Origin of the sequence: Pseudomonas tremae (assembly GCF_001401155.1) — a bacterium.
Classification (GTDB): Bacteria; Pseudomonadota; Gammaproteobacteria; order Pseudomonadales; family Pseudomonadaceae; genus Aquipseudomonas; species Aquipseudomonas tremae.
On sequence record NZ_LJRO01000305.1, the window covers coordinates 114,919 to 161,569 of the forward strand.

The 46,651-nt window shown below is 58.3% G+C and carries 43 protein-coding genes and 1 pseudogene (1 of these 44 cut by a window edge); 31 read left to right on the top strand and 13 right to left on the bottom strand.

What is annotated here, in order from left to right:
- The 14 genes from ALO43_RS17430 to ispD all read left to right on the top strand — a co-directional run.
- On the top strand, nucleotides 1-13 hold the final stretch of the coding sequence (locus ALO43_RS17430; protein WP_003314303.1) for an OmpH/Skp family outer membrane protein. It extends 491 nt beyond the left edge of the window; the window shows 13 of its 504 coding nt (coding positions 492-504); its start codon lies off the left edge, out of view; the stop codon is at nucleotides 11-13.
- A 2-nt stretch (nucleotides 14-15) separates the two neighbouring features.
- A complete protein-coding gene (lpxD, locus tag ALO43_RS17435; protein WP_024671820.1) occupies nucleotides 16-1,071 on the top strand; it encodes a UDP-3-O-(3-hydroxymyristoyl)glucosamine N-acyltransferase in 1,056 nt (351 codons plus the stop codon).
- A 109-nt stretch (nucleotides 1,072-1,180) separates the two neighbouring features.
- Entirely contained in the window at nucleotides 1,181-1,621 is a 441-nt protein-coding gene (gene fabZ / locus ALO43_RS17440; protein ID WP_002554719.1) for a 3-hydroxyacyl-ACP dehydratase FabZ, read from the top strand.
- Complete coding sequence (lpxA, locus tag ALO43_RS17445) at nucleotides 1,618-2,394, top strand: acyl-ACP--UDP-N-acetylglucosamine O-acyltransferase (protein WP_005891833.1); 777 nt, start codon at nucleotides 1,618-1,620, stop codon at nucleotides 2,392-2,394. Before fabZ ends, lpxA begins: the two co-directional genes overlap by 4 nt.
- A 2-nt stretch (nucleotides 2,395-2,396) precedes the next feature.
- Nucleotides 2,397-3,539 carry a lipid-A-disaccharide synthase gene (gene lpxB, locus ALO43_RS17450; RefSeq protein ID WP_054997859.1) on the top strand — a complete coding sequence of 381 codons (1,143 nt, stop codon included), beginning with the start codon at nucleotides 2,397-2,399 and terminating at the stop codon, nucleotides 3,537-3,539.
- A gap of 11 nt (nucleotides 3,540-3,550) precedes the next feature.
- Complete coding sequence (gene rnhB, locus ALO43_RS17455; protein ID WP_024691315.1) at nucleotides 3,551-4,204, top strand: ribonuclease HII; 654 nt, start codon at nucleotides 3,551-3,553, stop codon at nucleotides 4,202-4,204.
- A gap of 66 nt (nucleotides 4,205-4,270) precedes the next feature.
- Nucleotides 4,271-7,792: a DNA polymerase III subunit alpha gene (gene dnaE, locus ALO43_RS17460; protein WP_054997860.1), complete on the top strand. Its 3,522-nt coding sequence runs from the start codon at nucleotides 4,271-4,273 to the stop codon at nucleotides 7,790-7,792.
- A gap of 128 nt (nucleotides 7,793-7,920) precedes the next feature.
- Nucleotides 7,921-8,868 carry an acetyl-CoA carboxylase carboxyl transferase subunit alpha gene (locus ALO43_RS17465; protein WP_024671823.1) on the top strand — a complete coding sequence of 316 codons (948 nt, stop codon included), beginning with the start codon at nucleotides 7,921-7,923 and terminating at the stop codon, nucleotides 8,866-8,868.
- Nucleotides 8,869-9,019: 151 nt separating this feature from the next.
- Nucleotides 9,020-10,357, top strand: coding sequence for a tRNA lysidine(34) synthetase TilS (tilS, locus tag ALO43_RS17470; protein WP_054997861.1), 1,338 nt, complete (start codon nucleotides 9,020-9,022; stop codon nucleotides 10,355-10,357).
- A 263-nt stretch (nucleotides 10,358-10,620) separates the two neighbouring features.
- The gene (locus tag ALO43_RS17475; protein ID WP_005891854.1) at nucleotides 10,621-12,252 is read left to right on the top strand and encodes a CTP synthase; all 1,632 of its coding nucleotides are present in this window, start codon (nucleotides 10,621-10,623) and stop codon (nucleotides 12,250-12,252) included.
- Nucleotides 12,253-12,266: 14 nt separating this feature from the next.
- On the top strand, nucleotides 12,267-13,112 hold the full coding sequence (gene kdsA, locus ALO43_RS17480) for a 3-deoxy-8-phosphooctulonate synthase (protein ID WP_003314314.1): 846 nt from the start codon (nucleotides 12,267-12,269) through the stop codon (nucleotides 13,110-13,112).
- 139 nt (nucleotides 13,113-13,251) lie between these two features.
- A complete protein-coding gene (gene eno, locus ALO43_RS17485; protein WP_005891857.1) occupies nucleotides 13,252-14,538 on the top strand; it encodes a phosphopyruvate hydratase in 1,287 nt (428 codons plus the stop codon).
- A gap of 189 nt (nucleotides 14,539-14,727) precedes the next feature.
- The gene (gene ftsB / locus ALO43_RS17490) at nucleotides 14,728-15,006 is read left to right on the top strand and encodes a cell division protein FtsB (RefSeq protein WP_005891859.1); all 279 of its coding nucleotides are present in this window, start codon (nucleotides 14,728-14,730) and stop codon (nucleotides 15,004-15,006) included.
- A 13-nt stretch (nucleotides 15,007-15,019) separates the two neighbouring features.
- A complete protein-coding gene (gene ispD, locus ALO43_RS17495) occupies nucleotides 15,020-15,718 on the top strand; it encodes a 2-C-methyl-D-erythritol 4-phosphate cytidylyltransferase (RefSeq protein WP_054997862.1) in 699 nt (232 codons plus the stop codon).
- Between the two features lie 18 nt (nucleotides 15,719-15,736).
- Here ispD and ALO43_RS17500 read toward each other — a convergent pair whose 3' ends face one another.
- The gene (locus ALO43_RS17500; protein WP_053480461.1) at nucleotides 15,737-16,633 is read right to left on the bottom strand and encodes a LysR substrate-binding domain-containing protein; all 897 of its coding nucleotides are present in this window, start codon (nucleotides 16,631-16,633) and stop codon (nucleotides 15,737-15,739) included.
- 104 nt (nucleotides 16,634-16,737) lie between these two features.
- Between ALO43_RS17500 and ALO43_RS17505 the strand changes: the two genes are divergently transcribed.
- The 8 genes from ALO43_RS17505 (at nucleotide 16,738) to rpoS (ending at nucleotide 23,946) form a co-directional block, all read left to right on the top strand.
- Complete coding sequence (locus tag ALO43_RS17505) at nucleotides 16,738-17,850, top strand: S-(hydroxymethyl)glutathione dehydrogenase/class III alcohol dehydrogenase (RefSeq protein ID WP_024671826.1); 1,113 nt, start codon at nucleotides 16,738-16,740, stop codon at nucleotides 17,848-17,850.
- Nucleotides 17,851-17,919: 69 nt separating this feature from the next.
- Nucleotides 17,920-18,765: an S-formylglutathione hydrolase gene (fghA, locus tag ALO43_RS17510; protein ID WP_005891873.1), complete on the top strand. Its 846-nt coding sequence runs from the start codon at nucleotides 17,920-17,922 to the stop codon at nucleotides 18,763-18,765.
- 53 nt (nucleotides 18,766-18,818) lie between these two features.
- Nucleotides 18,819-19,292 carry a 2-C-methyl-D-erythritol 2,4-cyclodiphosphate synthase gene (gene ispF / locus ALO43_RS17515; RefSeq protein ID WP_005891875.1) on the top strand — a complete coding sequence of 158 codons (474 nt, stop codon included), beginning with the start codon at nucleotides 18,819-18,821 and terminating at the stop codon, nucleotides 19,290-19,292.
- Nucleotides 19,289-20,347, top strand: a complete 1,059-nt coding sequence (gene truD, locus ALO43_RS17520; protein ID WP_005891878.1) for a tRNA pseudouridine(13) synthase TruD — start codon at nucleotides 19,289-19,291, stop codon at nucleotides 20,345-20,347. The genes ispF and truD overlap by 4 nt, the downstream gene beginning before the upstream one ends.
- On the top strand, nucleotides 20,335-21,084 hold the full coding sequence (gene surE, locus ALO43_RS17525; RefSeq protein WP_024671828.1) for a 5'/3'-nucleotidase SurE: 750 nt from the start codon (nucleotides 20,335-20,337) through the stop codon (nucleotides 21,082-21,084). Before truD ends, surE begins: the two co-directional genes overlap by 13 nt.
- 41 nt (nucleotides 21,085-21,125) lie before the next feature.
- Nucleotides 21,126-21,761, top strand: a complete 636-nt coding sequence (locus ALO43_RS17530) for a protein-L-isoaspartate(D-aspartate) O-methyltransferase (RefSeq protein WP_005891883.1) — start codon at nucleotides 21,126-21,128, stop codon at nucleotides 21,759-21,761.
- A 207-nt stretch (nucleotides 21,762-21,968) separates the two neighbouring features.
- On the top strand, nucleotides 21,969-22,835 hold the full coding sequence (locus ALO43_RS17535; protein WP_005891885.1) for a peptidoglycan DD-metalloendopeptidase family protein: 867 nt from the start codon (nucleotides 21,969-21,971) through the stop codon (nucleotides 22,833-22,835).
- Between the two features lie 103 nt (nucleotides 22,836-22,938).
- Entirely contained in the window at nucleotides 22,939-23,946 is a 1,008-nt protein-coding gene (gene rpoS, locus ALO43_RS17540) for an RNA polymerase sigma factor RpoS (RefSeq protein ID WP_005891887.1), read from the top strand.
- Nucleotides 23,947-24,494: 548 nt separating this feature from the next.
- On the opposite strand, the gene fdxA is transcribed toward rpoS, so the two are convergent.
- Both fdxA and mutS read right to left on the bottom strand, forming a co-directional pair.
- Entirely contained in the window at nucleotides 24,495-24,818 is a 324-nt protein-coding gene (gene fdxA, locus ALO43_RS17545) for a ferredoxin FdxA (RefSeq protein ID WP_005891889.1), read from the bottom strand.
- Nucleotides 24,819-25,064: 246 nt separating this feature from the next.
- Nucleotides 25,065-27,616, bottom strand: a pseudogene (gene mutS / locus ALO43_RS17550) (DNA mismatch repair protein MutS).
- Between the two features lie 60 nt (nucleotides 27,617-27,676).
- Here mutS and ALO43_RS17555 point away from each other — a divergent pair.
- The 4 genes from ALO43_RS17555 (at nucleotide 27,677) to recX (ending at nucleotide 30,225) form a co-directional block, all read left to right on the top strand.
- Nucleotides 27,677-28,015, top strand: a complete 339-nt coding sequence (locus tag ALO43_RS17555) for a hypothetical protein (protein WP_053932054.1) — start codon at nucleotides 27,677-27,679, stop codon at nucleotides 28,013-28,015.
- Nucleotides 28,016-28,093: 78 nt separating this feature from the next.
- Nucleotides 28,094-28,594, top strand: a complete 501-nt coding sequence (locus tag ALO43_RS17560) for a CinA family protein (RefSeq protein ID WP_053932055.1) — start codon at nucleotides 28,094-28,096, stop codon at nucleotides 28,592-28,594.
- Nucleotides 28,595-28,687: 93 nt separating this feature from the next.
- A complete protein-coding gene (gene recA / locus ALO43_RS17565) occupies nucleotides 28,688-29,752 on the top strand; it encodes a recombinase RecA (RefSeq protein WP_005891902.1) in 1,065 nt (354 codons plus the stop codon).
- Nucleotides 29,753-29,757: 5 nt separating this feature from the next.
- Nucleotides 29,758-30,225: a recombination regulator RecX gene (gene recX, locus ALO43_RS17570; RefSeq protein WP_024671766.1), complete on the top strand. Its 468-nt coding sequence runs from the start codon at nucleotides 29,758-29,760 to the stop codon at nucleotides 30,223-30,225.
- A 30-nt stretch (nucleotides 30,226-30,255) separates the two neighbouring features.
- Here the strand turns inward: recX and ALO43_RS17575 are convergent, their stop codons facing one another.
- Together ALO43_RS17575 and ALO43_RS17580 are read right to left on the bottom strand one after the other, a co-directional pair.
- A complete protein-coding gene (locus ALO43_RS17575; protein WP_054997863.1) occupies nucleotides 30,256-31,350 on the bottom strand; it encodes an LOG family protein in 1,095 nt (364 codons plus the stop codon).
- A 200-nt stretch (nucleotides 31,351-31,550) separates the two neighbouring features.
- Entirely contained in the window at nucleotides 31,551-31,967 is a 417-nt protein-coding gene (locus ALO43_RS17580) for a quorum-sensing-regulated virulence factor family protein (protein ID WP_024691310.1), read from the bottom strand.
- A gap of 230 nt (nucleotides 31,968-32,197) precedes the next feature.
- Here ALO43_RS17580 and ALO43_RS17585 point away from each other — a divergent pair, with 230 nt between their 5' ends.
- From ALO43_RS17585 to ALO43_RS17595, 3 genes are all read left to right on the top strand, one after another.
- On the top strand, nucleotides 32,198-32,908 hold the full coding sequence (locus ALO43_RS17585) for a tRNA-uridine aminocarboxypropyltransferase (RefSeq protein ID WP_054997864.1): 711 nt from the start codon (nucleotides 32,198-32,200) through the stop codon (nucleotides 32,906-32,908).
- A 216-nt stretch (nucleotides 32,909-33,124) separates the two neighbouring features.
- Nucleotides 33,125-33,772 carry a response regulator transcription factor ErdR gene (gene erdR, locus ALO43_RS17590; RefSeq protein ID WP_024671764.1) on the top strand — a complete coding sequence of 216 codons (648 nt, stop codon included), beginning with the start codon at nucleotides 33,125-33,127 and terminating at the stop codon, nucleotides 33,770-33,772.
- Between the two features lie 84 nt (nucleotides 33,773-33,856).
- Nucleotides 33,857-34,222: a diacylglycerol kinase gene (locus ALO43_RS17595; RefSeq protein WP_005891927.1), complete on the top strand. Its 366-nt coding sequence runs from the start codon at nucleotides 33,857-33,859 to the stop codon at nucleotides 34,220-34,222.
- A gap of 6 nt (nucleotides 34,223-34,228) precedes the next feature.
- Here the strand turns inward: ALO43_RS17595 and ALO43_RS17600 are convergent, their stop codons facing one another.
- A complete protein-coding gene (locus ALO43_RS17600) occupies nucleotides 34,229-35,155 on the bottom strand; it encodes a LysR family transcriptional regulator (RefSeq protein WP_024691309.1) in 927 nt (308 codons plus the stop codon).
- 123 nt (nucleotides 35,156-35,278) lie between these two features.
- Between ALO43_RS17600 and fpr the strand changes: the two genes are divergently transcribed.
- Nucleotides 35,279-36,058, top strand: a complete 780-nt coding sequence (gene fpr / locus ALO43_RS17605) for a ferredoxin-NADP reductase (RefSeq protein WP_054997865.1) — start codon at nucleotides 35,279-35,281, stop codon at nucleotides 36,056-36,058.
- Between the two features lie 49 nt (nucleotides 36,059-36,107).
- Here fpr and tsaA read toward each other — a convergent pair whose 3' ends face one another.
- The 5 genes from tsaA to rimO all read right to left on the bottom strand — a co-directional run bounded on the left by tsaA (nucleotide 36,108) and on the right by rimO (nucleotide 40,055).
- Nucleotides 36,108-36,815, bottom strand: a complete 708-nt coding sequence (gene tsaA, locus ALO43_RS17610) for a tRNA (N6-threonylcarbamoyladenosine(37)-N6)-methyltransferase TrmO (protein WP_024670217.1) — start codon at nucleotides 36,813-36,815, stop codon at nucleotides 36,108-36,110.
- A 13-nt stretch (nucleotides 36,816-36,828) separates the two neighbouring features.
- Nucleotides 36,829-37,290, bottom strand: a complete 462-nt coding sequence (locus tag ALO43_RS17615; protein ID WP_054997866.1) for a YehS family protein — start codon at nucleotides 37,288-37,290, stop codon at nucleotides 36,829-36,831.
- A gap of 75 nt (nucleotides 37,291-37,365) precedes the next feature.
- The gene (locus tag ALO43_RS17620; RefSeq protein WP_005891938.1) at nucleotides 37,366-38,076 is read right to left on the bottom strand and encodes an rRNA pseudouridine synthase; all 711 of its coding nucleotides are present in this window, start codon (nucleotides 38,074-38,076) and stop codon (nucleotides 37,366-37,368) included.
- A 93-nt stretch (nucleotides 38,077-38,169) separates the two neighbouring features.
- Complete coding sequence (locus ALO43_RS17625) at nucleotides 38,170-38,610, bottom strand: GNAT family N-acetyltransferase (RefSeq protein ID WP_005891941.1); 441 nt, start codon at nucleotides 38,608-38,610, stop codon at nucleotides 38,170-38,172.
- Nucleotides 38,611-38,711: 101 nt separating this feature from the next.
- Entirely contained in the window at nucleotides 38,712-40,055 is a 1,344-nt protein-coding gene (gene rimO / locus ALO43_RS17630; protein WP_054997867.1) for a 30S ribosomal protein S12 methylthiotransferase RimO, read from the bottom strand.
- 260 nt (nucleotides 40,056-40,315) lie between these two features.
- On the opposite strand from rimO, the gene ALO43_RS17635 reads away from it, so the two are divergent.
- Nucleotides 40,316-42,211: a potassium transporter Kup gene (locus ALO43_RS17635; protein ID WP_024670218.1), complete on the top strand. Its 1,896-nt coding sequence runs from the start codon at nucleotides 40,316-40,318 to the stop codon at nucleotides 42,209-42,211.
- A gap of 95 nt (nucleotides 42,212-42,306) precedes the next feature.
- Here ALO43_RS17635 and ALO43_RS17640 read toward each other — a convergent pair whose 3' ends face one another.
- Both ALO43_RS17640 and mprF read right to left on the bottom strand, forming a co-directional pair.
- Nucleotides 42,307-43,641 carry a virulence factor family protein gene (locus tag ALO43_RS17640; protein ID WP_024670219.1) on the bottom strand — a complete coding sequence of 445 codons (1,335 nt, stop codon included), beginning with the start codon at nucleotides 43,639-43,641 and terminating at the stop codon, nucleotides 42,307-42,309.
- Entirely contained in the window at nucleotides 43,641-46,283 is a 2,643-nt protein-coding gene (gene mprF / locus ALO43_RS17645; protein WP_053932058.1) for a bifunctional lysylphosphatidylglycerol flippase/synthetase MprF, read from the bottom strand. Before mprF ends, ALO43_RS17640 begins: the two co-directional genes overlap by 1 nt.
- Nucleotides 46,284-46,651: the final 368 nt, after the last annotated feature.

The window sequence follows — 46,651 nt, forward strand, 5'->3', positions numbered from 1 at the left end:
CCAGCTGAAGTAACCATGAGCATAACCATCAAGCTCGGCCAGTTGGCCGAGTTCCTTGGTGCCACGTTACGTGGCGACAAGGATATCGAAATCACCGGGCTGGCCACTTTGCAAGAGGCCGGCCCTGGTCAAGTCAGTTTCCTGGCAAATCCCAAGTATCGTAAATTGCTGGTCGATACCCAAGCTTCTGCCGTGCTGCTCAAGCCCGCAGACGCCGACGGTTACACCGGTAATGCGCTGGTGGTTCCTGATACTTACCTGGCCTACGCGCGCATTTCGCATTTTTTCGATCCCAAGCCTAAAAGTAGCGCAGGCGTTCATCCGACGGCTGTGATTGCCGCAGATGCACTGATTGATCCTGCTGCCAGTATTGGCGCTTTTGCTGTGATCGAGAGCGGTGTGCGTATTGCAGCAGGTGTAAGCATCGGTGCTCACTGCTTCATCGGCGCTCGCTGCGAGATCGGTGAGGGCGGCTGGCTGGCCCCGCGGGTAACGCTTTATCACGATGTGCGCATTGGCAAGCGCGTCGTCATTCAGTCGGGTGCCGTGCTGGGTGGCGAAGGCTTTGGCTTTGCCAAGGACAAAGGTATCTACCACAAGGTTGCACAGATCGGTGGCGTCACCCTCGGTGATGACGTCGAGGTTGGCGTCAATACGGCAATCGATCGGGGTGCGCTGGCTGATACGCGAATTGGCAATGGCGTCAAACTGGATAACCAGATTCAGATTGCCCACAACGTACAGGTCGGCGACCACACGGCAATGGCTGCGTGTGTCGGTATCTCTGGAAGCACCAAAATCGGCAAGCATTGCATGCTGGCTGGTGGTGTCGGCCTGGTAGGGCATATAGATATTTGCGATGGCGTTTACATCACGGGTATGACCATGGTCACGCATTCCATCACCGAGCCGGGTTCCTACTCGTCGGGTACGGCAATGCAGCCAGCCGCCGAGTGGCGTAAGAGCGCAGCACGTTTGCGCAAGATCGATGACATGGCGCGACGTCTGCAAAAGCTTGAAAAGGCCTTGGAGACGGTGACCTGCGCCGATAATCGCTCATCTGATGGCTGATACCTTTTTAATATCAAGCGTGCACAGTCGATAAACTGCCTCCTTGATGTAGAGGGGTGCTGCGCAGTCGCGACGCACTCCTAATCTTTACTACAGGCTTCCCCTCGAAATGATGGACATCAAAGAAATTCGCGAATACCTGCCTCATCGTTACCCGTTCCTGCTGGTGGATCGTGTGACCGAGCTGGATATCGAGAACAAGAACATTCGCGCCTACAAGAATGTCAGTGTCAACGAGCCTTTTTTCAACGGTCATTTCCCCGAGCATCCAATCATGCCGGGCGTTTTGATCATCGAAGCGATGGCACAGGCTGCCGGCATCCTCGCGTTCAAGATGCTCGACTCCAAGCCTTCTGACGGCACGCTCTATTATTTCGTGGGTTCGGACAAGTTGCGTTTCCGCCAGCCGGTTCTGCCGGGCGACCAACTGGTGCTCGAGGCGAAGTTCCTGAGCAGCAAACGCCAGATCTGGAAGTTTGAATGCAAGGCCACGGTTGACGGCAAGGCGGTATGCTCTGCCGAAATCATCTGTGCGGAACGTAAACTATGAGTTTGATTGACTCTCGCGCAATCATCGATCCGACGGCCGTACTGGCCGACAACGTTGAGGTCGGCCCTTGGTCGATCATCGGAGCCGGTGTGGAAATTGGCGAGGGTACAGTCGTCGGTCCTCATGTTGTCCTCAAGGGGCCAACGAAGATCGGCAAGCACAACCGCATCTACCAGTTTTCATCGGTGGGTGAGGACACGCCCGATCTGAAGTACAAGGGCGAGGAAACACGCCTGGTCATCGGCGATCACAATGTGATTCGCGAAGGTGTGACCATTCACCGCGGTACCGTTCAGGACCGTGCTGAAACCACACTGGGTGACCACAATCTGATCATGGCCTATGCGCACATCGGTCATGACAGCGTAATCGGCAACCACGTTATCCTGGTCAACAACACGGCGCTGGCAGGCCATGTTCATGTCGACGACTGGGCGATTCTTTCCGGCTTCACGCTCGTGCACCAGTTTTGCCACATCGGCGCGCACAGCTTTTCCGGTATGGGCACTGCCATCGGCAAGGACGTTCCGGCGTTCGTGACGGTTTTCGGCAACCCGGCCGAAGCGCGCAGCATGAACTTCGAGGGTATGCGTCGTCGCGGTTTCTCCGAAGAAGCCATACATGCGTTGCGCAGGGCCTACAAGACGGTTTACCGCCAGGGGCTGACGATCGGTCAGGCACTGGACGAACTGGCCGCGCCCGCAGCTCAGTTTCCCGAAGTGGCTGTGTTTCTGCAGTCGATCCAGACGTCGACTCGCGGCATCATTCGCTAATCATGACCAGCCCATTATGTGTCGCACTGGTCGCTGGCGAAGCTTCCGGCGATATCCTCGGATCAGGCCTGATGCGCGCCCTCAAGCTGCGCCATCCCGATATCCGGTTCATCGGTGTGGGCAGTCCGCTGATGGAAGCCGAAGGCATGCGGTCTTATTTTCCGATGGAACGCCTGTCGGTCATGGGGCTTGTAGAAGTGCTGGGCCGGCTGCGCGAGCTGCTGGCCCGCCGCAAGCTGCTGATCCAGACGCTCATCGATGAAAAACCGGATGTCTTTATTGGCATCGACGCTCCCGATTTCACTCTCAATATCGAGCTTCAGCTACGCCGCGCGGGTATCAAGACGGTGCATTACGTCAGCCCTTCGGTCTGGGCCTGGCGTCAAAAACGTGTGCTGAAGATTCGTGAAGGCTGCGATCTGATGCTCACTTTGCTGCCCTTCGAAGCCCGCTTTTACGAAGAGAAGGGTGTGCCGGTCCGGTTTGTCGGTCATCCGTTGGCCGACACTATTCCTCTCGAGTCCGATCGCGCTGCTGCTCGCGTCCAGGCGGGTTTGCCCGCCGAAGGCCCGGTTGTCGCATTGATGCCTGGCAGTCGGGGCGGCGAAGTGGGTCGTCTGGGTGGGCTGTTCTTCGATGCTGCCGAGCGCCTGCTGGCCAGCAAGCCCGGTTTACGGTTCGTGCTGCCGTGTGCCAGTCCACAGCGACGTGCCCAGGTTGAAGAGCTGTTGCGGGACCGTGACTTGCCCGTCACATTGCTCGACGGGCAGTCGCATGTTGCCTTGGCTGCCTGCAACGCGGTACTTATCGCCTCCGGTACTGCGACGCTTGAGGCCCTGTTGTACAAGCGGCCGATGGTCGTCGCCTATCGATTGGCGCCCCTGACATTCTGGATCCTCAAGCGTCTGGTCAAAAGCCCTTACGTGTCGTTGCCGAATCTGCTGGCCCAGCGCTTGCTGGTGCCGGAGCTGCTTCAGGATGACGCAACGCCTGAGGCGTTGGCCGACACGCTGTTGCCGCTGATCGAAGACGGTCACGCGCAGACTGAAGGTTTTGATGCCATTCACCGGACCTTGCGCCGCGATGCCTCCAACCAGGCTGCCGATGCAGTATTGAGTCTGCTCGGCCAGTCACCTTCATTGTGAGTTCGCCAATCATGCAAACAGGTCTGGATTTCACCCTCGTCGAGGATCTGGTCGCGGGCGTTGACGAAGTCGGCCGCGGGCCGCTGTGTGGTGCAGTGGTCACGGCTGCAGTTATTCTCGACCCTGCCAGACCCATTCTGGGGCTCAATGACTCGAAGAAGCTGACCGAAGCCCGGCGTGAAAAACTATTTGTCGAGATTCAGGAAAAAGCCCTGTGCTGGTTTATCGCCCGGGCTGAAGTCGAAGAAATCGATCAGCTGAACATTTTGCACGCCACGATGCTGGCCATGAAGCGCGCCGTCGAAGGGTTGAGCGTCACTCCAAAACTGGCGCTGATCGACGGCAATCGCTGTCCGCAGTTGTCTGTGCCCTCGGCGCCGGTGGTGAAGGGTGACTCCAAAGTCCCCGCCATCGCAGCCGCTTCGATTCTTGCCAAGGTCAGCCGGGATCGGGAAATGGCGGCACTTGAACTTGTCTATCCGGGTTATGGCATCGGCGGGCACAAGGGTTATCCTACTGCGGTGCATCTTGAGGCATTGGCCCGGCTCGGGCCGACGCCCATCCACCGACGTTCGTTCGGTCCGGTGCGTGCGGCCCATGAAGCGCGCGCGGCCATACTGCTTGGTGGCCCGCTTACGGTGCCGGTCGGTCTGTTACAGGACTGACGTTTCCTCCGGAGACCGCTACAATCCTGCCCTTCGTTTTTTGTATTTTCGCGTTATAGGATCACCATGCCGGCTTCTTTTGTTCATCTACGCCTGCACACCGAGTATTCGCTGGTCGACGGTCTGGTCCGGGTCAAACCGTTGATCAAGGCGCTGACCGGCATGAACATGCCTGCCGTGGCAGTGACTGATCAGAACAACATGTGTTCGCTGGTCAAATTCTACAAGGCCGCCCAAGGCTCCGGGATCAAGCCGATCTGTGGTGTCGACCTGTGGCTGGCGGGCAGGGATGAGGACGCTGCGCTCAGTCGTATCAGCCTGCTGGCGATGAATGCTCAAGGCTACCGCAACCTGACCGAACTGATCTCACGCGGCTTCATCGAGGGCCAGCGCAACGGTCAGATCGTCATCCAGCGCCAGTGGGTCGCGCAGGCCAGCGAAGGCGTTATTGCGCTTTCCGCGGCCAAGGAAGGCGAAATCGGCATGGCATTGCTGGGCGGCAACCCAGGCGAGGCAGACGAGCTGCTGCGCGAATGGCTGGAAGTATTTCCTGACCGCTTCTATATAGAGGTGCAACGCACCAACCGCACAAACGACGAAGAACATTTGCACGCCGCAGTGGCGCTGGCCGAGCGCCACGGTGCGCCGCTGGTCGCGACCAACGATGTGCGCTTTATCAAACAGACCGATTTTGAGGCTCACGAGACTCGCGTGTGCATCGGCGAAGGCCGGGCGCTGGACGACCCGCGTCGCTCTCACAATTACAGCGATCAGCAGTATCTGAAAAGTCCGGAAGAAATGGCCGAGCTGTTCAGTGATTTGCCTGAGGCGCTGGAAAATACCGTCGAGATTGCCAAGCGCTGCAACATCGACGTCAAGCTGGGCACCCACTTCTTGCCCAACTTCCCGATTCCCGATGGCATGACCATCGACGAGTACTTCCGCAAAGTCTCGTTCGACGGTCTTGAAGAGCGTCTTGCTGTCCTGTTGCCCAAGGACACCACCGAAGATTACGAAGCCAGGCGCCAGGTGTATGTCGACCGGCTGAATTTCGAGCTGGACATCATCATCCAGATGGGCTTCCCCGGTTACTTCCTCATCGTTATGGACTTCATCCAGTGGGCCAAGAGCAACGGCGTACCGGTAGGTCCCGGTCGGGGTTCGGGTGCCGGCTCGCTGGTCGCCTATGTACAGAAGATCACCGATCTCGATCCGCTGGAATATGACCTGCTGTTCGAACGCTTCCTGAACCCGGAGCGGGTTTCCATGCCCGACTTCGACGTCGACTTCTGCATGGACGGTCGTGATCGGGTGATTGAATATGTGGCCGAGAAATACGGCCGCAATGCAGTCAGTCAGATCATCACCTTCGGTTCCATGGCGGCCAAGGCGGTGGTGCGTGACGTTGCGCGGGTACAGGGCAAGTCTTACGGGCTGGCTGATCGACTGTCGAAGATGATCCCGTTCGAAGTCGGCATGACCCTAGAAAAGGCTTACGAGCAGGAAGAAATCCTTCGCGATTTCCTCAAGGTAGACGAGGAAGCCGCTGAAATCTGGGAAATGGCCCTCAAGCTCGAAGGCATCGTGCGTAACGTGGGCAAGCACGCTGGTGGTGTGGTTATCGCCCCCACCAAGCTGACGGACTTCTCGCCGATCTATTGCGACGAAGCCGGCGACGGCCTGGTGACCCAGTTCGACAAGGACGATGTCGAGGCCGCAGGGCTGGTGAAGTTCGACTTCCTCGGTCTGCGAACCCTGACGATCATCGACTGGGCGCTGAAGACCATCAACCGCGACCGCGCCAAGGTCAACGAAGCGCCTTTGGACATCGCGTTCATTCCGCTCGATGACATGCCGACTTACCAGTTGCTGCAACGGGCTGAAACCACGGCGGTCTTCCAGCTCGAGTCGCGCGGCATGAAGGAGCTGATCAAAAAGCTCAAGCCCGACTGCCTGGAAGACTTGATCGCACTGGTGGCGTTATTCCGTCCCGGCCCTTTGCAGTCGGGCATGGTAGACGACTTCATCAACCGCAAACACGGCCGTGCAGAGCTGTCTTATCCGCACGTCGATTACCAGTACGAGGGCCTCAAGCCCGTGCTGGCACCTACTTACGGCATCATTCTGTATCAGGAACAGGTGATGCAGATCGCACAGGTCATGGCCGGTTACACCCTCGGCGGTGCGGACATGCTGCGGCGAGCGATGGGCAAGAAAAAGCCCGAGGAAATGGCCAAGCAGCGGGGCGGTTTCATTGATGGCTGCAAGACCAACAATATCGACGCGGATCTGGCCGGTAACATTTTCGACCTGGTTGAGAAATTCGCGGGCTACGGCTTCAATAAATCCCACTCGGCGGCCTATGGGCTGGTGTCGTATCAGACTGCCTGGCTGAAGACTCACTACCCAGCGCCGTTCATGGCGGCGGTTTTATCGGCGGATATGCACAACACCGACAAGGTCGTGACCTTGATCGAAGAAGTGCGCACCATGAAACTGCGCCTCGACGCACCGGACGTGAACACCTCCGAGTTCAAGTTCACGGTAAGCGACGACGGCCGCATTCTGTATGGCCTCGGCGCTATCAAGGGCGTGGGCGAGGGCCCGGTCGAGGCCATTACCGATGCGCGCCAGAACGGGCCGTTCAAGGATCTGTTCAATTTCTGCGCGCGCGTTGACCTCAAACGGGTCAACAAGAGAACGCTTGACGGCCTGATTCGCAGTGGTGCGCTGGATCGCCTCGGCCCGTACTTCGAATTGGAACCCAAGGCGTATCAAGCCAATATCGACCGTAACCGTTCGGTGTTGCTGGCAGCGCTGGAAGAGGCCATTCAGGCTGCCGAGCAGACCGCTCGCAGCCGCGACAGTGGCCACTCGGACCTGTTTGGCGGCCTGTTTGTCGAGGCGGATGCCGATGTATACGCCAACCATCGCAAGACCCGCGAGTCGAGCCTCAAGGATCGTCTGCGGGGTGAAAAGGAAACCCTGGGGCTGTACCTGACCGGGCATCCCATCGACGAATATGAAGGCGAGATTCGCCGCTTCGCCCGTCAGCGGATCATTGACCTGAAACCGGCCAGAGACACCCAGACGGTCGCGGGTCTGATCATTGCCTTGCGCGTGATGAAGAACAAGAAGGGCGACAAGATGGGGTTCATCACCCTGGATGACCGCTCGGCACGCATCGAAGCGTCGCTGTTTGCCGAAGCGTTTCATTCGGCACAGTCACTGTTGCAGACCGATGCTATTGTTGTGGTCGAAGGAGAAGTGAGCAACGATGATTTCTCTGGAGGGCTGCGACTGCGCGCCAAACGTGTGATGAGTATCGAGGATGCACGTACCAACCTGGCCGAAAGCCTTCGCGTGACGGTACACGCCGACGCGCTCAAGGGTGAACGGCTGCGCTGGTTCGGTGATCTTTGCAAGCGCCATCGAGGTGCCTGCCCGATCACTGTGGATTACACCGGGAAGGACGCCAAAGCACTGCTGCAATTGGGAGAAGCGTGGCGTATTGATCCTGCGGACAGCTTGATTCAAGCTCTGCGTGACCAGTTCGGGCGTGAGAACGTCTTTCTCCAGTATCGTTGAACGCCGCAGGCTCGACTTGCGCTCAACCCTGAATTTTAATTTCGACCTGACCGCGCCTGTTCCGAACAGGAAGGGCGCAGACGGATCAACCGGCCGGCCTCTTGGCCGTCGACCCAAGACGGATGCCTATGAACCCGAATTTCCTTGATTTCGAACAGCCTATCGCTGACTTGCAGGCCAAAATCGAAGAACTGCGCTTGGTGGGTAACGACAACTCGCTGAACATCGGCGACGAGATCTCCCGGCTGCAAGACAAGAGCAAAACGCTTACTGAAAGCATCTTCGGTAACCTCACCAGCTGGCAGATTGCGCGCATGGCGCGTCATCCGCGTCGTCCCTACACGCTGGACTACATCGAAAACATCTTTACCGAGTTCGATGAGCTGCATGGCGACCGTCACTTCTCCGATGACGCTGCGATCGTCGGCGGCATTGCCCGTCTGGACAATCAGCCGGTGATGGTCATCGGCCACCAGAAAGGTCGTGAAGTGCGCGAGAAAGTGCGCCGCAATTTCGGCATGCCGCGCCCTGAAGGCTACCGCAAGGCCTGCCGTCTGATGGAGATGGCAGAGCGCTTCAAAATGCCGATTCTGACCTTCATCGACACGCCGGGCGCCTACCCTGGTATCGACGCCGAAGAGCGCAATCAGAGCGAGGCTATTGCCTGGAACCTGCGCGTGATGGCCCGTCTTAAAACCCCGATCATTGCCACCGTCATCGGCGAGGGTGGTTCCGGCGGTGCGCTGGCCATTGGTGTCTGCGATCAGTTGAACATGCTCCAGTACTCGACCTACGCGGTCATTTCGCCTGAAGGCTGTGCTTCGATTCTGTGGAAGACCGCCGAGAAGGCGCCGGACGCTGCCGAAGCAATGGGCATCACCGCAGATCGCCTGAAGGGTCTGGGTATTGTCGACAAGGTCATTCCTGAGCCACTGGGTGGCGCGCACCGTGATCCGGTGGCAGCAGCAGGCCTGATCCGTGAAGAATTGAGCAGCCAGCTGGCAATGCTCAAGGCGTTCGATAATGACGCGCTGCTGGCTCGCCGTTATGACCGATTGATGAGCTACGGCCTGTAAGCTGCATCGCGTCGATTGTTCCCACGCCTTGCGGGCTTCTGCCCAAAGGGCGTGGGAGCGAACCGCGCGACGCTTCGTTTGTTCGCGAAAGGGCAGGTTTGAGCACTGAAACAGTCAGTGTGCGAATCAGCCAAACCGGTGAAAAACACCAATGACCACCCCCTTGTGCAGCGGTCATGACCTTTCTGCCAGGCTTCTTCAAGCCTTGGCTCCATGGCGCAATGCGCCTGTCTGGCACGTCGGCTTTTCCGGCGGCCTTGATTCCACCGTGCTGCTGCATCTTCTGGCTGAACTCGCCAGATCCGAAAACCTGCCTGCTTTACACGCGATCCATGTCCATCATGGCCTGCAAGCCGCAGCCGATGCCTGGCCGGAGCATTGTCGTCAGGTTTGTCAGGCGCTGGGTGTGCCGTTCGAACAGGTCAGCGTAAAGGTCGAGCCCGGTGCCAGCGTCGAGCAGGCTGCCCGGCAGGCGCGCTATAAGGCGTTTACCGAACAGCTCGGTGCTGGAGACGTGCTGCTGGCCGCTCAGCATCGCGATGACCAGGCCGAGACGTTGTTATTTCGTCTGATGCGCGGTGCCGGCGTTCGCGGTCTGGCCGCCATGCCTGATCAGCGTGCCCTGGGGCGTGGGCATCTGGTGAGGCCGCTATTGGTAGTGTCGCGAATCGAACTGGAAGCCTATGCGCATCAGCATGGCCTGAACTGGATTGAAGACCCCAGCAATAATGATCAGCAATTCTCGCGCAATTTTCTGCGCGGTCAGGTCCTGCCCTTGCTGACGTCCAGGTGGCCTCAGGCATCTGCCAGTCTGGCGCGCACTGCAGAGCATCTCGGCGAAGCTCAGCAACTGCTTGACGAGCTTGCACTGCTGGATCTGGCCAATGCACAGGCCACAACAGCCTTTGCCTGGCTGGATTTGCCTGTACTCGGTCTGAAACCGCTCGCCGGGTTGTCTGCAGCGCGACAGCGCAACGCACTGCGTCATTGGCTGGCTCCGCTGACCCGGCTGCCCGATACCGATCATTGGGCTGGCTGGGTTGCATTGCGCGATGCTGCCCAGGATGCGCGTCCGCTCTGGCGGCTGGCCGCTGGAGAGCTGCATCGGACGCAGGATTGCCTCTGGTGGCTGCCCGCAGCCTGGTCGCTGACCTGTGACAGCGTCATGAGCTGGCTCGATCCGGCTGACGCGCTGCACCTGCCTGGCAATGGTCGGGTGATGCTGGAAGGAGAGCCGCCCTCGGGAGCACTGGAAATACGCTGCAGGCGGGGCGGTGAGGTCATGCAACTCAGCGGGCGTGGCAGCCGCGATCTCAAGCGGTTGCTCAATGAGCAAGGTGTACCGACGTTCCTGCGCGGCAGATTGCCGCTGCTGTATCGCGACAATACCCTGCTGGCGGTCGCCAACCTGCCTGGACTGGACGGTTCGCCCAATGAACGCTGGCGTTTGCGCTGGATTGCACCGACCCGCGACCAAAGTTTGAGCTGAAAGGCCCTTTCAGGTAGACTACGCTCCCTTCTTGATACAGCTTCTGTTGGTTCTTTTGAAACAACGCAAGTTGCCGGTTACCAACCAGTATTTACTGGGTAATTCTTAAAATGTAGCGCACGACACGCTGGCTTTTGCCGGTCGGTTTCAACGCAGCAGTTTCGGGAGTACGCCATGAATTTTGTCGGTAATCGGGGGCTTAGGCCTTCCTTCGCTTTCCCCGGCGGCTCTGACCGCTTTAACGCAGACTTCTAGGGTTTTTCATGACGCGCTACATCTTCGTCACGGGCGGTGTTGTTTCTTCATTGGGGAAAGGCATCGCCTCGGCTTCACTGGCGGCCATCCTGGAGGCGCGGGGACTCAAGGTCACCATGCTGAAACTGGATCCCTACATCAACGTCGACCCAGGCACCATGAGCCCGTTTCAGCACGGTGAGGTGTTCGTCACCCACGATGGCGCTGAAACCGACCTCGACCTCGGTCACTATGAGCGGTTCATCCGCACCACGATGACCCAGAACAACAACTTCACCACTGGCCGTGTGTACGAACACGTCCTGCGCAAAGAGCGCCGTGGTGATTATCTGGGCGCGACCATTCAGGTCATCCCGCACATCACCGACGAGATCAAGCGCCGCATCATCAAGGGCGCCGGTGATGCCGACGTGGCACTGGTCGAAATCGGCGGTACGGTAGGTGACATCGAGTCGCAACCGTTCCTTGAAGCCATCCGTCAATTGCGTTTCGAAGTCGGCGCGCGCCGCGCGATGCTGATGCACCTGACACTGGTGCCTTACATTGCCACCGCTGGCGAGACCAAGACCAAGCCGACGCAACACTCGGTTAAGGAACTGCGCTCCATCGGTCTGCAGCCTGATGTACTGGTTTGCCGCTCCGATCACCCGATCGATATTTCCTCGCGTCGCAAGATCGCTCAGTTCACCAACGTCGAAGAGCGCGCGGTCATTGCCCTCGAAGACGCGGATACCATCTACAAGATCCCGGGCATTCTGCACTCGCAGGGCCTGGATGATTTCGTGGTCGAGCGCTTTGGTCTGCAATGCGGCGGTGCCGACCTGTCCGAATGGGACAAGGTGGTCGACGCCAAGCTCAACCCCGAACACGAAGTCACCATCGCGATGGTCGGCAAGTACATGGAACTGCTCGACGCCTACAAGTCGTTGATCGAAGCCATGAGCCACGCGGGCATCACCAACCGCACCAAGGTGAACTTGCGTTACATCGATTCCGAAGACATCGAGAACCAGGGCACAGGCCTTCTGGAAGGTGTGGACGCCATTCTGGTCCCGGGCGGCTTCGGTCTGCGCGGTGTCGAAGGCAAGATCACCGCCGTTCAGTTCGCTCGTGAAAACAAGGTTCCGTACCTGGGGATCTGCCTCGGCATGCAAGTGGCGGTCATCGAATTTGCCCGTAACGTGCTGGGCTGGAAAGACGCCAACTCCACCGAATTCGACCGAACCAGCGCGCATGCCGTGGTCGGTCTGATCACCGAGTGGGAAGACGCCACCGGCGCAGTCGAGACACGCACCGAAAGCTCCGACCTGGGCGGCACCATGCGTCTGGGCGCGCAAGAGTGCCAGCTTGAAACGGGTTCTCTGGTTCACGACTGCTACAGCAAGGACGTGATTGTCGAGCGCCATCGTCATCGCTACGAAGTGAACAACAATCTGCTGCCTCAGTTGATCGAGGCCGGCCTGAAGATTTCCGGTCGCTCCGGTGACGGTGCGCTGGTTGAAGTGGTAGAAGCACCGGATCACCCGTGGTTCGTCGCCTGCCAGTTCCACCCAGAGTTCACTTCCACGCCGCGTGACGGACACCCGCTGTTTAGTGGTTTCGTCAAGGCCGCGCTGGCACAACATCAGAAAAACTCCTGACAGGGACTGCAGACATGGCTCAGAAAATCATCCGCGTAGGTTCGATCGAGATCGCCAACGACAAGCCGATGGTGCTGTTCGGCGGCATGAACGTACTCGAGTCCCGGGATATGGCCATGCAGGTCTGTGAAGAGTACGTAAAGGTGACCGAAAAGCTCGGCATCCCTTACGTGTTCAAGGCCAGCTTCGACAAGGCCAACCGCTCCTCGGTGAATTCCTACCGCGGGCCTGGCCTTGAAGAGGGCATGCGAATTTTCGAAGAGATCAAGCGTACCTTCAACGTTCCGCTGATCACTGATGTACACGAGCCTCACCAGGCAGCTGTGGTTGCAGAAGTCTGCGACATCATCCAGCTGCCGGCCTTTCTGTCGCGTCAAACCGATCTGGTCGTCGCGATGGCCAAAACCGGCGCCGTCATCAACATCAAGAAAGCCCAGTTTCTCGCGCCTCAGGAAATGAAACACATCCTGACCAAATGCGAGGAAGCGGGTAATGATCAGTTGATTCTCTGCGAGCGCGGTTCCAGTTTCGGCTACAACAATCTGGTAGTGGATATGCTCGGCTTCGGCATCATGAAGCAGTTCGAGTACCCGATACTGTTCGACGTGACCCATGCGCTGCAGATGCCGGGTGGTCGTTCCGACTCTGCCGGCGGCCGCCGCGCTCAAGTACTCGATCTGGCCAAGGCCGGCATCAGCCAGAATCTTGCCGGTCTGTTTCTTGAAGCCCATCCAGACCCGGACAATGCCAAATGCGACGGGCCGTGCGCCTTGCGTCTGGACAAGCTGGAACCTTTCCTGGCCCAGCTCAAGTCACTGGATGAACTTGTCAAAAGTTTTCCGATCGTAGAGACCGCTTGAACAGGGTTCTCCGGTAAAGTGCCGTTCCCCGTCATTCGTGACGGGGTTGTTGCATTCAGACCTGCCTTTTTCTGCGTCTGATTGCGAGCACCGTTTTCCCAGCTGCGTCGTTTTCGTCAATCTTGGAGTGTTTACAACAATGGCAAAAATCGTCGACATCAAAGGTCGTGAAGTTCTCGACTCACGTGGCAACCCCACCGTAGAAGCAGATGTGCTCCTCGATAACGGCATCATCGGCAGCGCATGTGCGCCGTCCGGTGCGTCAACCGGCTCGCGCGAAGCGCTGGAGCTGCGTGATGGCGACAAGAGCCGTTACATGGGCAAGGGCGTGCTGAAGGCTGTTGCCAACATCAATGGTCCGATCCGCGATCTGTTGCTGGGCAAAGACCCGGTTGATCAAAAGGCTCTGGATCACGCGATGATCGCGCTTGATGCCACCGAGAACAAGGCAAGTCTGGGGGCGAACGCAATCCTCGCCGTTTCTCTGGCTGCGGCCAAGGCTGCTGCGCAGGATCAGGATCTGCCGCTTTACGCGCACATCGCCAACCTCAATGGCACACCGGGCGTGTACTCCATGCCGGTGCCGATGATGAACATCATCAACGGTGGCGAGCATGCCGATAACAATATCGACATCCAGGAATTCATGATCCAGCCTGTCGGCGCCAAATCCTTCGCTGAAGGCCTGCGTTGGGGCACCGAGATTTTCCATCACCTCAAAGCTGTGCTCAAGGCACGTGGCCTGAATACTGCTGTCGGTGACGAAGGTGGTTTTGCACCTAACCTGGCGTCCAACGCCGAAGCCCTGAGCGCAATCGCCGAGGCCGTCGCCAACGCAGGCTACACGCTGGGCACTGACGTGACCCTGGCGCTGGACTGCGCAGCAAGCGAGTTTTACAAGGATGGCAAGTACAAGCTCAGCGAAGAAGGCGAGTACGACTCTGCCGGTTTCGCCGAATACCTTGCCGAACTGACTCGCAACCATCCGATCATCTCTATCGAAGACGGTCTGGACGAGTCGGATTGGGATGGCTGGAAAGTCCTCACCGACAAGATCGGCGAGAAGATCCAGCTGGTAGGCGACGACCTGTTTGTGACCAACACCAAGATTTTGAAGGAGGGCATCGACAAGAAGATCGCCAACTCCATTCTGATCAAGTTCAACCAGATCGGCACCCTGACCGAAACGCTGGAGGCCATCCAGATGGCCAAAGCCGCCGGTTACACCGCGATTATCTCTCACCGCTCTGGTGAAACCGAAGATTCGACCATTGCCGACCTGGCGGTGGGCACCTCGGCTGGCCAGATCAAAACCGGTTCGCTGTGCCGCTCCGATCGCGTCTCCAAGTACAACCAGTTGCTGCGCATCGAGGAGCAATTGGGCGCCAAAGCTGTGTATCGTGGTCGTGCCGAGTTTCGCGGCTGAGCCATAGATGGTAAAAAGACGCAGAGCGCTGCCAGGAATCGAGTCTTGTGACTATTCTTTGCAGCTGTGATGCTGACGCTCCGCGGTAATCTGGAGTGATTGAGCCTGGCTTATGTCAGGCTCAATGCCCTCAGTCATTTGTTCTTCACGCTGGCTCTGCTGTTTTTTTACTGGGTACCTGATATTTCAATGCGCAGTCCTAACTGGTTGTTCCTCGTCCTGCTCTTGTTGCTGGGTGGCTTGCAATACCGTCTTTGGGTCGGTAACGGCAGCCTTGCGCAAGTGGCCAGCCTGACTCAGCAGATTGCCGACCAGCACGCTGAGAATGAGGTGCTGCTCGAGCGCAATCGCGTACTCGATGCAGAAGTCATGGAGCTGAAAAAAGGCCTGGAGACCGTTGAGGAGCGCGCCCGGCATGAACTGGGTATGGTCAAGGACGGCGAAACCCTTTACCAGCTCGCGCAATAATCAAGTTGGTGCAATGACAGATTTCCTTCCTGCCTTCTGGGCAGTGATACCTGCGGCGGGCATCGGAGCCCGCATGGCAGCCGATCGTCCCAAGCAGTACTTGCAATTGGGCGGCCTTACCATTCTCGAACACAGCCTGCTCTGCTTTCTGAATCACCCCCGACTCAAGGGGCTGGTGATCAGTCTGGCCGTGGACGACCCTTACTGGGGCGAGCTGCCCTGTGCGCATGATTCGCGAATCCAGCGGGTAAATGGCGGTAACGAGCGTTCGGGCTCGGTGCTTAATGCGCTGTTGCACCTGCATGCTCAGGGCGCGAGTGACAATGATTGGGTTCTGGTGCACGACGCTGCAAGGCCGAACCTTGCGCGCAGTGACCTGGATAATCTGCTGGGCGAATTGGCGAATGACCCTGTGGGCGGCCTGTTAGCTGTGCCGGCCCGCGATACCCTCAAACGCGCCGACAGCAGCGGCCGCGTACTCGAAACCGTGGACCGTAGCCTGATCTGGCAAGCCTTCACGCCGCAGATGTTTCGTCTCGGTGCCTTGCATCGCGCGCTTGCCGACAGTCTTGTGTCGAATGTCAGCATTACCGATGAGGCCTCTGCCATAGAGTGGGCGGGGCAGTCACCTCGTCTGATCGAAGGGCGTTCCGATAACATCAAGGTCACTCGCCCCGAAGACCTTGAATGGCTGAGGCAGCGCCGCAGCTAGTTCGGACGCTAGCGCCTGCTACTGGCGATACTCGTCCCGCATCGCCAGTCCCTCCTTGAGGTAGTCCACCAGCTTGCGCACCTTGGGCGACAGGTGCCGTTGCTGTGGATACAGTGCCCAGACCGCTGTGTTGGGCGGCTGATGAGTGTCCAGCAGCGATACCAGTGCGCCATCCTTCAAATGCCTTTGCACGTAGTAGTCCGGCAGCTGGCAAAGACCGATCCCGTGCAACGCGGCGTCCAGCACCGCCTGGCCACTGTTGCAACGCCAGTTTCCCTGTACCCGCTGAGAAAACTCTCGGCCGTTCTGTTGCAGTTGCCAGGTATCGCTGCCGCCAATCAGGCAGTTATGACGGCCAAGTTCCGACAGGCTGTGAGGCCTTCCGTAACGTTCGATGTAGGAGGGCGACGCGCACACGTACATTTTGCGTGGTGCAATGCGGGTCGCGACCATGCGCGAGTCCTGCAGTCGACCCAGTCGAATCGCCAGGTCCATGCCTTCATGCACCAGATCCAGCGTCTCGTTACTCAATTCGATGTCGACGCGCAACTGCGGGTAGAGATCCATAAAGCGGGTGACCAGCGGCGTGATGAAACGCTCGCCATATGCCACTGCACAGGTCATGCGTAACAATCCCTTGGGCTCGCTGGCCAGATCGCCTACCGCGCGCAGTGCTTCCTCGCGCCCGTCCTGCAGGCGTTGGCAGTGGTGCAGAAATGTCTGCCCGGCTTCGGTCAACGCGACCTTGCGTGTGCTGCGGTACAGCAGGCGAGTCTGCAGGCGTTCTTCAAGGCGCACGATCTGTCGACTGACATGCGACGAAGAAACGCCGAGCCGCAGGGCTGCAGCGGTGAATTGGCCACATTCGGCGACGGCGACGAACTCATCCAGACCTTCCCAGCGATTGGTGTACATCGATTATCCCTGTACAGCATTAATGTTTTGCTTTTAGCCGTATTACTCATCAAATGGCACTGTACTACACTGCAAACCTTGTTTTTACTCGTCGGAGAAAATTGATGATCAAGTCACGCGCTGCTGTCGCCTTTGAAGCCAAAAAGCCACTGGAGATCGTTGAAGTCGATGTCGCCATGCCCAAGGCCGGAGAAGTGCTACTCAAAGTGGTGGCGTCCGGCGTCTGCCATACCGATGCCTATACGCTTTCCGGCGCTGACCCTGAAGGTATATTCCCATCGATTCTCGGCCACGAAGGCGGCGCTATTGTCGAAGCGATCGGCGAAGGCGTGACCTCGGTGGCGGTCGGCGATCATGTCATTCCGCTGTATACCCCGGAGTGCCGTCAGTGCAAATTCTGCCGTTCGGGCAAGACCAACCTGTGTCAGGCAATTCGTTCGACTCAGGGCAAAGGCCTGATGCCGGATGGCACCACGCGCTTTTCCTACAAGGGCGAGCCGATTTTCCACTACATGGGCACCTCGACGTTCTCTGAATACACCGTGCTGCCGGAAATCTCGGTGGCCAAGATCGACAAGAAAGCTCCGCTGGAAAAAGTCTGCTTGCTGGGTTGCGGTGTTACCACCGGTATCGGCGCAGTGCTCAACACGGCCAAGGTAAAGCCGGGCGACACCGTCGCGGTCTTCGGTCTGGGCGGCATTGGCCTGTCGGCGGTGATCGGTGCGGTCAAGGCCAAGGCGGCGCGAATCATCGCCATCGATATCAACCCGGCCAAGTTCGAGATCGCCAAGCAGTTGGGTGCAACCGATTGCGTCAATCCGAAGGATTTCGATCGTCCGATCCAGGAAGTCATCGTCGACATGACGGATGGCGGTGTGGATTTCTCCTTTGAGTGCATCGGTAATGTGCAACTCATGCGTTCAGCGCTGGAATCCTGCCACAAGGGCTGGGGCGAGTCGGTGATCATCGGTGTTGCCGGTGCCGGTCAGGAAATCTCTACCCGTCCGTTCCAACTGGTGACCGGGCGCGTCTGGCGCGGTTCGGCGTTTGGCGGCGTGCGTGGCCGTACCGAACTGCCGAGCTACGTCGACATGGCGCAGAGCGGCGAAATCCCGCTGGATACGTTCATCACCCACACCATGGGCCTCGAAGATATCAACAAGGCGTTCGATTTGATGCACGAAGGCAAAAGCATTCGTACCGTCATTCATTTCTGAGTAACAACGCCAGTCTGTCAGCTTCAAGCGCCCGCTTGAAGCTGACAGCTGTTTACTGGGGGACCCCTTATGCCTTTGGAAAATATTTCCTGTCAGAAAAGCTTTGGTGGCTGGCACAAGCGTTACAAGCACCACTCGCAAGCGCTGGGCTGCGATATGGTCTTTGCTGTCTACCTGCCGCCTCAGGCAGAGCAGGGCGGCAAGCTGCCGGTTCTGTACTGGCTGTCCGGTCTGACCTGCACTGACGAAAACTTCATGCAGAAGGCCGCTGCTCATCGGCTTGCCGCCGAGTTGGGCATTATTATCGTGGCGCCCGACACCAGCCCGCGCGGTGCCGATGTGCCGGACGACCCCGACGGTGCCTGGGATTTCGGACACGGCGCCGGTTTTTATCTGAACGCCACTGAGCAGCCCTACGCGCGGCATTATCAGATGCATGATTACGTGGTCAAGGAACTGCCTGCGCTGATCGAGGCGCATTTTCCGGCGTCTCAGGCACGCAGCATCAGCGGCCACTCGATGGGAGGTCACGGTGCGCTGGTGTGCGCCTTGCGCAACCCGGGGCGCTACAAATCCGTGTCGGCATTTTCACCCATAGGCAACCCTATCGATTGCCCTTGGGGGCAAAAAGCCTTCTCTCGCTATCTGGGCGAGGATCGGTCCCGCTGGCGCGAGTGGGATGCCAGCGTCTTGATGGCCGAGGCTGCGGAAAAACTGCCGACACTGGTTGATCAGGGCGATCGTGATGATTTTCTGGTCAATCAACTCAAGCCCGAAGCCTTGCTTCAGGCTGCCAAAACTGCGAATTACCCGCTGACACTGCGGATGCAGCCCGGTTACGACCACAGCTATTTCTTCATCGCCAGCTTCATCGAAGACCATCTAAGGCATCACGCCGAAGCCTTGAACAGCTAACGTGCGCCAAAGCAGGTAGAATCACGCCCTGTCTTTTTTCAGGGCGTTTTTTTATGCGTATTGGTCATGGCTATGATGTGCACCGTTTTGCCGAAGGCGATTTTATTACCTTGGGCGGCGTGCGGATTGCACACGGTTTCGGCCTGCTGGCCCACTCCGATGGCGATGTCCTGCTGCACGCCTTGAGCGACGCACTTCTGGGTGCTGCGGCCCTGGGCGATATCGGTAAACACTTTCCCGATACCGACCCGCAGTTCAAGGGCGCTGACAGTCGGGTCCTGCTTCGGCATGTACTCAAGCAGATTCACGGCAAGGGCTGGAAGGTCGGTAACGTCGACGCCACCATTGTCGCTCAGGCGCCAAAAATGGCGCCTCATATCGAGGCCATGCGTGCGTTGATCGCCGAGGACCTGCAGGTGGACCCGGACCAGGTGAACGTGAAAGCCACGACCACGGAAAAACTCGGTTTTACCGGGCGTGAAGAAGGCATTGCCGTGCATGCCGTCGCGTTGTTGCTGCCAGCATGACCGAACTGGAACTGCTGGGGCCAAGGGCCTACGGTGATGCGCTGGGCAGTGCTGTCCTCAAGGCTACAGCTGAAGATTTTCAGGTGGACGAAGTACTGGACATCCCCCTGTCGGGCGATGGCGAGCATTTGTGGTTGTGGGTCGAGAAGCGCGGCCTGAATACCGAGGAGGCTGCCCGCCGACTGGCACGGGCAGCGGGCGTTCCGTTGCGCACGGTCAGCTACGCCGGTTTGAAGGATCGTCAGGCGCTGACTCGTCAATGGTTCAGCATTCAACTGCCCGGCAAGGCTGACCCTGATCTTTCCGCGGCCCAGAACGAGACCCTGCAGATTCTCAAGACCGGCCGGCATCGGCGCAAGCTGCAGCGCGGCGCTCACGCAGCCAACGGCTTCACACTCAGGCTGACCCGTCTGGATGCGGACAAGGACGCATTGAATCAGCGTCTCGAGACCATTGTCCGACAGGGCATACCCAATTATTTCGGTGCTCAGCGTTTCGGTTATCAGGGCGGTAACCTGGGTGAAGCCCGTGATTATGCCAGCCGTCAGGCGCTGCCTGAGCAGCGTGCAGTGCGCTCGCGTCTGTTGTCCACGGCGCGTAGCTACCTGTTCAATCGGGTGCTTGCGGCCCGTGTGGCCGATGGCAGCTGGCAGCAAGCTCAGGTAGGCGATCTGCTGGCGTTCACAGACAGCCGGAGCTTTTTTCCGGCCGGGCCTGACGAGTGCAGCGACCCGCGGCTGGCGATTCTCGATCTGCATCCCACGGGCCCGCAGTGGGGTGAAGGCCCTTCGCCAGCTGGCGGCGTCACCGCAGAGCTGGAAAACACCATCGCCAGCGACGAATCCGCACTGCGCGACTGGCTGATCAGAGCCGGCATGGAGCACGAACGTCGCATCCTGCGACTGCCCATCGGGCGGCTGACGTGGCATTATCCCGAGTCTGACATTCTGCAACTGGAATTCGTCCTTCCGCCCGGATGCTTCGCCACTGTTTTGGTGCGTGAACTCGTGGATCTGGTGCCGGTTGGGCAGACGGACAGCTCATGCGTATTCTGATATCAAATGATGACGGGGTGACTGCACCTGGTCTTGCAGCGCTTTATGCCGCGCTGGCCGATTACACCGAGTGTGTGGTGATCGCGCCTGACCAGGATAAAAGCGGTGCCAGCAGTTCACTGACACTTGATCGGCCCTTGCACCCGCAAACACTGGCCAACGGTTTCATCAGTCTCAACGGCACGCCGACCGATTGCGTGCATCTTGGGATTCATGGGCTATTGGAACGTGAACCGGACATGGTGGTTTCGGGTATCAATCTGGGTGCTAATCTGGGCGACGACGTGCTGTACTCCGGCACGGTGGCAGCAGCCCTGGAGGGACGCTTTTTGCAGCGTCCTTCGTTCGCCTTTTCGTTTCTGTCACGTCAGCCGGATAATCTGGCGACGGCGGCGCATTATGCGCGTTTGCTGGTCGAGGCCCATGAGCAGCTCGACCTGCCTCCCCGTACGGTACTGAACGTGAATATTCCAAACCTGCCGCTGGAGCATATCCGTGGCATTCAACTGACCCGATTAGGGCACCGGACCCGAGCCGCAGCACCGGTGAAGGTCGTCGACCCGCGGGGGCGTGCCGGTTACTGGATTGCAGCGGCTGGCGATGTGGAGGATGGCGGCGCCGGGACCGATTTTCACGCGGTCATGCAGGGCTACGTCTCAATCACACCGTTGCAGCTGGACCGGACGTATCAGGACGGTTTCAGCAGCCTGAACCACTGGCTGGAGGGTCTGCGTTGATGTCGCGCGATCAGGATGATCTATTGCGTCGCGGGATCGGGATGACCTCGCAGCGAACCCGCGAACGGCTTATTCAGCGTCTTTGCGAAGAAGGTATCTCCAACGCGCGCGTGCTGGACGTGATCCGCAAGACGCCCAGGCATTTGTTCGTCGACGAGGCGCTGGCGCATCGTGCCTACGAAGACACGGCGTTGCCCATTGGTCATAACCAGACGATTTCCCAGCCTTACATGGTTGCGCGAATGAGCGAGCTGCTTCTGGCGGCTGGCCCGCTGGACAAGGTCATGGAGATCGGCACCGGCTCCGGTTATCAGACAGCGGTACTGGCGCAGCTGGTGGAGCGCGTATTTTCGGTCGAGCGCATCAAGGTGCTTCAAGACCGCGCCAAGGAACGTCTGGTCGAACTGAACGTGCGCAACGTGGTTTTTCGCTGGGGTGACGGCTGGGAGGGCTGGCCGGCTCTGGCACCCTACAACGGGATCATCGTGACGGCGGTAGCCACCGACGTGCCACAGGCGCTGCTGGATCAGTTGGCGCCAGGTGGGCGGCTGGTAATACCTGTAGGTTCTGGCGAGGTTCAGCAACTGATGCTGATCATCCGCGAGGAAAACGGTTTTTCACGGCATGTATTGGGTGCTGTGCGCTTCGTTCCGCTGCTTAACGGGCCGATCGCCTGAAGATTGTCTGTGGCGGCGAGTGAATTCTGGCGCCAGTCCTCGGTCTACACCGCGCGGCCTGTAATGTTAGATTGCCTGATGGCGTCATCTCATGCAGCTTATTGATACATAACAACGTTTTTCAGTAGTTAATCACTGGCTGCCCGCCGCTAATGCGGCACAACAGGCATCTTTTTTGAATCCAGTCACCAGTAAAGGGAGTGGCGGGTGAGTCTCACAGTCATTCAGCAGCTCAGGTCTTCAAAAAGTTATCAGCGTCTGGTGATTGGCATTGCTCTCAGTGTCCTCTTGGTCGGCTGCTCGAGTTCGCCCTCGGGCGGCGTTCGCGTCGTGGATCGCAACGGCAATGCCGTTGCGCAACGCCCGACGGTGACCACTGGCCAATACGTGGTCAGGCGCGGTGATACGCTTTTTTCTATTGCATTTCGTTACGGCTGGGACTGGAAAGCGCTGGCGGCCCGTAATCAGATTCCGGAGCCGTTTACAATCAAGCCAGGTCAGACGATTCGCTTTGACGGCCGTTCCTCTTCAACGCAGGGTGTAGCGTCGACTTCCGAATCGGGACGTCCGGCGACCACTTCATCAACCACTACCAGCAGCTCCGGCTCGGTCAAAACCACGGTCATGTCGAAGCCGGTTGCGGTTGTACCGGTGGTGATACCTCCTTCGGCGACTACCGCCACAGGCCCGGCCGGCCGGTCTCCGTCGGGTTGGACCTGGCCTTCTAGTGGCATTTTGATAGGAAAATTTTCCTCAAACGGCAGTTTGAATAAAGGAATTGATATCGCTGGTGATTTGGGACAGCCTGTTTTGGCAGCGTCTGATGGGTCAGTTGTTTACGCCGGAAGTGGATTACGGGGCTACGGCGAATTGATCATCATCAAACACAGCGATACCTACGTCAGTGCCTACGGTCATAACCGCAGGCTTTTGGTACGGGAAGGGCAACAGGTCAAGGCAGGGCAGACGATTGCCGAAATGGGGTCAACAGGAACTGACCGGGTGAAGCTGCATTTTGAGATTCGCCGCCAAGGTAAACCTGTAGACCCGCTGGGATTCTTGCCACGTCGTTGATAGTTGCCAGCCTGTTCCTGGCGTAATAGGAACAGGCTCAAGTGTTGCCATGGAACCAGGCGGCGCTGGAGCTTGAGGTCGAACTCACCAAAGGACTAAAGCAATGGCTCTTGGCAACGAAGCGCCGGAGTTTGACATCGATGATGAAGTGCTCCTTATGGAAGCCGGCATTGTCCTGAAGGAAGCGTCAGACGAGAAGCAGCCACCCGCTGCCTCGGGGCGTACCAAGGTCAAGCAATCATCATCGCTCAAACAACATAAATACATTGATTACACACGGGCGCTCGACGCAACCCAGTTGTACCTCAATGAAATCGGTTTCTCCCCTCTGCTGTCCCCGGAAGAAGAAGTCTATTTTGCGCGCCTGTCGCAAAAGGGAGATCCGGCCGGGCGCAAACGCATGATTGAAAGCAATCTGCGGCTGGTGGTCAAGATTGCCAGGCGTTACGTCAATCGTGGCCTGTCACTTCTCGACCTGATCGAGGAGGGCAATCTGGGGTTGATCCGGGCTGTCGAGAAATTCGACCCTGAACGCGGCTTTCGCTTTTCCACCTATGCCACTTGGTGGATTCGTCAGACCATCGAACGGGCAATCATGAATCAGACCCGGACCATCCGGTTGCCGATTCATGTGGTCAAGGAACTCAATGTCTATCTGCGTGCAGCCAGAGAGCTGACTCAGAAACTGGACCACGAACCGACCCCTGAAGAAATCGCCAACCTGCTGGAAAAGCCAGTGGGTGAGGTCAAGCGCATGCTGGGCCTGAATGAGCGTGTATCTTCCGTGGATGTGTCGTTGGGGCCTGATTCCGACAAGACTCTGCTGGACACCCTGACTGACGATCGTCCCACCGATCCGTGTGAGCTTCTGCAGGACGATGATCTGTCGCAGAGCATCGATCAGTGGCTGTCCGAACTCACCGAGAAGCAGCGTGAAGTGGTTATCCGTCGCTTTGGCCTGAGGGGGCATGAGAGCAGCACACTTGAAGATGTAGGGCTTGAGATCGGTCTGACACGCGAGCGTGTAAGGCAGATCCAGGTTGAAGGACTCAAGCGCCTGCGAGAGATCCTTGAAAAGAACGGTTTGTCCAGCGAATCGCTCTTCCAGTAGCGCCCCTCCCGCAGTGTCACCCAAGGCCGATATAACACTTGATGTGTGTATCGGCCTTTTCATATGTCTTTCGTCATCTAAATTTGTGCGTGTGATTTCTCTGCGCGTTTCCAGGCGGAGGGTGTCGCCGGTTTCATCAGGTAAGTAACGCCGGATTCTTGTAATCCATCGCGTACATCTGTTGTAAGTCATCAAGGCTTTGTGGGTGAGAATTCCTGCCAAACGGCATGTAGGCTGGCTCCAGGTTGCTGATTTTAAAGTCTTTATTTTCTGAGTGGTCAGGCTCGCAGAAATATTCTGGAGCGTTTGAGGTGTTGCTCTTCGAGGTTAAATCTCTAATATCGAAGCTGTGCCAACGGATCGGCACAGGCTATCAAGGATGACGGCCAAGGACATCGCAGGACGCGATTCATCAGGATGATGACAAGGGAATACAGGGATTAGGGAGAAAATGTGGGCGGGTCATACCGCCCCTTTTTTTTGCCTGTCAAACAGCAAGTGCGACTCAAAAAAAAGGCCCTGCGAAGGGCCTTTTGTCTGTCTGGAATCTAGCGCTCCAGGTGTTCGATCTTGCCTGGTTTGCCATCCCACTCTGCGGCGTCCGGCATACCGTCTTTCTTTTCGGTGATGTTGGGCCACACCTCGGCAAGTTCGGCGTTGAGCTCGATGAAGTTTTCCATGCCGGCCGGGATCTCGTCTTCGGAGAAAATGGCTACAGCAGGGCACTCTGGTTCACAGAGTGCACAGTCGATGCATTCGTCCGGGTGAATCACCAGGAAGTTCGGGCCTTCGTAAAAGCAGTCCACCGGACAGACTTCTACGCAGTCGGTGTACTTGCACTTGATGCAGTTGTCGGTGACGACGAAGGTCATTTCTAATTTTCTCCTCAGGCGGCTGCAGCAGAGCCCTTCCAGACAGGGTTGCCAGGTTCGGGAGGTTTCCCGGCCCTATGAAAACACGTGCTTTTGGTGGGTGACCTTGAGGCAGTCGGACTGCGTCGCCTGCCACCTACCCTTGGTTCGCTGCGTTTTCACGCGGCTCGAAAAACAGCTCGGCCAGGCTAAAAGCCGAGAGCATCCCAAACCGCGCGGGATTCTAACAGTATGTAATGCTTCGCGTCACAGTCGAGTTTGCAATGTATAGAGCAAATCCAGCGCCTGTCGCGGGGTCAGGTCATCGACCTTGATCTTCGACAGTTCATCCAGTACTGGGTGCGGCAGGCTTGCGAACATATCGCTCTGCTGCGGGATCGCGGGTTTGCCGGGTTTCGCCCTTGGCTGGTCGTGCGGCAGGCTGGTGGTTTCCAGGCGCTGCAAGTGCTCTTTGGCACGTGTGATGACTTTCCCCGGAACGCCCGCAAGCTGCGCAACCGCCAGGCCATAGCTCTGGCTGGCTGGCCCCGGCAGCACACGGTGCAGGAAGACGATTCGCTCGTTATGCTCGGTGGCATTGAGGTGCACGTTGTTCACCAGCGGCTCGCTTTCCGGCAGAACCGTCAGCTCGAAATAGTGCGTTGCGAACAGCGTGTAGGCACGCAGTTGCGCAAGGCATTCGGCAGCAGCCCACGCCAGCGACAGGCCGTCGAAGGTGCTGGTGCCGCGTCCCACCTCATCCATCAGCACCAGGCTCTTGTCCGTGGCGTTGTGCAGGATGTTTGCTGTCTCGCTCATTTCGACCATGAACGTCGATCGTCACTGGAACCTATACGGGTAAAGATCCGGTCCACCAGTGACAGCTCGCAACTGGCTGCGGGCACGAAGCTGCCGATGTGGGCCAGCAGCACGATCAGTGCTGTCTGACGCATGTAGGTCGATTTACCACCCATGTTCGGGCCGGTGATGACCAGCATGCGGGTGCTGTCGTCCAGTGCCAGGTCATTGGCGACGAAAGGCGTGCTCAGTACCTGCTCCACCACCGGGTGACGGCCCTGTTCGATGCGCATGCAGGGTTCAGTGACGAATCGCGGGCAGTTGAGGTCCAGGTTCAGAGCGCGCTCTGCAAGGTTGCTTAGCACGTCCAGCTCGGCCAGCGCCCCTGCAGTGTCCTGAAGCGGCGCAAGGTGGCCGATCAGGTCCTCGAGCAGCGCTTCGTACAACATTTTCTCGCGTGCCAGCGCCCGACTTTTTGCCGACAGCGCCTTGTCTTCGAACTCCTTGAGTTCCGGCGTAATGAACCGCTCGGCGCCCTTGAGGGTCTGGCGACGTATATAGTCAGGCGGCGCCTGTTCGGCCTGCTTGCTCGGCAACTCGATGAAGTAGCCGTGTACGCGGTTGTAACCCACTTTCAGATTGGCCAGGCCGGTACGGGCTTTTTCCCGAGCCTCCAGATCAATCAGAAACTGCCCGGCGTTTTCACTCAGCGATTGCAGGTCATCCAGTTCGGCGTCGTACCCGGTCTTCAAAACGCCACCGTCACGAATCACCGCGGGAGGGTTATCGATGATTGCGCGTTGCAGCAGGTCAGCCAATTCCGGATAGGTGCTGGCCGTCTGCGCCAGTTGTTGCAGATGCGGCGTGTCCAGGTCCGCCATCGCCTTTTGCAGCTCGGGCAGGGCGCTCAAGGCATCACGCAGCCGCGCAAGATCGCGGGGCCGGGCGTTGCGCAGACCGATACGGGCCAGAATCCGCTCGATGTCGCCAATTTCCTTGAGCTGCGGTTGCAGGTGCTCGAAGCGATAGCGATCCAGAAAGCAGGCAATCGACGTCTGGCGCGCCTGAAGAATCGGCAGGTCGCGCAACGGGCGGTTCAGCCAGCGGGTCAGCAGTCGCGTGCCCATCGCTGTCTGGCAACGGTCCATGACCGATTGCAGGGTATTGTCGCGGCCACCAGACAGGTTGATGTCCAGTTCCAGATTGCGGCGTGTGGCGGCATCGAGGATCACGGTATCGTCAAGACGCTCGTGACGCAGGCTGCGCAAATGCGGCAGGGCAGTACGCTGGGTCTCCTTGGCGTAGCCGAGCAGGCACCCCGCAGCGCCAATGGCAAGGGTCAGGTTTTCGCATCCAAAACCTTTGAGGTCCTGTGTCGAAAACTGCTGACACAGACTTTTATGAGCCGAGTCGCGCTCGAAATCCCACGGGGCACGACGGCGGGCGCCTCGGCGTTTCTCCGCCGGCAGACCTTGCGGCCAGTCGTCCGGGATCAGCAATTCTACGGGATTGATACGCTCCAGCTCGGCAAGCAGGTTTTCCCAGCCCTTGATCTCCAGCACGCTGAAGTTGCCGCTGGTGATGTCCAGCACGGCAAGGCCGAACAGGCGCTCATCGCCGAGCACGGCTGCGATCAGGTTGTCCCTGCGCTCATCCAGCAACGCCTCGTCGCTGATGGTCCCCGGTGTGATGATCCGCACTACCTGACGATCCACCGGGCCTTTGCTGGTCGCCGGGTCGCCGATCTGCTCGCAGATGACCACCGACTCGCCCAGCTTCACCAGTTTGGCCAGGTAGCCCTCGGCGGCATGGTAGGGAATCCCGCACATGGGAATGCTCTGGCCTGCCGACTGGCCGCGTGCGGTCAGCGTGATATCCAGCAGTTTGGCGGCTTTTTTCGCATCTTCGTAGAAGATCTCGTAAAAATCGCCCATGCGATAGAACATCAACTGATCCAGGTGCTGGTTTTTGAGTTTCCAGTACTGCTGCATCATCGGAGTGTGTGAGGAGAGGTCGGAAATTGCTTTATTCATCAGTGGCTTAGGCAAGTTCTTGAGAAGGGGGTTGGGCAACCTTGAGGCATGACGAGCGATCCCTCTTTGAATCAAGGGCGTCTGCCGGGTATTTGCGATTGTCGCAAGGTTATCACGCACGATCAGGTGGTGCAGTTCTGGCGTGACGGCTGTTCATTGATGACCAGACGTTTCCCGGCGGCCCTGAACGTCGATTTGCCGTATAGACTTTCAGCGTCGGCATTCGATAGTCGAATGCTCCTTGATAAAAAAGGATTTTATATGAAAAAGAAGAGGGCCAGAGACTCTGTCAACGGGCAATTCATTCCTTTGGAAGAAGCCAAAAAAAGACCGAGAGAAACCACGGTTGAAACGGTCAAAAAACCGGAGCGCAGGAAAACTGACTGATCAATCGGCCATTGCAGGGTTGCTGCAGTGCTCTGGTGAGCATTTGCTGCAGGTCTTGTGCATGAACAGGAGAACGTCGTGGATCAGATAACCGGGCTTGCCGATACCTTGGGCAAGCTTCTAGACGCAATGAGCGCTCAAGTGACCACCGCCGAATCCTGCACGGGAGGCGGTATTGCGGAGGCAATTACGCGCATCGCCGGCAGCTCCGCATGGTTCGAGGCAGGCTATGTGACTTACTCGAACGCTCAGAAGACCCGACAATTGGGTGTCCCGGCGGCATTGTTCACTCAAGTGGGGGCGGTCAGCCAGCCGGTCGTCGAAGCCATGGTGCGAGGTGCGCAGCGTGAAAGTGGCGCTCGATACGCCGTGGCGGTCAGTGGCGTGGCGGGGCCGGGCGGCGGGTCGGTCGACAAGCCAGTCGGTACGGTATGGCTCTGCTGGGGCGATGGTGAGGCGCTTGTTGCGCAGTGTCACCGGTTCGATGGCGACCGCGATCAGGTACGTCGGCAGACGGTCGAAGCCGCGCTACACGGGCTGATACAGCTTGCACATGGAGAAATGCCAAAACAGGGGTAGGCGCGCGCTCATCGCTGTGGAATAATACTGTCTACTTATACAGGTGTTGTGGCCGTCAAGGCCCTAATTGAATTTGATTACGTGAGGACTTCAATGGACGACAACAAGAAGAAAGCCTTGGCTGCGGCCTTGGGTCAGATCGAGCGTCAGTTCGGTAAAGGTGCCGTGATGCGCATGGGCGACCATGACCGCCAAGCGATCCCCGCCATCTCCACTGGTTCTCTGGGTCTGGATATCGCACTCGGTATCGGCGGATTGCCAAAAGGCCGGATCGTCGAGATCTACGGTCCGGAATCTTCCGGTAAAACCACGCTGACGCTGTCGGTCATCGCGCAAGCCCAGAAAATGGGTGCTACCTGTGCGTTCGTCGATGCCGAACACGCTCTGGACCCTGAATACGCAGGCAAGCTGGGCGTCAATGTCGACGACCTGCTGGTTTCGCAGCCGGACACCGGCGAGCAGGCGCTGGAAATCACCGACATGCTGGTGCGTTCCAACGCCATTGACGTAATTGTCGTCGACTCCGTGGCTGCGCTGGTGCCCAAGGCCGAGATCGAAGGCGAGATGGGTGACATGCACGTAGGTCTGCAGGCGCGTCTGATGTCGCAGGCTCTTCGCAAAATCACCGGCAACATCAAGAATGCTAACTGCCTGGTGATCTTCATCAACCAGATCCGCATGAAGATCGGCGTTATGTTTGGTAGCCCGGAAACCACCACCGGTGGTAACGCTCTGAAATTTTACGCTTCGGTACGTCTGGACATCCGCCGCACAGGTGCGGTGAAAGAAGGCGACGAGGTTGTGGGCAGTGAGACCCGCGTCAAAGTAGTTAAAAACAAGGTTGCACCGCCTTTCCGTCAGGCCGAGTTCCAGATTCTCTACGGCAAGGGTATCTACCTGAACGGTGAGATCGTTGACTTGGCTGTCCTGCACGGTTTTGTCGAGAAGTCCGGTGCCTGGTACAGCTACCAAGGCAGTAAGATCGGCCAGGGTAAAGCCAACTCGGCCAAGTTCCTGGCAGATAACCCGGAAATCTGCAAAGCGCTTGAGAAGCAGATTCGCGATAAGCTGCTCACCCCAGGCGTAGATACCAAGGCAGTAGGTTCCCGTGAAGCGGTAGTTGCCGCTGACGTGGCCGAAGCAGACGCCGATATCTGATACCCATGGCCGCTGTGCTTGATACGCCTGTCGCCATACGGCGCACTGCAATGGACCTGCTCGCGCGACGCGAGCACGGTCGAGTCGAGCTGACGCGCAAATTGCGTCAGCGCGGCGCTCCTCCGGAGCTCATCGAAGCCGCCCTCGACCGGCTGGTCGAAGAAGGTCTGCTCTCTGAATCTCGTTACCTTGAAAGCTTTGTCTCTTACCGGGCGCGCTCGGGCTATGGCCCTGTTCGTATTCGAGAAGAGCTGAATCAGCGTGGTTTGCAACGCGCTGATATCGAGCAGGCGCTCAAGGAATGCGGGGTGGACTGGCAAGAAAAGCTTCAGGATGTCTGGCAGCGCAAATTTGCCGGTGCATTACCCGTTGATGCTCGAGAACGCGCCAGGCAAGGGAGGTTTTTGAGTTATCGAGGATACCCACTGGACATGATCGGCCGCTTGCTAAGCGGCCGTGGTGGTGATGATTGATCAATCAGAGCGTTGTGTGTGGCGCCTGATTTACGCAGTCCTGCCTGTCGCTGAAGCATCAGCCCAGTTTTCCTGCAAGTTGATGTAGTCCACCAATTCCCGAAGCCTGCCTTGGTTGCGCCCTGTAAAGGTAAATGCAAGCCGCGTCAGATGGCTGAATTGCGCTTCATCATGTTCCTCGCCCTGATAACTGTGCTGATGGAAGTTTTCATTGATGCACAGGTCGACGAAAGCCTCCTGCATATGTTCCAACGCTTGCTCACTGAGTGCGTGATGCATACGGATCACAAACTTGTTCTTCAGCCAGCGGCTGGAGTGGAAGTTGCTGTAAAACTGGTTGATCTCTTCCACTGCTTCGCCGGGGCTGTAGACCAGTCGCATCAACTTCATGTCGGCTGGCAGGATGTAGTGGTTGTCCTGTAGCTGATTCTTGATGAAATCCAGCGCACCTTGCCAGAAGCTTCCGCCTGGAGTGTCCAGCAGCACGACCGGCACCAGCGGACTTTTACCAGTCTGTATCAGTGTCAATACTTCCAGTGCCTCATCCAGCGTTCCAAACCCGCCTGGGCACAGCACCAGTGCATCAGCTTCCTTGACGAAAAACAGCTTGCGGGTGAAGAAAAAGTGGAAAGGCAGCAAGTTGTCGGTGCCATCGACGGTCGGGTTCGCGTGTTGCTCGAAAGGCAGGGTGATGTTGAAACCCAGGCTGTGTTTCAGGCCCGCACCTGCGTGAGCGGCCGCCATGATGCCGCCACCTGCGCCGGTGATGACCATCATGTCCGATTGTGCGAGTTTCTCGCCCAGATCTCGGGCCTGTGCATATAGCGGGTGCTCTATGGGCGTACGAGCGGAGCCGAAGACTGTGACCTTACGACGCTCCTTGAAGCGCTCCAGCACACGAAAGGCTTTATCCAGTTCACGCAGGGTCTGCAGGGTTATCTTGACGTCCCAGCGGTTGCGGTCGTCTTGAGCCATGCGCAACACGGTAAGCATCATGTCGCGATACAGCGGCAGATTTTGCGTACCGGGTGCCACTTCATTGATATGTGCTTCGATCTTGGCGGTCAGGTCGAGACCGTTGCTTTGAAAATGTCGGGATAGAAGATCATCAGGTACATACGGCATTCGGGATTTTTCCTCCTGCAGAGTCAATGGCCCCTCAGGGCGTGTTGAATCGATGATGTCCCGGTTTTCGGAGAAAGGCTACCCATTCCCTGTTTGAGTCAGAGCGGATTAGTTGCAGGATGTCTTGGCGTTGCCGAACTGGCGCGCCTCATGTGGCAGGCGCGCGTGGCAGAAGTGAGGTTATCGCGTGAAAGGACTGTTTACTGCTTGGGCTTGGCTGCGCAGTCCGAGGCCTGGAAAGTCTGGGTCGCAACCGGGCGATTGGTTTTGTACTCGGTGAACTGATACTTGAGTACAGCGCCTTTGGTCATCAACTGACGAAAGCCGTTGTTGTGGCATACGCTGTTGCCCAGCTGGTTGCGCATCACGTCCGGGTTGGCACGCATCTGACTTGCCTGGCCTTCGCGGACACTCAAGTGGTTGATCAACTGATTGCCGGTGACGGTGTAGCCCTGATCCAGAATATCCTCGTTGATCGCTCTCGGCGTGCCGACACTGCTTTCCTTAGCGACTTTTTCCAGCATCTTGCTGAGTTCGAACTCCTGTTTCGACGCCGCTTGAGCGCACAGCGGAGCAACGAGCAAAAGCGTAAGGGTAGGTGCGATAAGGCGCAGCATTTAACTCTCCTGATTAAGTGGCTGGCTGTTGGACCAGCGACTTCAAAGTGCGTTCCGGTCAGCCCGCCAAGCGAGCGGCGGAGCCGTGGCGCAGCAGTATAGAGCAGGACTAATCCAGCGGCCTAGGCCGAAAGCGGGTTCAAGCGCTGTCGCTCTGATAAACTGCGCGCACTTTATCCCTGCCGAGTCTCTGTGGTGTCGATGTATTCCCCCCGCTGGCGTGCCCAGCGATGAGCCATGCCGTTTCGCGTCTGCGTGACGAGCGTCTGGCACGCAGCACCAAACCGTTTATTGCCCGTGGATCGCGTGCGCCGCGTTGTCCAGCCTGCCGGGTCATTTCCAGCTATTGCCTGTGTGAATGGCGGCCAACGGTGGCCGCCCGATCGGGCATGTGTTTGCTGATGTATGACACCGAGCCTATGAAACCGACCAACACTGGCTGGCTGATTGCCGATGTCATCGAAGACACCTATGCCTTCGGCTGGTCGCGTGTCGAGATTGATGAGCAGTTGCTGGCCTTGCTGGATGACCCACAATGGCAGCCGTATATCGTCTTTCCCGGCGAGTTTGTCGCTAACGAGCGTGTGGTCACGCATGTCTCGCCGGAGGAGGGCAAGCGCCCACTGTTCATTTTGCTGGATGCCACCTGGACCGAAGCACGCAAGATGTTTCGCAAAAGCCCTTATCTTGAAAGGTTTCCGGTACTGAGCCTCGTGCCCGAGCAAATCTCGCGTTATCGCCTGCGTCGGTCAAGACGTGACGATCACTTCTGCACCGCGGAAGTGGCGGCTCTGTGCCTGGAACTGGCCGAGGACGTGAGCGCCAGTGGCGTGCTTGACGCTTATCTGGATGTATTCAGCGCGCACTATTTAGGCGCCAAGTTTCAGCGTCCGATAGATCCGGATGACGCCGCTCACACTCATTTGAAGCCCTTCATTTGAAGGGTGTCATGCTGCTCTGCAGTATCAGGTGGCACGTGTTGGGCCGATTGCCATCTTTGTGCGCAGTCGACGGCGCTTCGCGCTTGACCGTCATGGTGTTGCTGGGCATGCTTGGCGCCGCCTGGAAGCCGATTCATCGGGTCTGCCGCGGCACTTGCCGCCAGCCTTTGAGCGGCCGCTTTTGTCGGCCACTCACTATAAAAACAGGATCATTACATGACCTACGACATCCTGATCGCTGATGATCACCCCCTGTTTCGCAGTGCGCTGCGTCAGGCGCTGACCATTGGCCTGGGGCCTGAGGCACGGCTGGTCGAGGCAGAGAGCATTGCACAGCTTGAATCTCGTCTGGACGAGAAGGGCGACTGGGATCTGGTTCTGCTGGACCTGAACATGCCGGGCGCCTATGGGTTCTCCGGGCTGGTCCTGCTACGTGGCCAGTACCCGCAAATACCGGTGGTGATGGTCTCTGCTCAGGAAGAGGCGTCGATTGTGGTGCGCTCCAGAGAGTTTGGGGCCAGCGGGTTTATCCCCAAATCCAGTTCGCTGGAAGTTATCCAGCAGGCAGTCCGGACCGTACTGGATGGCGAAGTCTGGTGGCCGCCGCAGGTCAATGAAGTCATCAGTGTCTCGGATGAAGCAAAAGCGGCGAGCGCAGGGCTTGCCAGCCTGACGCCTCAGCAGTTCCGCGTGCTGACCATGGTGTGCGAAGGCTTGCTGAACAAGCAGATCGCCTCCGAGCTGAGCGTGTCCGAGGCGACTATCAAAGCCCATGTCACGGCGATTTTTCGCAAGCTTGGCGTGCGTACGCGCACTCAGGCGGCATTGCTGTTGCAGCAGCTTGAATCCATCTCTTCCAGCTGAAGGTAGGCCATGTAGCTCGTATTCACGCTTTTTTGACCTTTATTGCCTTAGTTTTCCTCATCTTTTTTTGCACGGCAGCCCTCTATGTCGCCCTTCAAAGGCCAAACCGGCCTTAAACGTATTCTCAATGCTGCAGGTTATTCCATCGATGGCATGACCGCTGCCTTCAAAGGCGAAGCCGCTTTTCGTCAGTTGGTGCTGCTGAATGTGGTTCTGGTCCCGCTGTCGTTTTTTCTGCACGTCAGCAAGGGCGAGCACGCCTTGCTGGTTGCTGTGTGCCTGTTGGCGTTGATCGTGGAGCTGCTCAATTCTGCTGTCGAGGCGGCCATCGACCGTATTTCGCTGGACCTGCATCCGTTGTCGAAGAATGCCAAGGACATGGGCAGTGCCGCCCAATTCATCGCCCTGAGCATGATTGCGCTGGTTTGGGGCATCGTTTTGCTGGGCTGAGTCTGCTCAGTAGAGGCTTGGCAACACGATCTCGTCGCTGCGCTGCACGCCGGCAGTGAACGCGCGGCACAGTTCGAGAAATTCACGCATGGCGGAAGTCTGATACTTCTGCTTGTGCCAGATGAAATAAAACTGGCGTGACAGGTCCAGCTCCGGTGTGGCCAGCTCCACCAGATTGCCGCGACGAAATGCATCCCGCAGCGCAAGCCTGGAAATACAACCAATGCCCAGCCCTGACTCGACCGCCCGTTTGATCGCTTCGGTGTGTTCCAGTTCGAGCCGGACATTCAGGCTGTTGCGATGATGGCGCAGGGCCTGATCGAACGTCAGTCGTGTGCCTGAGCCCTGTTCGCGGAGAATCCAGGCTTCATGGGTGAGCTCTTCAAGCGTTACATGCGCACGCTTTGCCAGCGGGTGCTGAGGCGCGCAGAACACGACCAGTTCGTCTTCGACCCAGGATTGCACCTCGATGTCCGGATGGCTGCAATCTCCTTCGATCAGCCCCAGGTCGATCTCGTAATGGGCAACCTGTTGCACGATGTGCGCGGTGTTCTGGACGTGCAGCTTGACCTGACTTTCCGGATGGCGCTGCATATAACCGCCGATCAGCAGGGTTGCCAGATAATTGCCGATGGTCAGGGTGGCACCGACCGCCAGCGAGCCGAAACCTGATTTGCCATTGAGCAGGTCCTCGATTTCCTTGGCCTGGTCCAGCAGCGCAACCGCCTGCGGCAGCAGCTGTCTGCCCGTGGCATTGAGGCTGAGCCGCTTGCCGGCGCGGTCAAACAGCTGGCAGCTGGACTGGCGCTCCAGTTCGGTGATGGATGTGCTGGCAGCCGACTGTGAAAGCGAAAGCAGCACAGCTGCCTTGGATACGCTTTCCTGCCGGGCCACGGCGACGAAAACCTGAAGCTGACGTAGAGTAAATCGCATATCTATATAACCGATAACCTATATCTTGATAATCCATTTAACAGATATTCTGTCTGCCACTAGAATGTCGCGCAATAGCGCAGTGCTTCTGCGCGCACTATTTTTTCAGGAGTCCTCACGTACATGAGCAACATGAACCACGAGCGTGTCCTCAGCGTCCACCATTGGAACGACACCCTCTTCAGTTTCAAGTGCACCCGCGACCCTGGCTTGCGTTTCGAGAACGGTCAATTCGTCATGATCGGTCTGCAGCAGTCCAATGGTCGTCCGCTCATGCGTGCCTACTCCATTGCCAGCCCCAACTGGGAAGAGCATCTGGAATTCTTCAGCATCAAGGTGCCGGACGGCCCGCTTACCTCCCAGTTGCAGCACCTGAAGGAAGGCGATGAAATCATCATCAGCAAAAAGCCTACGGGCACGCTGGTGCTGGATGACCTGAAGCCGGGCAAGCACCTTTACCTGTTGAGCACGGGCACCGGTCTGGCACCGTTCATGAGCGTCATTCAGGACCCTGAGACCTATGAGCGTTTCGAGAAGGTCATCCTCTGCCACGGCGTGCGCTACGTGAACGAGGTCGCCTATCGCGAGTTCATCACCGAGCATCTGCCGCAGAACGAATTCTTTGGCGAAGCGCTGCGCGACAAGCTGATCTACTACCCGACGGTCACCCGCGAGCCGTTCGAGAATGAAGGCCGTCTTACTGACCTGATGCGCAGTGGCAAGCTGTTCAGCGATATCGGTCTGCCACCGATCAACCCTCAGGACGACCGCGCGATGTTGTGCGGCAGCCCGAGCATGCTCGACGAAACCAGCGAAGTGCTGAACAGCTTCGGTCTGACCGTTTCTCCGCGTATGCGTGAGCCTGGTGACTATCTGATCGAGCGTGCATTCGTCGAGAAGTAGACCGCTCTCACAAGACCCGCCTTGTCCTTGATCGGATCAGGCGGGTTTTTTATTGCGTGGGAAATGTTGCCGGCACTACTTCAATGACGCAGATGACGCCGGTCTGCGGGTAATGCCAGCGTACGTCCAGGTCCCAGAACTGCGCGCCATAGCGGCGCTCTGGCGTGGGTAGCTGGTAAGCCGGTCGCGGGTCTTGAGCCAGGCATTGTTCGATCAGCTCGACTAAGGGCTCGTTGAGGCGTAGAGCGTGTGTTCGGGCTTGCATCAGCGCGGCGTCCTGCCACTGCACCGGGATCAAGGCTGGCGCGGCACTGGCCATGTGGTTGGTTGCGTCGGCGATGACATCGGCATAGGGCACATAAGGCTTGATGTCCAGTACTGGCGTACCATCCAGCAGGTCGATGCCCGACAACCAGAGCCGGCCGGGTTCGACCTTGTCCAGCTTGACCACCGATTGCCCTATACCGTTCGGGCGATGCGTGGCGCGTGTCGCAAATACGCCCATCGACTGATTGCCCCCGAGACGGGGCGGGCGCACTTTCAGGCGTGGCTTGTCTTCCAGTGCCAGGTGGAATAGAAACAGCAACCAGACATGGCTGACCTGTTCCAGCCCCTGAACAGCCTCGCCCTGATCGAAAGGTGCGATCAGTTCCAGCACGCCTCGCGCTGCCGGCGCCAGCTGTGGCTGGCGCGGGATGGCGAACTTCTCCTTGAAGCAGGAGCGCACGAAGCCCACAGGGGAGACGTTGTAGCTCATGGTGTCAGCCGCTTCAGCAGCGGACACGCAGGGTCAGACCCTTGAGGAAGTTGCGCAGCAGTTGATCGCCGCACGCGCGGTAGTTGGTGTGGCCGACCTTGCGGAACAGCGCGCTCAGCTCAGGTTTGGACACTGGAAACTCTGCGGACTTGAGGATTGCATGCATGTCGTCTTCTTTCAGTTCGAAGGCTACGCGCAGTTTTTTCAGAACAATATTGTTGGTGATCGGCAGATCGATCGGCTGTGCAGGGCGGCTTTCGTCCTTGCCACGCTTGAAGTAGACCAGCCCGTCCAGGAAGTGCGCCATGATTTCATCGCTGCAATCCAGATAGCCTTCTTCTTCCTCTTTCTTCATGAAAGCGATGACGTCGCTTTTCGACACTTCAAAACCGGTAAGGCCGATGATCTCGACAATTTTGCTGTCGCTGATATCGAGCATGTAGCGCACGCTGCGCAGTACGTCGTTGTTCATCATGGGGCGTGTTTCCTGGTAAGTCGGCGGCGCATGACAGTGATCACGCGCGCTGTAATAGGGGGATGTCGGAAGGAATTAAAACTTTTCCTTGGTCGTCATGTAACGCCACTGGCCTTCGGGCAGCTTGCCCATAGACACGCCGCCGATGCGGATGCGGCGAATGGCAACGATTTTCAGGCCAACGGCTTCGCACAGTTGCGCGATGATGCCGGGCTGCGGGTTTTTCATGGCAAAGCGCAGACGGTTCTCGTTCTGCCAGCTGGCCTTTACGGCCGGCAGCTCCTTGCCCTTGTAGGTCAGGCCGTGGTTCAGGCGATTGAGGCCGTGGGCAACCATCTCGCCCGAGATTTCCACCACGTATTCCTGTTCGATCTTGCTACGGTCATCGGTGAGTTTGCGCAGGATTTTCCAGTCCTGACTGAACACCATCAGGCCGCTGGCATTGGCTTGCAGACTCGAAATGGCTTCCAGGCGCATGAAGTGGCCTTTGAGCGGGCGCTTGCTGTAGCTGTGCTCTTCGGAAAGCGTGCCTGGCGTGATCATCTGCAAGGCGCTTTCGGCGCTTGCCGAGGCGGGCTTGTGCAGGATGATCGTTACCGGTTCCGGAGAGTCGGCCTTCGCGTCCGGGCTCAGTTCGATTTTCTGCGTGCTGACCTTGAAGTGTGGCTCTTCGATAACCACGCCATCCACAGTGACCCAGCCCCCTTCGATGAACAGTTCGGCCTCCCGGCGGGAGCAACCGACCAGCTCGATAAGGCGTTTGGAAAGGCGAATGGGGTCTGTCATGACAAAAAAGCCGTTTGATAAGTAGAAAGGCGCCATTGTAACCGCCAAAGGCCGGTTAATCGCGGCAACATTGCATTTGCCTGGCAATCCACATCAATTGCGTCTGTTCAGGCGCATCCTGAGCATGGGGTACGGCTGGCCTAGGCCATCGACTTCCGAGCGGCTGACGACCTCGAATCCCTGTTTGCAATAGAAGCCGAACGCCTTGGGATTCTGCTCGTTCACGTCCAGCTCAGTGATGCCGAAATGGTTGACGGCATGTTGCAGCAGTTGCGTGCCAATACCCTGATTGCGGTATTCGGGGGCAATGAAAAGCATGTCCAGCCGCCCCCGGTTCACGCCCGCGAAGCCGGTGATGGCGTGCTTGTCGTTACGCATACAGAACAGCGTCACGCTGTCCAGGTACTGAGTGAGCAAGCCCTTGAGCCGGACGACATACGCGTCCGGCATGAAGTCGTGGGTGGCGCGCACCGAGCGCTCCCACACCTCTATCATTTCCGGATAATCCTTCACATCAGGTGCACATAGCTGCATCACGCCATCCTCCGCTCGGCCTGTCGTCCATAGACAACACCAACAGACAAAAAAGCCCTGCCATTTTAAGGGCAGGGCTTTTGATGGCGCTTTGACCGGTGTCAGAGCATTTCGGCCCACAGGTCGTATTCGTCGGCGTCGGTCACGCGGCACATGATCTTGTCGCCAAGCTGGACGTTGCTGCCGTCTTCCAGGCCGATGAATACGTTGCCGTCGATTTCCGGAGCATCGAAGAAGCAACGGCCGACGGCACCACGATCATCGACCTCGTCAATCAGCACTTCGATTTCCTTGCCGATCTTCATTTGCAGGCGAGCGGCGCTGATTGCCTGTTGATGGGCCATGAAACGATCCCAGCGATCCTGCTTGATGTCATCCGGCACGATGGCCGCATCCAGCAGATTGGCAGGAGCACCTTCGACCGGTGAATACTGGAAGCAACCGACGCGGTCCAGTTGGGCTTCGGTCAGCCAGTCAAGCAGGTACTGGAAATCCTCTTCGGTTTCACCGGGGAAGCCGACGATGAAGGTCGAGCGGATGATCAGATCGGGACACTGTTCGCGCCAGTTCTTGATGCGCGCCAGGGTCTTGTCTTCAAAGGCCGGACGCTTCATGAGCTTGAGGATTTTCGGGCTGGCATGCTGGAACGGGATGTCCAGGTACGGCAGGATCTTGCCTGCCGCCATCAGCGGAATCAGCTCATCGACGTGCGGATACGGGTAGACGTAATGCAGGCGAACCCAGACGCCCATCGAACCCAGCGCCTGACACAGCTCGGTCATGCGCGTTTTGATCGGCTGGCCGTCCCAGAAACCGGTGCGGTATTTGACATCGACGCCATACGCGCTGGTGTCCTGAGAGATCACCAGCAGCTCCTTCACGCCGGATTTGACCAGACGCTTGGCTTCGTCCAGCACATCGCCCACCGGACGGCTGACCAGCTTGCCGCGCATCGACGGGATGATGCAGAAGCTGCAGCTGTGGTTACAGCCTTCGGAGATCTTCAGGTAGGCGTAATGGCGCGGGGTCAGTTTGACGCCTTGTGGGGGCACCAGATCGATAAGAGGGTTGTGATCCTGGCGCGGCGGCACGACGTCGTGCACGGCATTGACCACTTGCTCGTATTGCTGCGGGCCGGTGACCGACAGCACACTCGGGTGCACGCTGCGAATGACACTCGCATCGACGCCCATGCAGCCGGTGACGATGACTTTGCCGTTTTCCTTGATGGCTTCGCCGATCACTTCCAGCGACTCGGCCTTGGCCGTGTCGATGAAGCCGCAGGTATTGACCACGACCACGTCGGCGTCCTCGTAGGTCGCAACGACTTCGTAACCTTCCATGCGCAGTTGAGTCAGGATGCGTTCCGAATCAACGAGCGCCTTGGGGCAACCCAGAGAAACGAATCCAACCTTGGGGGCGGACGGCGTGGTAACGGTGGACATGGCAAACCTCGGCGTGAAGGGCGCCCGAACGCAAAGCGCGGGCACCGACTGGGCGCTTGGGGCGCCTCTGATCAAAAAGTGCGCAATTCTAGCGGTGGGCGGGCGGGATGACCAGCGTTAGAAAGAGAATTAAGACGAGTGCTGCGTTATGCTTCGCGCCATCGTGGCCAGACGTGTCAATGTCTGGCTGAATCTTAATTGTTACGTGTTGTGATGTTCTCAGTCTGTTGAACCTCATGTCTGGTTATCTGGAGTAGTGGATGAGTCAAGCAAACAGTCATGCGGAGGCCGGAGGCACGGCGAAACCGATCGGGTTGTTGATCGCCGCTGTCGGCGTGGTTTACGGGGATATCGGCACCAGTCCGCTGTACACGCTGAAAGAGGTGTTTCAGGGGGGCTACGGTGTGGAAGTCAGCCACGACGCGATTCTCGGCGTGCTGTCGCTGATTTTCTGGTCGCTTATCTGGGTGGTGTCCTTCAAGTACATGGCGTTTGTCCTGCGTGCCGATAACCAGGGCGAGGGCGGCATCATGGCGCTGATGGCCCTGGCGCGGCGGGCTTCGGCCAAGCACCCCAGGCTGCAGATGATGATGGTGGTATTCGGATTGTTCGGTGCGGCACTGTTCTACGGTGACAGCATGATCACCCCGGCAGTCTCGGTCCTTTCGGCGATGGAAGGTCTGGAGCTGGCCTTCGATGGCCTGGATCACTGGATCGTGCCGATGGCGCTGGTTGTGCTGGTGGGGCTGTTCCTCATTCAGCGGCACGGCACAGCGCGCATCGGCGTACTGTTCGGGCCGGTGATGGTCGTCTGGTTTCTGGTGCTGGGCGCGTTGGGTGTCTACGGCATTATGCAGTCGCCGGAGGTGCTGAAAGCGGTTAACCCGGCGTGGGGCCTGAATTTCTTCATCATTCATCCGGGGATCGGCGTCGCCATTCTGGGCGCTGTGGTTCTGGCGCTGACCGGGGCCGAGGCACTGTACGCCGACATGGGTCACTTTGGCCGCAAGCCAATCTCGCGTGCCTGGTTCATCCTCGTGCTGCCCGCGCTGCTGCTCAACTATTTCGGTCAGGGCGCGCTGGTGCTGGATAACCCGGAAGCAGTGCGCAACCCGTTCTACCTGCTGGCGCCGGGCTGGGCGTTGCTGCCGCTGATCGGTCTGTCGACAATGGCCACCATCATCGCTTCTCAGGCAGTGATTTCCGGCGCTTTCTCGATGACGTTGCAGGCAATTCAACTGGGTTATATCCCCAGAATGCATATCCAGCACACCTCAAGTGACGCGCAGGGCCAGATTTACATCGGTGCCGTGAACTGGGCGCTGATGGCGGGCGTTATCATGCTGGTGATCGGTTTCGAGTCGTCCGGCGCGCTGGCTTCTGCGTATGGTGTGGCGGTCACAGGGACCATGCTCTGCACCACGATTCTGGTGTCGACGGTCATGCTGATGCTCTGGAAATGGCCGCCTTTGCTGGCTGTTCCGCTGTTGATCTGCCTGCTGCTGGTGGACGGTCTGTTCTTCGCCGCCAACGTGCCGAAGATATTTCAGGGCGGTGCCTTTCCGGTGCTCGCCGGTGCAGTGCTGTTTATCCTCATGACCACCTGGAAGCGTGGCAAGCAATTGCTCGCCGAGCGTATCGACGAAGGCGGGCTGCCCTTGCCGATCTTCATCGGCAGCATTCGTGTCCAGCCGCCGCATCGTGTGCAGGGCACTGCGGTGTTCCTCACCGCACGTTCGGACGCTGTCCCTCACGCGTTGCTGCACAACATGCTGCATAACCAGGTGTTGCATGAGCAGGTCGTGCTGTTGACGGTGGTGTATGAAGACTCGCCTCGTGTGCCTGCCGCCGAGCGCTTCGAAGTGGAGTCGTATGGCGAAGGCTTCTATCGGGTGATCCTGCACTTCGGCTTTATCGACGAGCCGGATGTGCCTGCTGCGCTGGCGCTGTGTCATCTGGCCGAGCTGGACTTCAGCCCGATGCGTACCACTTATTTCCTCAGTCGCGAAACGGTCATCCCTTCAAAAATGGATGGCATGGCTCGCTGGCGTGAGGCGCTGTTCGCTTTCATGCTCAAGAACGCAAACGGCAACCTGCGCTTCTTCAAGCTGCCGTTCAACCGAGTGATCGAGCTTGGTACACAGGTCGAGATGTAACCTGCTGCTGTAAAGCCAGTCAGCATGGACAAAAAAATCCCGGCAACCTCACGGTGCCGGGATTTTTTATGCCTGCAGACTTCGATAAATGAAGCCTACTGGGCGGTAGCCTTGCCCTGACGCTTGTTGATGGCGTCGATCAGGCGCTTGGCCAGTGCCGGATAGTCTTCGTCGAAGTGATGACCGCCAGGCAACTGAACCGCTTCGCCGACGGCGGTGGTGTCGGTGCAGCCGCTGTCTTTCTTCTCTTCGATGCCGTAGACACAGAACACCTTGGCGGCAGGCAGTTTGGCCATTTCCTGTCCGGTGGTGGCCTCCTTGCCTGCGTTTCCGAGCCAGCCGTCGACGTGAATCTCGAAGCTGCCGGTGCGTGCAAAGGCGAGCAGAATGATTGCATCGACACGATTCTGGTCATCCGTAGCGAGGCGGTTGTAGATCGCAGGCATCACGTCCGCGCCAAACGAGTAGCCAGCCAGGATGAAGCGCTTGGTGCCCCATTTCTGCCTGTAGTGGTTCATCAGGTCGGTCAGGTCGGTAGCGGTCTGCTCTGGCGTCTTGTGTTCCCAGTAGTAGCGCAATACATCGATGCCCACTACTGGATAGCCCATCTTGGCCATGTCGCCGGCAACGACCTTGTCCAGGTCGCGCCAGCCGCCGTCACCGGACATGAACAGCGTCACGGTATCGGAAGGCTGGCTGGCCGGGACTTCAACCACCGGGATACCCAGGCCGCCGCTGTCGTTTTCACCGAGCAGCAAGTGACGCAGTTCGGTATTGAGGACCTGCGGCAGCGGAATGTCGTAATCGCTGATGCTGGTGTCGGCGTTGGTCTGGTCGCGTACGAAAGCGGCGCTCGGATCATCCGGTGCATCGTTCCAGGCCGCCAGCCAGTGGCCGTGCGGGGCTTTTTGCGGCAATGCCACGTCACAGATCTGCGGTGCTGTCTCACCCTCTTCAAGCACCGGAGGCGGGTTCGAAGCATGCTCGAGGGCAAAGCCTACAGAGATGGCCTGTGCCTTGTCGTCCGTCTGTTCGGCCAGCCAGCGCCATGCCAGCGTTGCGCCAGGGCCTATCCCGCCAACTACCTTCGCAGGACCGTCGAGCTTCTGCAGGGCAGCTTGAAAGGTCTTCTGTTGCAAGACACAGTCATCCTTTGGCAATACCACCTGAATGATGCGTGCCGAAGCATCCTTGCTGATCGCCAGCAACTGCTTGTCGGTGAGCATGTCTTCAGCGGTGACCGCCAGGGCGATGCGCGTCTTGATGCTGGTGGCCGGCGTCACACTGGTCAGCGGCGCGCCGCCTTCCAGGTCCAGATGTTCCAGCGAAGCGGGTGGAGCGGGGCGGGTCCAGATCCATACCCCCGAAGCTACGATAAACAGAACAATTGCCAGTGCTGCGAGCAAAAGGCGCCAGGAGCGTCGAATCATCAGCGTTTCACCAATCCAGTCAGACCGCCCGCAATCAGGGCGGCGGTGTCAGCCAGTGCCACGAGCGGATCAAGTCCGGCAGGCACGGCCATATAACGAGGTTCCCAATCGGGCTGGAACTTGTCCTTGAAGCGACGCAGCCCCTGGAAGTTGTAAAGCTGTTCGCCGCGGCGGAAGATCATCGAGCCAAGACGCTGAGTGATCGGCGCGCCGCGTCGCGGTTGCAGGCCGGACAAAGGCACCATCCCCAGGCTGAAGCGCGCATAACCCTGGGCTTTGTAGTGCAGAATCAGACCGACCATCATGAACTCCATGGTCAGTTTCGGTGCGTCCGGGTGAGAACGCATCAGGTCCAGGCTGGCCAGCTCCGGGCTGGTGGTTTCCAGCAGGTTGGAGAAGGCCACTGGCTTGCCCTGAAAGTGGATGATCGCGATGCGGAAGTATTTGAGGTACTCCGGGCTGAAGCGACCGAGCGAAAAGCCTTTTTCGCGGACGTTCTTGCCGGTCAGCCAGGCATCGGAAATCACTTTCAGCTCGTCGATAGGCGCCTGACCCGGCTCATAGATCTCCAGCGAAAGCCCATCGCGGCCACCCCGATTCCAGGTGTAGCGCAGGTCTTTCATTTCCTTGCCTTTGGCGTCGATGTCGAAACGTCGCAGGTCCACACGTGCTTCCTCACCCAGCTTGATCGCTGTCAGGCCGATGTCCATGTAGAACGGCAGGTTTTCTGCGCGAACCTGATAAAACACCGGACGAGCATGATGCACGTCGCACAGGTCGCGGAACTGCCAGATCAACTCCGCGCGTTGCTGGGTCGGTCCGATCGGGTCGTAGAGCGCCACCAGACTGCGCCCGCGATGCGAGTACATCAGAAACGCATTGCCAGCAGGGTGAAACAGGATGGCCTTGTCGCCGGTCAGCACCAGGCCGCCGTCTGGCTGACTGGATGCCTTGAGAATCTCGGCGGCTTTGTCCAGGTCAGCCGCATCCGGCAGCTTGATAACAGGTCGCGCAGTGCGCAGCAGCCAGGTCAGCGAAACCACCACCAGCAGCACTGCACTGCCGAGTGCCGAGCGCAGGCCGCGCGGGGCGTCTGCGTCCAGGGTAAATTGCCACCACAGCTGATGGCTGTAAGGCACATCCTGGTAGGCGAACAGCAGCAGCCATATCGATGCGCCGACCACACAAACACTGGCGATCAGATAAAGCGGCGAGAACGGCAGCTCCAGCAGACGACTGGGACGATAGAACGAGCGGCGGAAGGTCAGCAGCAGGCCTGCGGTCAGCAGGAGCATGCTGGCCTCTTCCCAGTCGAAGCCTTTAAGCATCGACAACACGGCGCCCACCAAGAGCAGAATGACGGTCAGCATCCAGGCTGCGGACAACCGACGACGCAAGCCTTGAGCGAGCAACAGGCACAAGACACCGACCAGGCTGGCGCCGAAGTGCGACGCGTCGATCAGCCGGTGCGGAATCATGAAGCCTACGTTTTCAAGCCGGGTATCGATCTCAGGGGTGGCACCAGAGAAGAGCAGCACCACCCCCGACAAGAAAACCAGTAGTGCCAGAATTGGCGCAGCCAACCCCGAGGCAACGCGCATGGCTTGCCTGGTCGGCAGCAGGCGCTGGGCTTCAGTGAACAGCAAGGTCAGGCAGGCCAGCAGAAGCGGCAGCACCACATAGATGAGGCGGTACAGCAGCAATGCAGCGGCCAGCGGTGCGGCACCCAATTCGTTGGCGAAGGCCGCCAGCAAAATGGCTTCGAACACGCCCACGCCACCGGGCACGTGGCTGAGCACACCGGCAGCGAGTGCCAGCAGGTAGATCAGGATGAACGCGCCGAGCGGTGGCGCGTGGGGCAGCAACAGGTAAAGCACCATCGCTGCTGCGGCGACGTCCAGCGCGGTGATAACCAGCTGGATCAGCGTCAGCTTCAGGTCTGGAAGGCGCAGTGTGCGCCGACCCAGGCGGACCAGAATGTTGTGCGGGATATCCTGCTCCGGCAGGCGGCGGCGGTAGACGAACAGCGCCAGCAGCAGGCTGCCAGCCAGAACCGCGGTCGCGATGACGGCGAGAACATCGACCGGCAACTTGAGGGCAAGTGAGGCACCGGAAAGATTGCTCAGCGTCGCCAGTGCGGCCAGCGGTGGCAATGCGCAGCCCAGCGAGAGGCTGGCAAACACCGTCATGCGCGCGATCTCGATGGCACCCACGCCGTAGCGCGAGTACAGCCGATAGCGAACCGAGCCACCCGACAGCATCGACAGACCCACCGCATTGCCGATGGCAAACGATGTAAAGCCGCCGAGAATCAGGGTTTTGACCGGCAGGTCGACGTTGGCGTAGCGGCTGGCTGACAGTTCATAGCCCATCAGAATGATGTAACCCACCACCGCGGCTGCCAGTGCCCCGCCCAAAGCGGGCAATGGAACCGCGAACAGTGAGTCGTGCAGCGCATACCAGTCCATTTCGACCAGCATGTGGCGGCAGGCAATCAGGGCCAGGCCGAACAACAGCAGCATCACCGCCAGCCCTATAGGCTGTCGGTATTTGCTTAGCAGCTCCCGCCAATGCAGGCGCGGTGGGGTGCTTGGTTGTTCTGCATCAACAGCTTTATTGGAATCGGACGTGTTGTCGCGCATCAATCACTCCTTGGATCGTGCGCGACAGGATGGAGGTATACAGCCAAGTTACCAATCCCTACGCAAAAAATATTTCAGGATGTTAGCGCGTCAACGCCTAACGAGCGAATAGCGAATCGAGCTGGTTGAAGCTGTTCAGCTACGGTTCAGTCGTGATCAGCCTAGTAATAAGCCTATCGGCAGCGCATGCAAAAACTGTCGTCAATGAAAGCATTACGTTACAGATGTGATGATAGGGTTTCAAAGGGTCTGGTAAATAGTCTTTTTTGTCAGACAGTTAGCCGTGGCCTGGAATGTTTTTCCGGCGGAAACAAAAAAGGCCACTCTTTCGAGTAGCCTTTCTTGATGTTTGGTTGCGGGAGCCGGAT

What these genes read in the sequence shown, in the direction of transcription:
- fghA (WP_005891873.1), top strand. Translation starts at nt 17,920, where the DNA reads ATGCCTTTGGAAAATATTTCCTGTCAGAAAAGCTTTGGTGGCTGGCAC.
- fdxA (WP_005891889.1), bottom strand. Translation starts at nt 24,818, where the DNA reads ATGACCTTCGTCGTCACCGACAACTGCATCAAGTGCAAGTACACCGAC.
- ALO43_RS17500 (WP_053480461.1), bottom strand. Translation starts at nt 16,633, where the DNA reads ATGTACACCAATCGCTGGGAAGGTCTGGATGAGTTCGTCGCCGTCGCC.
- tsaA (WP_024670217.1), bottom strand. Translation starts at nt 36,815, where the DNA reads ATGAGCTACAACGTCTCCCCTGTGGGCTTCGTGCGCTCCTGCTTCAAG.
- erdR (WP_024671764.1), top strand. Translation starts at nt 33,125, where the DNA reads ATGACCTACGACATCCTGATCGCTGATGATCACCCCCTGTTTCGCAGT.
- ALO43_RS17615 (WP_054997866.1), bottom strand. Translation starts at nt 37,290, where the DNA reads ATGATGAACAACGACGTACTGCGCAGCGTGCGCTACATGCTCGATATC.
- truD (WP_005891878.1), top strand. Translation starts at nt 19,289, where the DNA reads ATGACCGAACTGGAACTGCTGGGGCCAAGGGCCTACGGTGATGCGCTG.
- fpr (WP_054997865.1), top strand. Translation starts at nt 35,279, where the DNA reads ATGAGCAACATGAACCACGAGCGTGTCCTCAGCGTCCACCATTGGAAC.
- ALO43_RS17575 (WP_054997863.1), bottom strand. Translation starts at nt 31,350, where the DNA reads ATGCCGTATGTACCTGATGATCTTCTATCCCGACATTTTCAAAGCAAC.
- rnhB (WP_024691315.1), top strand. Translation starts at nt 3,551, where the DNA reads ATGCAAACAGGTCTGGATTTCACCCTCGTCGAGGATCTGGTCGCGGGC.
- dnaE (WP_054997860.1), top strand. Translation starts at nt 4,271, where the DNA reads ATGCCGGCTTCTTTTGTTCATCTACGCCTGCACACCGAGTATTCGCTG.
- mprF (WP_053932058.1), bottom strand. Translation starts at nt 46,283, where the DNA reads ATGCGCGACAACACGTCCGATTCCAATAAAGCTGTTGATGCAGAACAA.
- ALO43_RS17555 (WP_053932054.1), top strand. Translation starts at nt 27,677, where the DNA reads ATGACGAGCGATCCCTCTTTGAATCAAGGGCGTCTGCCGGGTATTTGC.
- rimO (WP_054997867.1), bottom strand. Translation starts at nt 40,055, where the DNA reads ATGTCCACCGTTACCACGCCGTCCGCCCCCAAGGTTGGATTCGTTTCT.
- ALO43_RS17640 (WP_024670219.1), bottom strand. Translation starts at nt 43,641, where the DNA reads ATGATTCGACGCTCCTGGCGCCTTTTGCTCGCAGCACTGGCAATTGTT.
- surE (WP_024671828.1), top strand. Translation starts at nt 20,335, where the DNA reads ATGCGTATTCTGATATCAAATGATGACGGGGTGACTGCACCTGGTCTT.
- fabZ (WP_002554719.1), top strand. Translation starts at nt 1,181, where the DNA reads ATGATGGACATCAAAGAAATTCGCGAATACCTGCCTCATCGTTACCCG.
- lpxB (WP_054997859.1), top strand. Translation starts at nt 2,397, where the DNA reads ATGACCAGCCCATTATGTGTCGCACTGGTCGCTGGCGAAGCTTCCGGC.
- ALO43_RS17475 (WP_005891854.1), top strand. Translation starts at nt 10,621, where the DNA reads ATGACGCGCTACATCTTCGTCACGGGCGGTGTTGTTTCTTCATTGGGG.
- ALO43_RS17635 (WP_024670218.1), top strand. Translation starts at nt 40,316, where the DNA reads ATGAGTCAAGCAAACAGTCATGCGGAGGCCGGAGGCACGGCGAAACCG.
- ispF (WP_005891875.1), top strand. Translation starts at nt 18,819, where the DNA reads ATGCGTATTGGTCATGGCTATGATGTGCACCGTTTTGCCGAAGGCGAT.
- eno (WP_005891857.1), top strand. Translation starts at nt 13,252, where the DNA reads ATGGCAAAAATCGTCGACATCAAAGGTCGTGAAGTTCTCGACTCACGT.
- ALO43_RS17585 (WP_054997864.1), top strand. Translation starts at nt 32,198, where the DNA reads ATGAGCCATGCCGTTTCGCGTCTGCGTGACGAGCGTCTGGCACGCAGC.
- ALO43_RS17505 (WP_024671826.1), top strand. Translation starts at nt 16,738, where the DNA reads ATGATCAAGTCACGCGCTGCTGTCGCCTTTGAAGCCAAAAAGCCACTG.
- lpxA (WP_005891833.1), top strand. Translation starts at nt 1,618, where the DNA reads ATGAGTTTGATTGACTCTCGCGCAATCATCGATCCGACGGCCGTACTG.
- rpoS (WP_005891887.1), top strand. Translation starts at nt 22,939, where the DNA reads ATGGCTCTTGGCAACGAAGCGCCGGAGTTTGACATCGATGATGAAGTG.
- recX (WP_024671766.1), top strand. Translation starts at nt 29,758, where the DNA reads ATGGCCGCTGTGCTTGATACGCCTGTCGCCATACGGCGCACTGCAATG.
- kdsA (WP_003314314.1), top strand. Translation starts at nt 12,267, where the DNA reads ATGGCTCAGAAAATCATCCGCGTAGGTTCGATCGAGATCGCCAACGAC.
- recA (WP_005891902.1), top strand. Translation starts at nt 28,688, where the DNA reads ATGGACGACAACAAGAAGAAAGCCTTGGCTGCGGCCTTGGGTCAGATC.
- ALO43_RS17465 (WP_024671823.1), top strand. Translation starts at nt 7,921, where the DNA reads ATGAACCCGAATTTCCTTGATTTCGAACAGCCTATCGCTGACTTGCAG.
- ALO43_RS17625 (WP_005891941.1), bottom strand. Translation starts at nt 38,610, where the DNA reads ATGCAGCTATGTGCACCTGATGTGAAGGATTATCCGGAAATGATAGAG.
- ALO43_RS17530 (WP_005891883.1), top strand. Translation starts at nt 21,126, where the DNA reads ATGACCTCGCAGCGAACCCGCGAACGGCTTATTCAGCGTCTTTGCGAA.
- lpxD (WP_024671820.1), top strand. Translation starts at nt 16, where the DNA reads ATGAGCATAACCATCAAGCTCGGCCAGTTGGCCGAGTTCCTTGGTGCC.
- ALO43_RS17600 (WP_024691309.1), bottom strand. Translation starts at nt 35,155, where the DNA reads ATGCGATTTACTCTACGTCAGCTTCAGGTTTTCGTCGCCGTGGCCCGG.
- ispD (WP_054997862.1), top strand. Translation starts at nt 15,020, where the DNA reads ATGACAGATTTCCTTCCTGCCTTCTGGGCAGTGATACCTGCGGCGGGC.
- tilS (WP_054997861.1), top strand. Translation starts at nt 9,020, where the DNA reads ATGACCACCCCCTTGTGCAGCGGTCATGACCTTTCTGCCAGGCTTCTT.
- ALO43_RS17595 (WP_005891927.1), top strand. Translation starts at nt 33,857, where the DNA reads ATGTCGCCCTTCAAAGGCCAAACCGGCCTTAAACGTATTCTCAATGCT.
- ALO43_RS17620 (WP_005891938.1), bottom strand. Translation starts at nt 38,076, where the DNA reads ATGACAGACCCCATTCGCCTTTCCAAACGCCTTATCGAGCTGGTCGGT.
- ftsB (WP_005891859.1), top strand. Translation starts at nt 14,728, where the DNA reads ATGCGCAGTCCTAACTGGTTGTTCCTCGTCCTGCTCTTGTTGCTGGGT.
- ALO43_RS17580 (WP_024691310.1), bottom strand. Translation starts at nt 31,967, where the DNA reads ATGCTGCGCCTTATCGCACCTACCCTTACGCTTTTGCTCGTTGCTCCG.